This window comes from Methanimicrococcus hongohii, from assembly GCF_032594095.1.
GTDB classification, from domain to species: domain Archaea; phylum Halobacteriota; class Methanosarcinia; order Methanosarcinales; family Methanosarcinaceae; genus Methanimicrococcus; species Methanimicrococcus hongohii.
Map to the genome: position 1 here is coordinate 1095179 of NZ_CP131059.1, position 57671 is coordinate 1152849.

At 41.5% G+C, this 57671-nt stretch carries 48 protein-coding genes and 2 pseudogenes (1 of these 50 cut by a window edge); 15 read left to right on the plus strand and 35 right to left on the minus strand.

The genetic code is table 11. From position 1 onward, the window contains the following. A protein-coding gene (locus MmiHf6_RS05120) for a proteasome-activating nucleotidase (protein WP_316558629.1) crosses the window boundary here: on the minus strand, positions 1–1013 show its 5' portion. The gene continues 562 nt to the left of window position 1, outside the view; the window shows 1013 of its 1575 coding nt (coding positions 1–1013); its start codon is at positions 1011–1013; its stop codon lies beyond the left edge, outside the window. Between the two features lie 609 nt (positions 1014–1622). On the opposite strand from MmiHf6_RS05120, the gene MmiHf6_RS05125 reads away from it, so the two are divergent. Next, positions 1623–2135: a multiprotein bridging factor aMBF1 gene (locus MmiHf6_RS05125; protein ID WP_316556732.1), complete on the plus strand. Its 513-nt coding sequence runs from the start codon at positions 1623–1625 to the stop codon at positions 2133–2135. Positions 2136–2349: 214 nt separating this feature from the next. Here MmiHf6_RS05125 and proC read toward each other — a convergent pair whose 3' ends face one another. The 3 genes from proC to MmiHf6_RS05140 form a co-directional block, all read right to left on the minus strand. Next, positions 2350–3165 carry a pyrroline-5-carboxylate reductase gene (gene proC / locus MmiHf6_RS05130; RefSeq protein WP_316556733.1) on the minus strand — a complete coding sequence of 272 codons (816 nt, stop codon included), beginning with the start codon at positions 3163–3165 and terminating at the stop codon, positions 2350–2352. 195 nt (positions 3166–3360) lie between these two features. After that, on the minus strand, positions 3361–4503 hold the full coding sequence (proB, locus tag MmiHf6_RS05135) for a glutamate 5-kinase (RefSeq protein ID WP_316556734.1): 1143 nt from the start codon (positions 4501–4503) through the stop codon (positions 3361–3363). An 11-nt stretch (positions 4504–4514) separates the two neighbouring features. Then, positions 4515–5858 (minus strand): glutamate-5-semialdehyde dehydrogenase, encoded by a 1344-nt coding sequence (locus MmiHf6_RS05140; protein ID WP_316556735.1) that lies wholly within the window; start codon positions 5856–5858, stop codon positions 4515–4517. A gap of 796 nt (positions 5859–6654) precedes the next feature. Here MmiHf6_RS05140 and MmiHf6_RS05145 point away from each other — a divergent pair. Continuing rightward, entirely contained in the window at positions 6655–7029 is a 375-nt protein-coding gene (locus MmiHf6_RS05145) for a DUF356 domain-containing protein (protein WP_316556736.1), read from the plus strand. 273 nt (positions 7030–7302) lie between these two features. Here the strand turns inward: MmiHf6_RS05145 and MmiHf6_RS05150 are convergent, their stop codons facing one another. From MmiHf6_RS05150 to MmiHf6_RS05200, 12 genes and pseudogenes are all read right to left on the minus strand, one after another. Then, positions 7303–8145 (minus strand): nucleotidyl transferase AbiEii/AbiGii toxin family protein, encoded by an 843-nt coding sequence (locus tag MmiHf6_RS05150; protein ID WP_316556737.1) that lies wholly within the window; start codon positions 8143–8145, stop codon positions 7303–7305. After that, on the minus strand, positions 8142–8732 hold the full coding sequence (locus MmiHf6_RS05155) for a type IV toxin-antitoxin system AbiEi family antitoxin domain-containing protein (RefSeq protein WP_316556738.1): 591 nt from the start codon (positions 8730–8732) through the stop codon (positions 8142–8144). The genes MmiHf6_RS05150 and MmiHf6_RS05155 overlap by 4 nt, the downstream gene beginning before the upstream one ends. Before the next feature lie 287 nt (positions 8733–9019). Beyond that, positions 9020–10132 (minus strand): ArsR/SmtB family transcription factor, encoded by a 1113-nt coding sequence (locus tag MmiHf6_RS05160; protein ID WP_316556739.1) that lies wholly within the window; start codon positions 10130–10132, stop codon positions 9020–9022. Positions 10133–10822: 690 nt separating this feature from the next. Then, a complete protein-coding gene (locus tag MmiHf6_RS10230; RefSeq protein WP_420891325.1) occupies positions 10823–11005 on the minus strand; it encodes an MAG6450 family protein in 183 nt (60 codons plus the stop codon). 208 nt (positions 11006–11213) lie between these two features. Beyond that, positions 11214–11696 (minus strand): Panacea domain-containing protein, encoded by a 483-nt coding sequence (locus tag MmiHf6_RS05165; RefSeq protein WP_316556740.1) that lies wholly within the window; start codon positions 11694–11696, stop codon positions 11214–11216. 231 nt (positions 11697–11927) lie between these two features. Next, on the minus strand, positions 11928–13238 hold the full coding sequence (locus MmiHf6_RS05170) for a radical SAM/SPASM domain-containing protein (protein ID WP_316556741.1): 1311 nt from the start codon (positions 13236–13238) through the stop codon (positions 11928–11930). Between the two features lie 98 nt (positions 13239–13336). Continuing rightward, complete coding sequence (locus tag MmiHf6_RS05175) at positions 13337–14551, minus strand: NAD(P)/FAD-dependent oxidoreductase (RefSeq protein ID WP_316556742.1); 1215 nt, start codon at positions 14549–14551, stop codon at positions 13337–13339. A gap of 223 nt (positions 14552–14774) precedes the next feature. Beyond that, a complete protein-coding gene (locus MmiHf6_RS05180) occupies positions 14775–15671 on the minus strand; it encodes a UbiA prenyltransferase family protein (RefSeq protein WP_316556743.1) in 897 nt (298 codons plus the stop codon). Positions 15672–16174: 503 nt separating this feature from the next. Next, positions 16175–17695 (minus strand): annotated as a pseudogene (gene tgtA, locus MmiHf6_RS05185) (tRNA guanosine(15) transglycosylase TgtA); the annotation flags it as partial. Positions 17696–18072: 377 nt separating this feature from the next. Next, the gene (fen, locus tag MmiHf6_RS05190) at positions 18073–19101 is read right to left on the minus strand and encodes a flap endonuclease-1 (RefSeq protein WP_316556744.1); all 1029 of its coding nucleotides are present in this window, start codon (positions 19099–19101) and stop codon (positions 18073–18075) included. Positions 19102–19198: 97 nt separating this feature from the next. Further along, complete coding sequence (locus MmiHf6_RS05195) at positions 19199–19663, minus strand: hypothetical protein (RefSeq protein ID WP_316556745.1); 465 nt, start codon at positions 19661–19663, stop codon at positions 19199–19201. A gap of 475 nt (positions 19664–20138) precedes the next feature. Continuing rightward, positions 20139–20621: a deoxycytidylate deaminase gene (locus MmiHf6_RS05200; protein WP_316556746.1), complete on the minus strand. Its 483-nt coding sequence runs from the start codon at positions 20619–20621 to the stop codon at positions 20139–20141. A gap of 248 nt (positions 20622–20869) precedes the next feature. On the opposite strand from MmiHf6_RS05200, the gene MmiHf6_RS05205 reads away from it, so the two are divergent. The 3 genes from MmiHf6_RS05205 to MmiHf6_RS05215 all read left to right on the plus strand — a co-directional run bounded on the left by MmiHf6_RS05205 (position 20870) and on the right by MmiHf6_RS05215 (position 24930). Beyond that, the gene (locus MmiHf6_RS05205; protein ID WP_316556747.1) at positions 20870–21790 is read left to right on the plus strand and encodes a protein translocase subunit SecF; all 921 of its coding nucleotides are present in this window, start codon (positions 20870–20872) and stop codon (positions 21788–21790) included. Further along, entirely contained in the window at positions 21787–23628 is a 1842-nt protein-coding gene (locus MmiHf6_RS05210) for a preprotein translocase subunit SecD (protein WP_316556748.1), read from the plus strand. The genes MmiHf6_RS05205 and MmiHf6_RS05210 overlap by 4 nt, the downstream gene beginning before the upstream one ends. 216 nt (positions 23629–23844) lie before the next feature. Further along, positions 23845–24930 carry an AAA family ATPase gene (locus MmiHf6_RS05215; protein WP_316556749.1) on the plus strand — a complete coding sequence of 362 codons (1086 nt, stop codon included), beginning with the start codon at positions 23845–23847 and terminating at the stop codon, positions 24928–24930. Between the two features lie 75 nt (positions 24931–25005). Here the strand turns inward: MmiHf6_RS05215 and MmiHf6_RS05220 are convergent, their stop codons facing one another. From MmiHf6_RS05220 to mtbA, 9 genes and pseudogenes are all read right to left on the minus strand, one after another. Beyond that, complete coding sequence (locus MmiHf6_RS05220) at positions 25006–25185, minus strand: hypothetical protein (protein ID WP_316556750.1); 180 nt, start codon at positions 25183–25185, stop codon at positions 25006–25008. A 168-nt stretch (positions 25186–25353) separates the two neighbouring features. Further along, positions 25354–25515 carry a hypothetical protein gene (locus MmiHf6_RS05225; protein ID WP_316556751.1) on the minus strand — a complete coding sequence of 54 codons (162 nt, stop codon included), beginning with the start codon at positions 25513–25515 and terminating at the stop codon, positions 25354–25356. Positions 25516–25721: 206 nt separating this feature from the next. Beyond that, on the minus strand, positions 25722–26159 hold the full coding sequence (locus MmiHf6_RS05230; RefSeq protein ID WP_316556752.1) for a GNAT family N-acetyltransferase: 438 nt from the start codon (positions 26157–26159) through the stop codon (positions 25722–25724). A gap of 264 nt (positions 26160–26423) precedes the next feature. After that, positions 26424–26675: an AcrB/AcrD/AcrF family protein gene (locus MmiHf6_RS05235; protein ID WP_316556753.1), complete on the minus strand. Its 252-nt coding sequence runs from the start codon at positions 26673–26675 to the stop codon at positions 26424–26426. Between the two features lie 11 nt (positions 26676–26686). Further along, a complete protein-coding gene (locus MmiHf6_RS05240; RefSeq protein WP_316556754.1) occupies positions 26687–26965 on the minus strand; it encodes a monomethylamine permease in 279 nt (92 codons plus the stop codon). Then, positions 26958–28370 carry an APC family permease gene (locus MmiHf6_RS05245; RefSeq protein ID WP_316556755.1) on the minus strand — a complete coding sequence of 471 codons (1413 nt, stop codon included), beginning with the start codon at positions 28368–28370 and terminating at the stop codon, positions 26958–26960. Before MmiHf6_RS05245 ends, MmiHf6_RS05240 begins: the two co-directional genes overlap by 8 nt. A gap of 1063 nt (positions 28371–29433) precedes the next feature. Further along, positions 29434–30813 (minus strand): annotated as a pseudogene (locus tag MmiHf6_RS05250) (monomethylamine:corrinoid methyltransferase). Between the two features lie 11 nt (positions 30814–30824). Continuing rightward, the gene (locus tag MmiHf6_RS05255) at positions 30825–31493 is read right to left on the minus strand and encodes a corrinoid protein (protein ID WP_316556756.1); all 669 of its coding nucleotides are present in this window, start codon (positions 31491–31493) and stop codon (positions 30825–30827) included. Positions 31494–32570: 1077 nt separating this feature from the next. Continuing rightward, complete coding sequence (mtbA, locus tag MmiHf6_RS05260; RefSeq protein WP_316556757.1) at positions 32571–33593, minus strand: methylcobamide:CoM methyltransferase MtbA; 1023 nt, start codon at positions 33591–33593, stop codon at positions 32571–32573. 821 nt (positions 33594–34414) lie between these two features. Here mtbA and MmiHf6_RS05265 point away from each other — a divergent pair. After that, positions 34415–36058 carry a methylamine methyltransferase corrinoid protein reductive activase gene (locus MmiHf6_RS05265; protein ID WP_316556758.1) on the plus strand — a complete coding sequence of 548 codons (1644 nt, stop codon included), beginning with the start codon at positions 34415–34417 and terminating at the stop codon, positions 36056–36058. Positions 36059–36343: 285 nt separating this feature from the next. Here the strand turns inward: MmiHf6_RS05265 and MmiHf6_RS05270 are convergent, their stop codons facing one another. Next, positions 36344–36688, minus strand: a complete 345-nt coding sequence (locus tag MmiHf6_RS05270; protein WP_316556759.1) for a hypothetical protein — start codon at positions 36686–36688, stop codon at positions 36344–36346. A gap of 194 nt (positions 36689–36882) precedes the next feature. Here MmiHf6_RS05270 and MmiHf6_RS05275 point away from each other — a divergent pair, with 194 nt between their 5' ends. The 3 genes from MmiHf6_RS05275 to speB all read left to right on the plus strand — a co-directional run bounded on the left by MmiHf6_RS05275 (position 36883) and on the right by speB (position 38614). Then, positions 36883–37215 (plus strand): hypothetical protein, encoded by a 333-nt coding sequence (locus MmiHf6_RS05275; protein WP_316556760.1) that lies wholly within the window; start codon positions 36883–36885, stop codon positions 37213–37215. A gap of 142 nt (positions 37216–37357) precedes the next feature. Next, on the plus strand, positions 37358–37603 hold the full coding sequence (locus tag MmiHf6_RS05280) for a hypothetical protein (RefSeq protein WP_316556761.1): 246 nt from the start codon (positions 37358–37360) through the stop codon (positions 37601–37603). Positions 37604–37732: 129 nt separating this feature from the next. Continuing rightward, the gene (gene speB / locus MmiHf6_RS05285) at positions 37733–38614 is read left to right on the plus strand and encodes an agmatinase (protein ID WP_316556762.1); all 882 of its coding nucleotides are present in this window, start codon (positions 37733–37735) and stop codon (positions 38612–38614) included. 329 nt (positions 38615–38943) lie between these two features. Here speB and MmiHf6_RS05290 read toward each other — a convergent pair whose 3' ends face one another. Together MmiHf6_RS05290 and MmiHf6_RS05295 are read right to left on the minus strand one after the other, a co-directional pair. Further along, positions 38944–39093 (minus strand): hypothetical protein, encoded by a 150-nt coding sequence (locus MmiHf6_RS05290; RefSeq protein ID WP_316556763.1) that lies wholly within the window; start codon positions 39091–39093, stop codon positions 38944–38946. A 207-nt stretch (positions 39094–39300) separates the two neighbouring features. Then, positions 39301–39711, minus strand: coding sequence for a hypothetical protein (locus MmiHf6_RS05295; protein WP_316556764.1), 411 nt, complete (start codon positions 39709–39711; stop codon positions 39301–39303). Between the two features lie 35 nt (positions 39712–39746). Between MmiHf6_RS05295 and MmiHf6_RS05300 the strand changes: the two genes are divergently transcribed. Next, positions 39747–40160, plus strand: a complete 414-nt coding sequence (locus MmiHf6_RS05300; protein ID WP_316556765.1) for a hypothetical protein — start codon at positions 39747–39749, stop codon at positions 40158–40160. 99 nt (positions 40161–40259) lie between these two features. Here the strand turns inward: MmiHf6_RS05300 and rpiA are convergent, their stop codons facing one another. Then, on the minus strand, positions 40260–40958 hold the full coding sequence (gene rpiA / locus MmiHf6_RS05305) for a ribose-5-phosphate isomerase RpiA (RefSeq protein ID WP_316556766.1): 699 nt from the start codon (positions 40956–40958) through the stop codon (positions 40260–40262). A 43-nt stretch (positions 40959–41001) separates the two neighbouring features. After that, complete coding sequence (gene aspS / locus MmiHf6_RS05310) at positions 41002–42342, minus strand: aspartate--tRNA(Asn) ligase (RefSeq protein WP_316556767.1); 1341 nt, start codon at positions 42340–42342, stop codon at positions 41002–41004. A gap of 244 nt (positions 42343–42586) precedes the next feature. Between aspS and MmiHf6_RS05315 the strand changes: the two genes are divergently transcribed. Together MmiHf6_RS05315 and MmiHf6_RS05320 are read left to right on the plus strand one after the other, a co-directional pair. Then, positions 42587–42721 carry a hypothetical protein gene (locus MmiHf6_RS05315; protein WP_316556768.1) on the plus strand — a complete coding sequence of 45 codons (135 nt, stop codon included), beginning with the start codon at positions 42587–42589 and terminating at the stop codon, positions 42719–42721. Positions 42722–43175: 454 nt separating this feature from the next. Further along, positions 43176–43322, plus strand: coding sequence for a hypothetical protein (locus MmiHf6_RS05320; protein WP_316556769.1), 147 nt, complete (start codon positions 43176–43178; stop codon positions 43320–43322). An 85-nt stretch (positions 43323–43407) separates the two neighbouring features. On the opposite strand, the gene MmiHf6_RS05325 is transcribed toward MmiHf6_RS05320, so the two are convergent. Then, entirely contained in the window at positions 43408–43533 is a 126-nt protein-coding gene (locus tag MmiHf6_RS05325) for a hypothetical protein (RefSeq protein WP_316556770.1), read from the minus strand. Positions 43534–43687: 154 nt separating this feature from the next. Further along, complete coding sequence (locus MmiHf6_RS05330) at positions 43688–44638, minus strand: TIGR00269 family protein (protein ID WP_316556771.1); 951 nt, start codon at positions 44636–44638, stop codon at positions 43688–43690. 243 nt (positions 44639–44881) lie between these two features. Between MmiHf6_RS05330 and MmiHf6_RS05335 the strand changes: the two genes are divergently transcribed. Next, entirely contained in the window at positions 44882–46459 is a 1578-nt protein-coding gene (locus tag MmiHf6_RS05335; RefSeq protein ID WP_316558650.1) for a tripartite tricarboxylate transporter permease, read from the plus strand. A gap of 76 nt (positions 46460–46535) precedes the next feature. On the opposite strand, the gene MmiHf6_RS05340 is transcribed toward MmiHf6_RS05335, so the two are convergent. Next, a complete protein-coding gene (locus tag MmiHf6_RS05340; protein WP_316556772.1) occupies positions 46536–46874 on the minus strand; it encodes a hypothetical protein in 339 nt (112 codons plus the stop codon). Between the two features lie 497 nt (positions 46875–47371). Here MmiHf6_RS05340 and MmiHf6_RS05345 point away from each other — a divergent pair, with 497 nt between their 5' ends. Together MmiHf6_RS05345 and MmiHf6_RS05350 are read left to right on the plus strand one after the other, a co-directional pair. Further along, the gene (locus MmiHf6_RS05345; protein ID WP_316556773.1) at positions 47372–47683 is read left to right on the plus strand and encodes a transcription factor S; all 312 of its coding nucleotides are present in this window, start codon (positions 47372–47374) and stop codon (positions 47681–47683) included. A gap of 389 nt (positions 47684–48072) precedes the next feature. After that, a complete protein-coding gene (locus MmiHf6_RS05350; RefSeq protein WP_316556774.1) occupies positions 48073–48810 on the plus strand; it encodes a DNA polymerase sliding clamp in 738 nt (245 codons plus the stop codon). 1403 nt (positions 48811–50213) lie between these two features. Here the strand turns inward: MmiHf6_RS05350 and MmiHf6_RS05355 are convergent. Together MmiHf6_RS05355 and MmiHf6_RS05360 are read right to left on the minus strand one after the other, a co-directional pair. Further along, positions 50214–56282 carry a cobaltochelatase subunit CobN gene (locus tag MmiHf6_RS05355; RefSeq protein ID WP_316556775.1) on the minus strand — a complete coding sequence of 2023 codons (6069 nt, stop codon included), beginning with the start codon at positions 56280–56282 and terminating at the stop codon, positions 50214–50216. A 230-nt stretch (positions 56283–56512) separates the two neighbouring features. After that, positions 56513–57121: a hypothetical protein gene (locus MmiHf6_RS05360; RefSeq protein WP_316556776.1), complete on the minus strand. Its 609-nt coding sequence runs from the start codon at positions 57119–57121 to the stop codon at positions 56513–56515. Between the last annotated feature and the right edge of the window lie 550 nt (positions 57122–57671).

The window sequence follows — 57671 nt, forward strand, 5'->3', positions numbered from 1 at the left end:
TGAACAAGTTCGGAGCCGACGACACGAATGAAAGTCGCGTTTGTCGCGTTGGCGACCGCTTTTGCAATCATCGTCTTGCCGGTGCCGGGCGGGCCGTACAAAAGCGCGCCTTTCGGCGGCTCAATGCCGATGCGTTCAAAAATTTCGGGTTTGATAAGCGGCAGCTCAACCACTTCACGAATTTCGCGAAGCTGATCGCCGAGACCGCCGATTTGATCATAAGTAATACTTGTCGACTCAATGAGTTCAAGCGCGGACACTTCCGGCTCTTCCAGCATCGGAAGAACTTCTGCAATGGAAAAAGTCTGCTGATTGAGAGCGACATTCGTTCCGGGCGCAAGCTCTTTTTCCGTTAAATCCATCGGCGCGCTGACAACCAATTGCGGTCCGGCAGAACTGCGGATGACGACATGGTCGTTGTCAATCATTTTAACAACAGTTCCCATCAGAAGCGGCGTTGTTTTCATGCGGTCCAATTCAACGCGAAGACGCTTGGTTTCGCGCTCAAAATGAATCTTATCGTACTCGACAGACTTCTTTTGGGATTCAAGCTGCTGAATGATCCCCTGAGAAAGAATGACTTCCTCGCGCGTGATGTGCAAATCTTTATGACTTTTGACAAGCTCGCTGCGCGTGTTGTTTAAACTTTCTTTTGCCGCGGCAAGTTCGTTTTTGGACTTTTCAAAAGCGGCTTGAACTTCTGCTTTTTCTTCAATCAACTTATTGTAATCGGATTGAAGCGCGTCATAAACGGCCTGACTTTTTTCAACATCATCTAAAAGTCTCGCTTTTTCGGCAACTGCCGACTCTTTTAGAGACTTGATCTCTTCAAGTCTTTGAGCCGAAATCGTTTTCGTCCTCTTCAAAAGCGTCTCCGCTTTCTTTAATTCGGCAGAAAGACGCTCAATTTCCGAATCGAGATCGGATTCGGACATATTTATGTCATCCAAAACGGGCTCGCGCTTTTCTGTCGAATAAACGAGCTTGTCCTTAGGCTTGACCATTTTTTCCATTTTTAACTCCTCTGTAAGTGCCGTTCATTTCAATGCGTATTTATGCCATACATTTCAATGCCGACATCAGCGTAAAGCAATTGCAGCCGCTGTTTTATTTATAGGCTGTTCTGTTTTTAGAATATAATCGGTATATTTTAATTCGTTAAGTAAAAATATATACTTTTCTGAAATTGCGAACGTATTAGAACTTATTAGAACTTATCGGAATGAAACGATTTCGATGAATGAATCGTTTAAAACTTTAATGTTTTAATCTTTTAACGTTTTAATCTTTTTATGTTTTAATCTTTTAATGTTTTAATCTTTTAATGTTTTAATCTTTTAACGTTTTAATCTTTTTATGTTTTAACGTTTAACGTTTAACGTTTTAATTTTAATAATTTCAATCGAAATGATTAATATAATGAGATGATGAATTGAGTAATGAATTGGTGTGAATTGAATGATGAATTCAAGATATACCAAAAATTTAAAATGATTTGTCTCAGAATTTATTTGTTTAGATTTTTGACAACAAATACTCAAAAATCAAACGTCAATAACTAAAACACCATTTATTCGTTAATTAAACGTTTAAACGTAATAAAAACAAGGATGGAAGATCCGATGGAATCTTATGAATGTGAAATTTGCGGCAAAAAAACGAAATTTCCGACGACAGCCGTAAAAATTGAAGGCGCTGAATTTAAAGCCTGCTCCGAATGCGCAAAGCTCGGAACGGTCATTGAGAAAAGACCCGTCAGCCAAACCGGCAAAGCTTACGGAACGCCTGCGCCGACCCGCTACGCGCCGCAAGGCGGAGCAGCGAAAGCGAGACCGAAGAATTATTTTGCAGGTCTTGAAAACGAGCTTGTTGAAGACTACGATCAAGTCATTAAAAAAGCGCGTGAAGCAAAAGGTCTCAGCCAGGAAGATTTGGCTTTAAAAATTAAAGAAAAGGCGACTCTGATCAAAAAAATCGAGCGCAAAGAAATCCACCCCGAAGAATCCGTGATGAAGAAACTTGAAAAAGAACTCAATATCAAATTAACGGAATCATTTGACTCAAGCGAGACATTCGAACACCGCAGCAGCAGCGGCGCGACATTGGGTGACATCGCTTTTGTGAAGAAAAAGTAAGGCGAAAGTCTTATTTTTCATTTTTATTTTTGTTCTATTTTATTTTTATTTCATTTTTGAAAAACGACAATCGTGTTTTATTTTGTTTTTGAAAAGAGGAATCGCCGGATTAATGAAATTTTAAAAAATGTGCCGTTCGCGCGCGGCGAGGCGGCGAACACGCTTGCATTTCCGGCATTTCAATTCATTAATTGCTTTTATTGCTTGCTTTTTATTACTTGCTTTTCTTTCCGAGCTGCTCGGACTTGTCGGCTGCCGCAATGACCGCGTCAATGAACGCCGCACGGACAGCCCGCTGCTCCAAAACGGAAACGCCTTCAATCGTCGTCCCGCCCGGGGAGCAGACCATGTCTTTTAAGGCGCCCGGGTGCATGCCGCTTTCAACGACCATGGTCGCCGCGCCGAGAACGGTCTGCGCTGCCAGCAGCTGCGCCGTGTTGCGGTCAAGACCCGCGTAAACGCCGCCGTCTGCCATCGCCTCAATGATTTGGAAAATGAAAGCGGGACCGCTGCCGGAAAGACCGGTGACAGCGTCAAGCAAATTTTCATTGATTTCCATAGCAGCGCCGATTGCGGAAAAGATTTCCATGGCAATCGCCGCATCAGCGTCGGTCGCGTTTGTGCCGCGGCTGATTCCGGTTGCGCTTTGCAGAACAGTTGCGCAGATATTGGGCATCACGCGAATGACACGGGCTTTGTCGCCGACTAACTTTTCTAAGCTGTCAATCGTCACGCCCGCAGCAATTGAAATGAAAAGCTTGTCTTTTGTCTCACCGGCAGTTGACAAGGCTTCCGCGATGTCTTTGGGCTTGACGGCAATAATTAAAATATCGGAGCGCTTGACGACTTCGGCGTTGTCTTCCGTGACGTAAATGCCGAATTCTTTGCGCGCGGCATCAGCGGCAGGCGCCCAGCGTTCGCCGGCAGCGATGTTATCGGCAGGAACACCGTATTTCAAAAGTCCTTTAATGATTGCGGACGCCATTTTTCCGGCGCCTAAGAAACCGATTTTCTGTTCTTTGAGTGTCATATGAAATCTCTTTTAAAGTTGATGAAATAAAAATTTAAGATTAATAATTGAATAAATTGAAACTAATAAATTGGAGTTGAATTAATTGAAACTGATAAATTGAAACTGATAAATTGAAACTGATAAATTGAAACTGATAAATTGAAACTGATAAATTGAAACTGATAAATTGGAGTTGAATAAATTGATGCGGATTCAGTCCAGCAGCGCCAGATTTTCTTTTCGAATGACATTATCGTAATCTTTGTGACCGATAATTTTTTCGATATCGTCCGTGTGCGCGCCTTTAATCAATTGAATTTCCGCGGCGTCATAATCCGTGATCCCTTTGGCAAAAACCGCGCCGCCGCATTCAATATCAACGACATCGCCGCGCTCAAAATCACCCGTTACCGCAACGATTCCTTTCGGAAGCAAACCGCTTGTTTTCAGCATTGCCTCCATTGCGCCGCGGTCAACCGTAATCGTTCCGGAAGATTTGGAAAGCGCTACCCAACGGTGTTTATTTTTGTCTGCATTTTCGCCGTCGGCATAAAAAAGTGTGCCGATTTCTTCGCCCGCAACCAATCGTGTAATGACGCTGTCGATTTGACTGTTTGCGATAATCATATGGCAGCCGGATTTTTCGGCGATTTTTGCCGCGATAATCTTTGTGCGCATGCCGCCGACGCCTTTTGTACTTGTCGGGTCGCCGCCGTATTTTTCGATTTCGGGCGTGATATGCTCAACAAACGGAATCAGTTTCGCATCCTTATGAAGCTTCGGATTTTTATCATAAAGCCCGTCAATGTCCGAGAGAATAATCAGCAGATCGGCTTCGATTTTACTTGCGACCATCGCCGATAATCGGTCGTTGTCGCCGAAAACCGTTTCGATTTCGTTGGTGCAAGTGCTGTCGTTTTCATTAATGATCGGAACGACGCCGTAGCTGAGAAGCGCACCGATACTGTTTCGAAGATTCAGGTATTTGATACGATCGGAATAAAAGTCATAGGAAAGCAGGATTTGTGCGGATTTCAAATCATATTTGTGAAAAGCTTCGCTCCAGTAACGCATCAGCTCGCCCTGACCGACGGCGGCGGCCGCCTGGCGGATTGGAACTTCGCGCGGTTTTGTCGGAATGCCGAGCAGATTTAAACCGACGCCGATTGCGCCTGACGTCACCAAAATGACTTCTTTGCCTTCTTTTAGAAGCGCTGCCGTCTGAGCCGCGATGCTTTCCAAAAATTCGGTGTTGACAGAAGACTCTTCTTTCATAATGGAGGTCGTCCCGACTTTAATGACAACGCGGGAAACATCTTTGAATAAGTCTTTGCGGTGGATTGGTTTGACTGCCATAAAATCACTGCTTACTGAAGCCGGCAATATTTTTCCTGTGTTTTTTCGTGCTTGTAAGGCTTTGCGCTGTCGCCGACATAATCTTTAACAACATGACCGCTGCCGGAGAGGATGTATTTGTAAATCATCAAACCTTCCATGCCGACGGGGCCGCGGGAATGAATTTTGTTGGTGCTGATGCCGACTTCCGCGCCTTTACCGTAACGGAAACCGTCAGCGAATCGGGAAGACGCGTTGATCATCACGCTGGAAGAGTCAACGAGTCCGGCGAATTTATCAATTTCTTTTTGGTCTGTTGAAAGAATCACGTCGGTGTGATGCGATCCGTGTTTGTTGATATGCTCAATCGCTTCATCGACGTTGCCGACGATTTTGATTGAAAGGATCAAATCATTGTATTCGGTGTCCCAATCCTCATCGGCTGCCTTTTTCAAATCGGGAATGCCTGCGGCTTCTGCGATTTTGTAAGACGCGTCGTCGAATCGAAGTTCAACGCCGTTGTTTTGATAAATGCGGCACATTTCGGGAAGGAATTTTTCGGCGATTTTGTCATCGACGAGAAGTGTTTCAATCGCGTTGCACGCGGCAGGATATTGAATTTTGGAGTCGAGGCAGACGGTGTACGCCGTGTCCAAGTTGGCCGATTCCGCGACGTAGGCGTGGCAGATGCCGCTTGTGTGGCCGAGAACGGAAATGCGCGTGTTGTCCTGGATGTATTTGACAAAATCATTGGAGCCGCGCGGGATGAGCAGGTCGATGTATTGGTCAAGTTTCAGCATTTCGGCGACGTCTTCGCGGCTTTCGGCGAGTTGGAACGCGCCAACGGGAATTTCGGGAATTGTTTTCATGGCGTCGGTCAAGACATCAAAAAGCGCGCGGTTGGAGTTTTTCGCTTCGCTGCCGCCTTTGAAAATCGTTGCGTTGCCGCTTTTGAGGCAAAGAGACATAACTTGAGGAACGACATCGGGGCGCGCTTCGAAGATGACGCCGATGACGCCGATCGGGCAACTGACTTGGTAAAGCGTCAAACCGTCGTCCAAAACGAGCGTTGAAAGTGTTTTTCCGACAGGATCTTCGAGTTTTGCGACATCGCGGATGCCGGAAACCATGTCTTTGAATTTCGCGTCACTCAATTTCAGGCGGTCGTAAAGCGCGGCCGACATATCGCCTTTTTCAATCATTGCTGCGGCAGCATCCAAATCTTTTTGGTTGGCATCGAAAATGATCTGCTTGTTTTTCTCAAGCGCCTGCGCCATTGCTTCAAGCGCTTTGTCTTTGGCATCGGTTGAGACGTTGGCCAAAAGAACGGAAGCGGCTTTTGCTTTGGATGCTTTTTCCTGCATTTGATTTTCCATAATATTCCTCAATTTATTCTTCAATTCACCGAAATTTAATTTAAAAGATTTTCAAACTAAATTTTTCAAACCTGAATATCAAATAATGATTCGATCAATAATGATTCGATCAATAATGATTTGACCAATAATGATTCAACCAAATAATGATTCAACCAAATAATGATTCTATTTAAGATTTTAAAACTCAATTATTTTTTAGTATATTTAATATTTTTAATTTTTAATGAAACATTAAAAATTTGAAATTTGAGGTTTAAAACCAATTGAAATTCAATTGAAATATGCGTAAAGAAAAACAACGACGATAAATATACCTTTTGTTTTCAATTATCGTTTTGAGAGTCTTTTGGTAATTGATGCGTTTAAACTTTTGTAAAAAATATATTAAAGAGTAATCTTTATAAGTTAATCAAACATCAGAGAAATGAACATTATTCTAATTATTAGTCAGTTTAAATAGTGACAAAAATCCGAGAAAAACAGAAAAGATTTAAATTTCTCTGTGTCATACATTCTCTGAAACATTTTGCAAATGTTAAAAACAAAACCGCCATTTAAAAGTGGGGAAAAAACGTCAATAAAAGAAATAATTAACAGCTGTATTATAAACGGCTGCCGTAAAACAACTAACGTAAAACAGTTTATGCAAAACATAAAAACAACGATTAATTGTTCAAAGGGATAAACAATATAAATCAGATGCACCACACTCCGAGAAACGGCTTAAAACGACTCGAAAAACAAAAACAATAGTGGTTATTTGGTCAAAACAGTATTAAGATATGGTGGAAAAATGAAATCTTTCGCTTTAATTCGGGCAGATGACCCTGACAAAGTCAAAATTGCTTTACACGATTTGGAAACATACGGTCACATGCAGTTCAGTGAAAATCCGAAGAATATCGGAACGAAATATGCTGATCAAATTTTGACAAGCGTCATGAGCGTTACGCTTAAAGCAGAATGCTGCGCAGCGTCTTTGGTCAGATTGGAAACACCTCCGGGTGCGGCGATCAGTAATTTGAAGAAAATTCACCCGCCGGCACACATTATAATTATCAGTCCGCGCCACGACAATATTTATGAAGAACTGGCCACGAACTATGATAATTTCCCGGACTTCGACCGCAAATTCACAAATGTTCCCAAAGAGAGAAAAGCAGAATAAGCAATAATCGGAAATTTCCAAATTATTATAATTCTCAATTATAATTCTCAAATCCATTTTTTTGAACTCATTCAATTAATGAGGAAGAGCGTAGCTTGCGGTACGTTTAACATATTTTAATTTCTGTTGAGCAGTCGACGCGCGCGAACGGCACCATTTTTCGTAATATTTTCAAACTTGTTCTTTGTTTTTATTTTGTTTTCAAACTCGTCTTGCGTTTTTGTTGTTTTCAAATTGAAAACATTCCATATCGATTAATTAGTCGTTATGGATTCAGGGAAGATCATCAATCAGTTTTTCAATGAATAAACAAACTTCTTTGAAATCGATATCAGAGGCATAAACAAAATGTTTCTGATAAGTCAGCCATCGTTGGTTCATTTCAGGATTTTCTCGAATTTCCGACAAAATATGATGATAATTATCTAAAATAGAAGAGCTGCCGCGGAAATCCATTGTTTCTTTAAGGGCTGCGCTTAAATTGTTTATATCAACAGGATTTGTTTGAAGTTTTGATAAAACATAAACATCATAAAAATCACGAGGTCTTGTATTCGCAATGCTTCGAGATAAAATCGTTTCGATTTTTTCGGCTAAGATGGTTTCTAAAGGATAAGAAAGAACATCAATGCCCCTGTCCTCAAACATCAAATGGAAACGACGATTGATTTCATGAGGAGTGATGCGATCTCCTGTCGTCACATCAACGGAAAAAGAAATTTTCATGCCGGCATAAACAGCAATCAATTTTATTCGAATCCCGGGATAATGATCAAAAAGACGAATCTCCTCCAATGATGAAATTGTAAAAAGAATGTCATCATCTGCGTCAATCATGCAAATTTCTTTGAATATTTGAGAAAGGGATTCAACCGACAAAGGAAATCCTTTCACCGTTGTATCGATGTCCATTGTTGTTCTGGCACTCAGACCTGTATATGAAGAAATCAGTAAACCGCCTTTCAAAATGAAATTGTGACGATAATTTGAAAGTGAAATGCGTTCCAGAAAACGCTCCATCATATAATTTTGCATTACCGCATCAGAAGGAAGTTCCAGCTCTGCCGCTTTATTTTTTACGGCTGCCTTCATTTGCTGAACATTTTTAAATTTCATAATAATGCCTCTACATAACGACGTATTTTATTTTCAACATGTGTTTTTTTTGCATAATCCATAAGTAACGGAATGTTTTTTTGTTCACTGCCGAGATACCTTTTCATCGCATCCGTAATAATTTGAATATCTGTTGATTGTCCTCTTGAAATATCGCATAACGTTTTTTCAATGTTGTACACCTGAACAGGATGGTTATAAGCCGTCATTGTTTTGCTGATTCCCAATTTATAAAGAGCAGGAATCGAATGTTTGACAACGACTGATTCGTTCTGAATGGATTGAGAATGATAACCGTACGGAAATGTCAGTGTGTGTTTAAACGGCACACGGTCTGTGAAATTTAATAAATAAAGCGCGGATTCATGTGAAAAAATGCCTCGAGAATATCGCATCTGGAGAATATACATTTCGTCTTCCCAAGCATCCGGCAACACATAGATACCTCTGTCCGCTTTATAAAGAAGATGATTTGTTTCGAGTTTTGAAAGATAATGACGGGGAATGCCTGCTTTTGTCACTTGAGAGGAAGTAACAATGCCGTTATTTTCCGACGCCATTTCTAAAATTTTGTCAGAATGATTCATAGAATAATAAGTACAATTATACTCAAATCTATAAATAATTTGAGTATAATTGTACTAAATCATCAAATTTGAAAAGAAATTGAAAAAGCAGAATCAAATAAAAACATAAACGAAAGTACTATAAAATACAAATATACTCAAAATAAACAAAAAATTGAGTATAATTGTACAGGGTTTAAAAAACAAAAGAAAACACGAAAACAGAATCATAAAAATAAAAACAAAAAATAAAAAATAAAAACAAAAAAATAAAAAACAAAAAAAAATCTGAAAAAAATCACAACAAATCAAATATCATTTCCGTCTTTCAACCGCCAGACAAAATCGCCGTCCTGAAGATATTTTTCAACCATTTTCTTTTCTTCAAACGCTTTCAACCGCGGTAAAACCATTCCCGGCGCGTGTCCTGTTGCGTGACACAATTCGGCGGTGTTCATGTCTTCCTTGAGAAGGCGGAACAAAATATCTAAATCAACTTTGTCTTCGGAAAGCTGCGTCGCGTAGTGAACAAATGAGCGCATCAAATTGTTCTGGCGGATTGAAATGTTTTCCTGCATTTTGGAAAGTTCTTCCTGTTCTTCCCACAAATCGCCTAAATCGTCGCGGACTTTGAAAATCCGAGACAAGAAATAACCTTCGCGGCTCTTTAAACGCTCATCGGTTTTACGGTTTGAATTTTCATTTGAATTTTTATTTTGATTATTGTTTGACCCGTCGTCGTCATCGCCGTCATCATCGGCATTGTCATCGGAATCGGGGAAAATAAATTCCGGCTCGACTTTTCCTTCGTTTTTGGATTCTTCATAAACGGTATTCAATTCTTCTTCGTAATAGCGCTCGCTTTCGGCATCAAAAACGGTTTCGTCTTTTCCGGACAAGAGGAATCTGTTGCTTCCGGCGCCGGCGAGAAGGCCGAGGAGTTTATAATTCGGATTGTCGGGGCCGATGATTTCGAGTTTAAATTCGGCTTTATCGGCTTCGGCGTAAGAAGACGCTAAATGAATAACGGGACTTGTCGGAAGTGTTCGGTCTTTTCTTCTCTTTTTGCGGCGGCCTGTTTTTTTCTCGGGATTTTTGAATGAAACGGAGAGTGAATAAACGGGTTCTTCGGGAACTTCTAATTTGATGTTGTTCACGTGAACGGAATAAGCATAAGGCGACACGGAAACTTCCAAGTGCATGCTTTTTGAAATGCTGTAATATTTGCGGCGCTGATCATCGACGCTGCTTTCGATCAATCCTGATTTTTCAAGCAATGAAAGATGGCCGATAACGGCTTTTGGAGCAACGCCGAGGCGTGCTGAAATTTCGCTGACAAAATAAGGCCTGTCGGCAAGAAGCGCAAGAATCTTGCGGCGGTTTTCATTTCCTAAAATATCTAAAAATTCCGACGGCTCCATTATCCACATTCCTTTTTAATGAATAAATTAAAGTCCCGATATTTACGGTTGTCGGAATCATCTCAATTTTCAATCAGATACGTGAAAACCGAAATAATATTTGATTCAGTTAACCTTTTCATTTATTTTTGTCAAAAACAAACATCGTTTTTATTTCAAATTAAAAAGAAAATCGAACGCCATTTTTCTTTCAAAAAGTTTTAGATATTGAGATTTTATCGGGCGTTCGGGTTTTTTGGATTAAAGAAAAAGGATGTTTGGGTTTGTCCGAAAATTGAAATGAAAAGACAAAGCACCGACCCTCCAACGACGCGTTTCCGGAGCGACAGCGGAGGAAAGAAGGAGTTGGAGATTCTAACCATACGTCGACGAATTTGCAGCTTTCAGTTTTTGATTTAGATTTATGAAAAGACTGAATTTGAACTATTTATTCGGCGCGGTAAGAATCCGCAAGCCTCGATATCGCTCGCTTCGCTCACGAATCTCGTTTGCGGGACGTTATTTGGACTTTTCATTTAGTTTAATCAAAAAAACAAACATCGTTTTTATTTCAAACTAAAAAGAAAACGAACGCCATTTTTTCTTCAAAAGATTTCTTTTATTTTGGATTTTATCGGGCGTTCAGGTTTACCGATTATTGAAATTGGATGTTTAGGTTTGTCAGGATTTGGAGAATTGCTAAACCGACCTTCATTTTTCATCCAATTTATGATTTGGGTCCATATATACAATATAAAAGACGTTTCCGTCATAATATCCGTGGATGCGGTAACCTAAATTGACACGAACATGATAATAATCATGATATCCGCGATCGACATGACCGAAATCTTTGGGGATTTTTAATTTAATCTTTCCTTTCGTTGTCGGTATATTCTGCTAACCGGATTTGAAATCAGTAACCGGACAGCCGTTTGATTTTTTCAAAAACGCATTTAGAATTGCTTTTTGTTCCCCTGATTGAGAACAAATACAATTCCCGTGATTCCGAGTGTGTTCACAAAAACAGATGCAAACCGGATTGACTTTTTCCGCAGCTTTATCCAATACTGCAGGTGAAAGCCGTCTGAAATGAGTCATATTAAACAAGTTGAGCGGATTCAAAGAGAGCCCCGTAGAATCTTTTCATATCATCAACACTGATAACATTTTCAGAATTCTCTTTTGGTCTCAATGTTCCTCTTGCGTTTTTCCACGGGTCTTCATTGTGAGAAATTCTTTCAAGACGATCTCCGGAAGAGTCGCCGTAAGATTCCCAAACAAATTCAAGAACCTCCTCGGATAAAACGTCAAATTCGGGAACATCTGCTTCAGAGATTTTAGAAATAGGAAGCCATTTCTTGTTTTTGTATTTGTCAAACAGTTTTCTGTTGACAGGACCGTGAACCCATGCTTGAAACTCATCGTTTTGACAAACGGGAGCATCCAAAAGAGTGTAATGCCACGCGACTGCATAATAACAAAGTTTCTGCAATTTTTTGTGCTGAATCGGTTCTTTAACCAAAAACCAATTTGCCACGTCGGTAATATCAAATCCGGAAATATTTTGCGGTGACTGCTCCATTTTTATCTCTCCAAAAATCGCAAAATAACTTAAAACAAATATTTAAACAAACATTTAAACAGACATTTAAACAGACATTTAAACAAATATTTCAAACAAACATTTTAACAGATATTTTGCGCTGCAGTATTTTTTAAAGAGCGGGCGGTATAAAAAGATTTTTTTATTATTTGGAATATTTTAGAACTGATTTTTATAAATAGAAAGTTTGTTTACAATAATTCAAAAAAATCACTGAAATCGGTCGCCGTATTTTTCCCGAAACTCCGGGTCGCGCATCAAACAGCCGGCGCCTTTGTTGTAAGCAGGTTCGGCGCGGATTTTTTTCCAAGCTTTTTTGACGGCATCCTTTCCCGTTTTGACGTTCCCGTACGAAATCGGAACGCAGGAGCAGGGCAAAATGTTTCCTTCAGGCGTGATATGCATCCACTGACGGCCGGCCATGCAGCCGAATTCGTCAATCACAAGCGGCCCCGAAAAGAGTTTGGGACCCGTCAAATCTTGATTGCATATGTCAACGAAATTTCTGAAAATTTCATGCTGCTCAGGCGTTAAAATGTCAGTCGTATTGTCAAGCCATCGCCCCGTCGGAACGATTTCATAAAAAGAAAGTTCGTGAACACCGAGCGTTTTTGCAAAATCGTAAACCTTGTCCAAATCATTCACATTGTGCGGCGCGAGAACGACATAAATATTGACCAAAAGACCGGCCGCAAGCGCGTTTTGAATTGCCGCGGTCGCCGTATTAAAAACGCCGGGGACACCGCGCATATAATCATGTTTTTCTTCAATCGGACTGTCGATGCTGACGCTGACGGAATAAAGACCCGCCTCTTTAAGCGACTTCGCTTTTTCTGCTGTCAAACCGACGCCGGACGTAAACATGCAGGCAATCGCCTTGTTCGGGTCAACATAAGAAATCAATTCCTCCAAACCAGCATAGCCGAGAGGCTCGCCGCCGTCAAAAATAATGTTTGTCGCGCCCGCGCCGACCGCCTGATCGATCGCGTCCTTCGTTTCCGCAACAGTCAGCTTGGAATGATTGTTTTTGTTCGGCAGCGCGCAGTGCAGACAGCGGTTCGGACATTCTTCCGTGATTGAAATCGTCACCTGCTCCGGCCGATATTTGCCGAGCGCGGATTTCATACGGCCTTCGACCATTCGCTTAAACGCGGGCGACGGAATCGGCGGCATCCATGTCGAATAAATGAGAGAATCGCCGTATTTGCGGTAATAACTTTCAAAAGATGTGTTTGCGTTTTTGTTTGTATTTGTGTTTGTATTTGTGTTTGTATTTGTGTTTGTATTTGTGTTTACGTTTTTATGAGATTCCGAATTTTCAATAATTTCAGTAATTTCAGAATTTTCGGACATTTCAGTCAATTCGGCAATGTATTTTTCATGATCAAAAAACGCCATTTCCTGCGTGACCAAATTTTTAAGAACAGGAGACAGAATTCCGCCGGCAGTTACTTTCGTTCTGCCGCCGGCGGGTTCAATATCGACCTGAAACACAGGATTTTTGTAAATCAGATATTTCATTCTGCCACCCCAAAAAGAAAAAAATGTTTTTTGTTTTTGTATTTGATTTGTTTTTCATTATTAATTCGTTATCGAATTGTCATCAAATTTCATTTGTGTTATTTGTTTCTGAAGAATGCGCTTGCTTTCAAAATTGAAGAAGGCTTCTTCTGAAGCATCAGCGAAATGACCGATAAGCCCTGATTGACGGTGTTTCCTTTAATCAATGAAGAAACGTCTTCGTCTTCAAAGACTTCAAAAAGCTCGTCGATTTCAGCGTCTTCCATTTTGCGGAGCGTCTCAAGACCGATGCGTCCGAAAGCGTGTTCCGTGTACAGCGAACTGCGCCAATCAGATCTGTATTTGGAAAGCGTTCTCGCAGAATAATCGCCCTTGGCAATCGCCATTGCGCCGACTTGTCCGGCAATTTGTCCGGCATGCATCGCATAGCCGATACCGGACTGGCCGGCAGCGCCGCCCGCAACCATAATGTTGTCGGTATAAGTTTGATCGGGAATCGCGACAATCGGGTCGCCCGCGCTTTTTCTTTCAACGATTTCAAATTCGTCATCGGAAATGTTTTTGAGATCCTTAAAGCGCGCAATCCATGAATCCAAGAAAGGCGCAACATCGCGGCCGTAATGACGGACGTAAACGCCGATTGCCGCCTCGTCTCCGCCGCGCGGAAGATAAGTGGATTTCCAGCCGGGCGCATGGCTTCCGACGAAATATTCGGCAAAATCCGGCTCGCCGATTCCGGGCGCGCGGATGGTTAATTCGGTTCCCCAAGCAATATCGTCGGGATGCTTCATCGTATGAAGACCCGCCATCTGAGCATTTTTAGATAAAATGCCGTCAGCGATAATGACAACTTTTGCTTTCACGCGCTCGGGAATTTCCGAGTCTGAGCCTGAACCGGAACCCGCGCCGGATGCCGCCGTTTTCAAAACAACGCCCGAATCTTTGCGGTTTAAGCCGACAACTTCGGTTCCCGTTTTGATTTCAACGCCTTCGGCAAGCGCTTTCTTTTCGTAAAAGCGGTCAAATGCGCCTTTGTCAAGCGCGTAACCCTGCGTTTTCACTTTGATTTTGTGACCGCCCGGAGATACGATTTTCATTCCTTTGATGTCGTGAACAACATAAGACGGATCGACTTTTTCACCCGTAATGTTCATCATGCCTTTAAAAACAGAGTTGGCCGGATGCGGGTCTTTGCCGATTTCTTCTTTCTTTTCAAACAGCATCACTTTTGCGCCGCCGAGAGCCGCGTGGCGGGCTGCCATGAGACCCGCAGGAGACGCGCCGATAACCGCAATATCAGTTTTAATCGCCATAATTAATCACCTTTGAAAATTAAAAAATATGATAAAATTTAATCAATTGTTTTTTCGTTTTTGTATTTTTTTGGTTGTTTTTGTTTTTGTATTGTTTTTGTATTGTTTTTTTTTGGTTGTTTTTGTGTTGTGTTAGTTGTTTTTTGTTCACTTTGTTTATTTTGTTTTTATTAAATTCGTTTTTACTGTTATTTATTCATTTTTAATTTCAAAATCTAATTGGTTACGCGCCGAGAATCAAACTGACCAAACCGCTGTAGCCGTTGACGTAAATCAACAGAACGACATCAATGATCATTGCCGAAAACATAACGCCGCGATAATTGGAACCTTCGACGAACAGTTTGCCGCCGAGTTCGGGTTTCGGGTCTTTGATAAACAAAGTGCAGCGCCAAATCATCCAAATGCCTGACGCGAGCGCCGCAATGAAATAAAACGGACCGAGATTCATCGTATATCCGATCGCAAGCGAAAGCAAAACGCCGATGATCCAAATGACTAAAATGAACTTAGATGTCAGCGGAATGCCGTATGTGACCGGCAGCGTGGGAGCGCCTTTTGCGCGGTCACCTTCAACATCGCGGCAGACGCCCGCAAGCGTAAAGCCCCAGTCGGTCATACAAATCATCAGACCGAACAAAAGACCCGGGAGCGGAAGCAGGTACGGGCTGACGGCAGTCTTTAAAACGCCGGCCGGATCGATTGCAAGCCAAATGCCGATTGGGACCAAACCGTAAGCGATGCCGACAGAAATGAAACTGAACGGCGTTTTTCTCTTGAAAATGACCGTGTAAAGCGTGATGACCAATGTCGCGGCAATCAAAATAACGAATGCTTCAACATTCAAATAAAGCGCGCACGCCGCTGAAATCATGCCGAGGAAAAGAGCGTAAAAGAAAGCCGATTTTCGGGACACTTCATTTGACGGAAGCGGCCGGTCGGGCAAATTAATAGTATCAATATCAACATCGAAAACATCATTAAAAGTGTAAGCGCTGGTAATCGCGCAGAAACCGCCGATCGTTGCCAGAACAAAAGGTAAAAACTCAGGAAGCGCGCCTGTTGCAAAATAAGCGGCAAGTATCGCCGCCGCCGCCGGAAGCGTTATATCCATAAACATGATGGGCGGCCTGAGAAATGTGATATAAGCTTTAAATTTACTCGTTATTGACAAAGTATCACCTGAACCGGACTCCTTAACAGCCGCGAAAAAACGCATCGCCTGAAAAGTTCAAGACCCGATGAACAAAATATAATTCGGATGGAATATAATCTGAATGAAATAAAGATATTACAGAGTTGTATTTGTAAACCAAACAAACAGACAGATTATTTAAAACTATTTGCATCAACATCATTTTGCAAATCATTTTGCAAATCATTTTTCAAACAGTTGTCGTTATTTTTTGTTCGGTTTGACAACTTTTTTCGACGCTTTTATTTTGAATTTTTTCGATTAAAAATTAAAAATTTCAGCGTTCATTCTTCGCCGTTTGTTTCATCAGCATCTGCTTCAACAGTATCTGCTTCAACAACATTCATTTCGACAGCATCTGTTTCGTCAACATTCATTTCATCAGCATCTGTTTCATCAATATTTTCATCAGCTTTTATCGATTCTTCGATCCGGCAGACTTTTCCGAGTTCATCAAAACAGGCGGCATCGAATTCGCTCAAACGCTTGCCTTTAACGAATGTAAATTCCGCGTCGGGATTGTTAGAAATCAAAGCAATCGTATTTTCAAGCGCTGTCTGCAAAGACAAGAGCGACGGCTTGTTTTGGACTTCCGCGTTGAACGGATAATTTTCATCCAATTCCGACGGAAAAGCGCCAAACGGCGGCTTGAAATAAAGAACGTGATCGAAATCGGCGTCTTTTAAGCCGCTTTTGTTGTATCTCGCAGGACGGATGAGAACTTTTCCCGACAATGAAAAACGGTTCAGCCGTTTGCCGTAGCGTAAAACTTCGGGGCGCTTGGCGGACTCGGCGCTGCATTCAAAAAACGTTGACTTGACGGCAGGGTCGCACTCTTCCAGCCAATCGGAATGCGAATACAAAGCGTGTAAAGCGCTGACCATCTGCGGATGGGAGTGGCAGCGCAGTTCGACGAGTTCCATCAGCTTTCCTTCATGAATCGCCTGTTTGATCAAACGGATTTCTTCAAATGTCACGTACAAATTGTGGCGCGCGAGCAGTTCTTCTTTGTTTGCCGCTTTCTGCATGCTTTCGGCGGTGTTTTTGGAACAGATCGGGCAGGAGCAGGGCAAATATTTGAGGCGGTCGAGCGGATAGGTGCCGTTGACCGTAATGTAGCGGCCGCCTTTTGCGTAAAGCGCGTATGCGGCGGAGTCGAACAGATCACAGCCGAGCGCAACGGCGAGCGCAAACATCATCGGGTGTCCCGCGCCGAACAGATGAACGGGAACGGTCGGATCGAGCTTCGACTTGGCGGCGGCAACGACGTGGACCAAATCTTCGTAGCGGTAGGCTTCCATGAGCGGCACGACCGCGCCAATCGGACAGACATCGAAATCGAGACCGGAGACGAATTCGGCGCTTTCGGCTCTCAAATCCAAATAAGTCGAGCCTTGAATCGGGCCTGCCAAAAGCATGTCATCGCCGCGCTGCTTTTCAAGACCGTTTTCGGCATTTGAAGCGGCTTCTTTGCGGCGTTCTTCGACTAAGCGGCGGGCTTCCGTGAGTCTTTCGTTTGTGATTTGCAGTTCCTCTTTCGCCTGACTGTATCGAACATCGGGCGCCGTCGGAATGTCTAACGGGACACCAATATCGGTTCCGATCGCCTGTTCAAATGCAATAATTTCGTGATTTTCGACATTCACGTCGCCGTAAACGGAAAGCTGAAAAGAGCCGGAATCCGTCATGATCGGACCGTCGAATCCGATCAAAGCGTGAAGACCTTCGCTGAGCGCTCTTTCACGAAGTTCGGGTTTGCTGTAAATGATATAAGAATTGGTAATCAGGATCTCGGCGCCGAATTCTTTCATTTCGGCGGGGTCGACGATGCGCAGATTCGGGTTGATCACCGGCATGACCGTCGGCGTTTCAACGACACCGTGCGGCGTTTTTAAGCGACCGATTCTTCCGGCGGTGTCTTTTTCAATAATTTCAAAAACTCTTGACATTTTTTGTCCTCAAATAAGCAATAATGATGAATCAGTGAATTTAACCAATAAAATTAACCCATACAATCATAAAACAGTCAAATAATTAACGGAAAAATAAAGAAAAATAAGAAAAAAATGAAAATGAGAAAATATAAAAACTCAAAATTGGAAAAAATCGAAAATGAGAAAAATAAAAACTCAAAATTGAAAAAAATCGAAAAGTGGAAAATAAAAATGGAAAAAATCGAATAGTAGAAAATAAAAATGGAAAAACGAAAAGTAGAAAATAAAAATGAAAAAAATCGAATAGTAGAAAGTAAAAATGAAAAAAATAAAAATGAAAATAAAAAGTGAAAACCGAAATATTTCAAAAATAAAAAACGTTTGCCGCCGAATCAAAACCATTGATCCAATGTCGGCTGTTTTGTTTTCGTTTCAAACGCGGCGTTGATTTTTTGCCAGGCGGATGTGACGCGCTCTTCCGAAAAGTCGCGTTTGGAACATAAAAATTCAATCATTTTTTCTTTATCGGGTTTTGTCCACTGAATCGTATAATCATCTGTTGTCGGCGGATTTTTGAAGAAATCTTTTGCCGCCGCGTAACGTTCGATCTGATCGTCAAGTCCTTTGGATTTTAAAATCGCTTCATAGCTGCCGTATTCTTTGATGAGTTTAAGCGCTGTTTTTGCGCCGACGCGGTCGATCCCTTTGTTAAAATCGGTACCGACGCAAAGCGCGAGATCAATGAATTGGTCTTTTGTGATTCCCAAGCGCTCCAAATTTTTATTCAAATCAACTTTTTCGGGTAAAACATCGACATAAACGCTTTTCCCGGGAAGCTTTCGTTTGCCAGATACGGTTAAATTTCGAATCACGATTTTCGCGCCGAAAATAAAAGCGTCGTAATCTTGAGATGAAACGAAGTCGACGTCGCCTTTATTTGCCATGTATGAAGCCTGCGCTTCGCCTTCCGACGGCGCTTCGACGACGGGAATGCCCATCATCGAAAGAAGCATTTTGGATTCTTCAACGACTTGCGGATCGATTTTGACGGCGGCTTGCGAATATTTTAAAATTTCTACCGTGTCGCCGCGTTCCATCGCAAGTACCCATTTTTCGTGAGCTGCTTCTCGAATTTCGCGTCTCTTGTCAAGCGTTTCGGCTTTGAGTTCGGGCGGAATGCCGTCAAAAACGAAAACGGGTTTGATGCCGTCTTCGACAAAACTGGATGTTCGGTAAAGAACGCCCGAGAGGTGTGAAGTCGGATTGCCGCTTGAGTCCGTAAGCGGTTTTCCGTCGCGCCCGCGAACGGTTGTGAGAAATTGATAAATAACATTATACGCGTCAAACGCAACGATTTTGCCCTTTAAATCGGAGCGGGAAATTTCATCCCTTTCTAATAAATCACCGATGGCTACGCCCATAATGTTTGCCTCATGAATGTTTCTGTAATTGATTTTAAAAATAAAAATAAAAAATAATGATTTGGGGCAATAAATGTGAGGCGTTCTATAAAAACATTTACGATAAGCAAAACGGGGAATCGTTTTTGAAAAATTGGAAAGAAAACGAGGGTGGTGTTTTGAAAATTTTGAAAGAAATGTGGGAGGTGTTTTTGGAATTGAACGAAAAATGAGGAGTTGTTTTTGAAAAATTGGAAAGAAAAATGGGGGATGTTTTTGGAAAAATTGAACGAAAATGGGGGATGTTTTTGAAAAATTGAACGAAAAATGAGGCGGCTCGCGCGGCGGCAGGCGCTGCTTGCTGCTGCGAGCGGACGGGCAGCAATGCAAACCTGATCGGCAAGCGCAAACGCAAACCTAAAGGTAGCGGCGGCAACACAAACCTAAAGGTAGCAGCGGAAACACAAACCTGAAGGTAGCAGCAGCAACACGTTCGCGAATGCGAACGGATTTCTAAAAAAAGAGCAGATACAAGCAACAATGCAAACCTGACCGGCAGCGCAAACCAAATTAACAGCAGCACAAATTAAAAGACAGTTGCAGATTAGCAGGCTCAGCCGGAGCAGACAGCATTAAAAGACAGGGGTAAGAAAATACTTTGCAGGAACCAAACGCAGCTTAAAATCAGATGCTTTTTGTGTTTTTATTTTCATATGGGAAGAATCCGCCAAGTCTCGTTTCTTCGCTGCGCTCAGAAACTCAACTTGCGGGGGCGGTTTTTGAAATTATATTTAATCTAAAATTCGATTGAAACATCGTCTTTATCAAAATTATCAAAAACGGAACGCCTTTTTTTCAATAAAAATATTTTAAGATTAGGGTTTTATCGGGCGTTCGGGTTCACCGATTTTTGAAATTGGATGTTTAGGTTTTATCCAAAAATAAAATAAAAACGAAGAGCAAGTTTGAAAACATTACGAAAAATGAAGCGGCTCGCGCGACCGACGACGGTCCAAAAAAACAAAAAAAGAAGAGAAAAAAAAGAAAAGAATTAACTTTTAACTTTTCGGCTTGTACTGCTCAATCGTCACGCCTGCTTCTTCAAAAAATCCCATCGAATTGGGGTCGGGATACGCGTTGACATAAACAACGTGTTTAATGCCGGCGTTAATAATCATTTTCGTACAGAGAATACAGGGCTGATGTGTGCAGTAAAGCGTTGCGCCCGATGTCTGAACGCCGTGAACGGCCGCCTGAATGATCGCGTTTTGCTCGGCGTGAACGGCGCGGCATTTTTCGTGCATCGTCCCGGACGGAATATTTTGCTGCTGGCGAATGCAGCCGATATCCAAACAGTGCGCAAGTCCTCGGGGCGCGCCGTTGTAACCCGTTGTTAAAATTCGATTGTCGCGGACAATGACGGCGCCGACTTTATTTCGAAGGCAAGTCGCCCTCTTGGCAACGGTTGTCGCGATTTCGACGAAATACTCGTCCGCCGTTAACCTTTCATTTTGATTCCCACTCGAACTCTCTTCAGACATAATAATGAAAAAAGGAAGACAAAGATATATAAATTGTTGAACAATGTTGAACACTCTTCAATCGGAACAAATCGGAATATTCTTTAAGTTGTTGTTCTTTTAGTTGTTATTATTTCAGTTATCATTATTTCAATTTATTATTCAATTGTCATTATTTCAATTGTGATTAATTCAGTTGAAATTATTTTTGTACTTTATTTCATTTATCTATTGTTTTTATAAAACTTAAAAATAAAATGGGATTGGCTATGAGATTTGAACTTTATCATTATCTTCAACCGTTCGTTCAAAAAACGGACAATAAAAAGTTGATTGCAATCCCGTTGGCGGTTTTGGCCGTTGCGCTCATCATTATCGCTTTTACGACAATACAAACCGGAAGCCCGATTGCGCTCGGCATGGACTTCGTCGGCGGAACGCAATTCTCGGTAACAAGCACCCTGACGGAAGATCAGCTCGAGGAAATGTTTTCGGACTATCCGCTCAACGACATCAGAATATCAGGCAACCGCGCCGTTCTTCAATTCAGCATGATGGAAAACGATGAATTGCAGTCGCTTGAAAATCTGATATACGGCAATTCTGCCTTCAGAGACATCGAGCAGCAGCAAATTTCGCCGATTTACGGTCAGGAATTGCAGGAAAAAGCTTTGATTGCAATCATTTTATCATTCATCGGAATGGCGATTGTTGTTTTCATCATATTCAGACAAATCGTTCCGTCGCTTGCGGTCATTTTATCGGCAGCGTCAGACATTATCATCCCGATTGCTTTTATGAATATTTTCGGAATCGAATTAACACTCGGAACAATTGCGGCGCTTCTGATGCTTATCGGCTATTCCGTTGACAGTGATATTTTGCTGACAAATAAAGTGCTGAAACGAAGCGGCAATTTGGATGACAAAATTTCGGGCGTCATGCGCACGGGAATGCTGATGACGACGACAACCGCCGCCGCCTTTTTGGTGATGTTTTTGGTCTCCACTTTCGCACATTACATCATTCCCGGAATTCCGCCGATTCCCTTAATGTCCCAAATTTCATTAATCGTTTTAATCGGTCTTTTGGCAGACATCCTTAACACCTGGTTTTTAAACGTCGGCATTCTCAGAATGTATTTGACGCGCCCAAAAAGAAAATCCAAGAAAGGAGGCAGACGCGCATGATGGAAGAAAAGAAAGAGCAGCCTCTTTACAAAGATCCGAAAGTCATCCTCTTGGGAGTTGCGCTTCTCGTCGCACTCATTGCGATTTTCAGCCCGATCGGATATTTCGCAGAAGACGACGGAATCACAAATATCCACTTCGGCCTTGACATCAAAGGCGGCTCAACCATTTATCTGAAACTCAACGGCGCCGTCGCGCAAGTCGATGCCGCGCCGCGCGATATTGTCATGAACATGACAGCCGCCGATTTCCCAAACAGTATTGAAATCACAGGCACAAGCGTCAAAGATGACGGTTCCGCATACGTCGCGTTCAGAACAAGCGACCCTGTGAACAAAACGAAACTGGAATACATGTTCAGAAACAGTGATGTTTACGTCAGCACTTCGGCTTCAACGTCCGGTTCAACGGCTTTGAATTCAAGCAATTCAAGTTCAAGCAATTCAAGTTCAAGCAATTCAAGTTCAAGCAACTCAAATTCAAACGATTCAGACTCAACCGATTCGGGCAACGCTCCCGTTTCACAGGTCAATATTACATCGACTCAAATCGGATTCATCACCTCTTACCTCGCTCATGTTTACGGAGCGGAAGTTGTCGCGTATCCGACAGGAACAGGCGGCGTTGAGTATGAAATCAGAACGTCGACGACAAGAGAAGAACTTGACGGCTACATGCAGGCCGTCAGCGGCAGAATTTTAACGGACAACTCGGGCGATCCGATTTACAAAGACGGAACGACCAAAACAACGATGCAGACGACAATTGATGTTCTCAACAGCAAGCTCGGCAACGGTTTGGGCGTGAAAGACCTTCCGATCCGCGCCGTCGGCGACGAATACATTCAAATTGACTTTGCAGGCGTTGACTTGGCGGACGCAAGAGAATTGGTCTCAAGTCCCGGTAAATTCGAAATCAGAATCCAAATCACAGGAAATGAAACTGCTCACGTCCTTTACGGCGACGCGATTGAAAGTGTCGGCGTTGTCGGAAACGACCCGTCAACCGGCGTGTATTATGTGCCGTTCACGCTCAACGAAGACGGCGCAAAAGCGCTCCAGCTGGTTGCAATCAACACCGGAGCGACAGTCAATCCGAACGCGCATCATTTGATAATGATGCTGGACGAAGAAGTCGTTTACAGCGCGCCGCTCAGTTCAAGCGCTGCAAATCAGCTGAACTCGAATCCGATTTACTCGTGGCAGGCGGGAACAAGCTCGCAGGAAGAAGCCAGAACGCTTCAGATCCACCTGCGTGCAGGCGCATTGCCGGTCAATGTTGAAATCGTCAACGCGGGACAAGTCGATGCCGCGCTCGGCCAGGGTTTCCTGCGAGGCGCGATTTTGGCAGGCATCTTGGCGCTCTTCGCAGTCGCGCTCATCATTTACAACCGTTACAAGCGTCTTGAAATTGCGCTTCCGATGATTGCAACTTCATTCAGCGAAGTGATTTTGCTTGTCGGATTTTCGGTTTTGATCATGCAGGACTTGGATTTGGCAGCAATCGCCGGTATTATTGCCGTCATCGGTACGGGAATCGATCACTTGGTGATCATCACCGAAGAAGTCGTTCACGAAGGTAAAACGCCGTCAGATACGGTTTATACAAAGCGTATCGGAAAAGCCTTTATGATCATTTTCGGCGCCGCGGCGACGACGGTGGTTGCAATGCTTCCGCTGATTTCGTCTCTCGGATTCGGAACGCTGAAAGGCTTCGCAATTGTGACGATTGCCGGTGTTTTGATCGGCGTTTTGATTGCGCGCCCGGCTTACTCTGCGATTTTGAGATATATTCTCACAAAACGCGGAGCGATCGACGAAAAAATGATTGATGAATAAGAAAATATTTAAAAAACAAAAAAATTAAAAAAACAAAAGAAAAATAAAAACAAAAGAAAAATAAAAACGAAAGAAAATAAATTCAAAAAACGGAAGAATTAAAACGAATGAAAAGATTCAAAACGAATCAAATCATTCGTTTACCTGATTTTTATGAATTGAATTTTTATTTATGAATTGAATTTTTATTTATGAATTTTATTGATGGAATTCATTTTGACAGAATTTTTGAATACGGATGGAACTAAAATGCAGGATGTTTGGACTCTTAAATACCGCCCCGACTCGTTTGACGGCATTCTCGGAAATTGTCAGACTGTTGAGACACTGAAAAGTCTGACGGCATCAGGCTCGCTTCCTCATCTCATTTTGTTCGGTCCGGAAAATTCCGGAAAAATGACGGCGGCGCTTGCGCTTGCTAATCGTCTTTACGGCGATGAAAGTGAATTGAATTTCACTTATTTCAACGCATCCGACTTTTTTGAGCAGGGCAAAAACTATCTTGTCAGAGACCCGCGCTTCTACCGGATTCTCGGGACAGACGACCCGAAAAAGATTCAAAAAAGTGTTATCAATATTTTCAAAGATGTCATTAACGAATACGCGGCAATCGCGCCGATGAATTCGGATTACAAAATTATTTGCATCGATTCCGCCGAAGCGCTCACGATGGAAGCGCAGCAGGCGCTTCGTCGAATCATGGAAAAATATTCCAAAACCTGCCGTTTTATTTTATCTTCTAAAAGCATTTCTAAAATCATTCCGCCGCTTCGCTCAAGAGGCGTCACGCTTTTTTTCAGCCCCGCAACGCCTGATGAACTCGTTCCTTTTATGCGTGACATCGCTGAAAAAGAAGGATTCCGCGTCAATGAAGATGTTCTTTATGAAATTGCGTATCAGACAAACGGAAATGTCGGAAATTCCTTAGAAATTCTTCAAACCGCGCTTTTGGATGCGCAGGAAATCGGAACGGAACTCACCGTTTCTATGATTCAGATGCAGCTCCAATTGGAAGATGAAAACGGAATCGCCGACCTATATAATGCAGCGGCGCATGACAAAAATTTCATGACGGCGCGCGGCAAATTGGATACGCTTTTAATTGATGACGGTTTGACCGGCAGCGAAATTTTGGAAGGATTTGAAAACGCCATAATTGCCGATGAAAAAAAGAGCGGCGATGAAATAAAAACGGCGAAGCGTTTGATTCAAATCGCCGAATGCGACAGCCGATTGGCGCAGGCGTCAAATGAGAGAATTCAGCTTGAGAATTTGATTGCGAATTTTGACAGCGAAAACTGAACTGAATTGCCGATAATAAATCGAAATAAAAATAGGGGGACTGTTTTGATTAAAATTGAAAAGCGGAGCAGCTGTTTAATAAAATTGAAACGTGGAGCGGCTGTTTAATAAAATTGAAACGTGGAGCGGCGCGCGCGCGACAGCGGCAATGCAAACCTGATTGGCAAGCGGAACAGAAACCTGAAGGTAGCCGCGGCAACTATAAAGGCAGGCAGCAGCGGCAACAAACACCTCCCTCCCATCGCAAACAAACACCTCCTCCATCTGCCATTTTGAAATTTTGTGAGGCGAAGCCGAGCAAAATTTAATGCCAACGGATTACTGTAAAATGGGAAGATACAAGCGGAAACGGAAACCGCGACACCAAGCAGCAAATTAAAAGACAGTTGCAGACGAGCAGGCCTAGCAGGCACCGGGAAACGATTAAAAATCAGCGTTTTTTGAATTTTTGTTTTGTATGGAAAGAATCTCAATCTCCTCCTTTCCTCCGCTCCGCTTCGGAAACTCGTCGATTGAGGGGCGGTTTTTGATCTTTTCACTTATTTTTAATTCAATTGAAACATCATTTTTATCAAAAATATTCAAAATGGAACGCCGTCTTTTCTTCAAAATCTAAAAAAATGAGATTAGGATTTTATCGGGCGTTCAGGTTCGCCGATTTTGAAAATCGGATGTTTAGGTTTATCCAAAAGTGAAATAAAAAACGTGGGCCCGATTTTAAAATCAAAATAAAAATGGTGCAATTCGCGCGTGGCGCAGCTGCGACAAATGACATAAAATGATTGAAAATTTCAAATCTTTTTTTCCATCGTTACTGTATCGCTTGAAATTTCAAAATCCATTTTTTGATAAACGCCGACCGTTCCTTCACTTTGAATTGTCGCCAAAAAAATCTTATGAACACCGCGCTCTTTAAGACGGCTTTCAAGTTCTTGAATTATTTTTCTGCCGATGCCTTGCCCGCGAAAATCAATGCTTGTGCAAAATTCTTTGATCGTAAAATGAATCTCATCGCAATACTGCTCTTCCTTTCCGATGATCATGCCTGCAATTTTTCCGTCGATTTCGCAAATCAAACCGTAATCATAAGGAGAACTCAATTGCTGCTTCAATCTTTTTTCAGCCGTTTCTTTTGTCCAATTGTCATTCCAAGGAGGCGCGTTAAACGCTTCGATAAAAATATCGGAAACTTCGGGAATTCGATTGAAGGTAAATTCTGAAAATTTCATGATTATTTTTCCTTTTGGCTTTTTAAGTCAAATTCTTTTAAGTCAATGAACCGATTTGATAAAAGAATGATGATGAAATGATTAAGCGGGCGACTGAAAAATCAGACAAGAAAAAAGAAGAAAAGAGATAAAAATTGTTTTGCGCGGAAGCAAGCCACAAAAAAGACGAACTTGCCGAAAATTTATCAGCAAATCCGTCCTTCGTTTTTTAGTTCTTAAATTCGTGACATTATTTGGTGGAATACTTTTTCACTGAATTCGAGTTCAATAATCATAATTCTTCACGGAGTGATAAAGAATCACAACGAAGAAGACAATGATTACCAAAAGCGTTCCGAAATATCCGGGTGCGTTCCAAACAATTTGGTCGCCGATACCGGAACCGCCTTCACCGACAATGGTGGCGCCTTTTAAAAAGACGGGAATAACGACACAAGCAAAAGCCAGCGCGAAAATGAAGACAATGTCAAAAACTTTCATTGCCAAGCCTTGCTTATCAGATAATTTTTCTGCCATTTCTTCTCACCTCAGTCGTAATATTTGAATTCGTACATGTGCGCTTTAATGGATCTCCATACATTCAGACAAGCCATTCCGTTGATGAAGAACATCAGGAACAAAACGACACCGAACACGACTAACAGAATCATCGGGATTTCCAAACCGCGTGAAATTCCCGCATACAAAATCGTGAATGTGACGAACGATTCTGAAAGAACAAGGAAACACCACATGAAAACGATCAACAGTGTGTCCAATCTGAACCATTTCTTGTATTTTGCTTCATCAATGCTGCCGTTACTCATCATTGCCGCCTCCTGTTTGTGCTGTAAATCTCTTTTGACCAAGCGCCACTTCAGGCTCCGGCCATCCGAGTCTGTCCTGCCAGCTGAATTCTTTCTCCTTCTCGAGTTTAATCTTCTTATAGCGCCAGCTGAAGTAGAAGTAGGCGACGATGTAGAAGACCAATGCGAAGAGCAAGTTCAGCATATATGCCCAGAAGAAAGTGGACATAATTAAAATGGCAATACCCATTGCAAGGAAGGAAATCCATGGCTGCAGCGGACCGATATACGGACGAACCAACGAATTGTTTGTCGGATACATCTTTCTGAACCGATACAAAGCAAACGGAATCATCACGTAGCAAACAAGTCCTGACATAATGGAGAACGTAATCACCTGGTCAAGATAACCGCTGAACGCAAAACCGGCAGAAACCGGAATCGTAAAGATGACCGCCTTGTACGGGCTCTTGTATTTGGGATGGACATCTGAGAACCAGTCCGAGATGAAACCGTCACGCGATAAAGCCAGCCACGAACGAGAGGAGTCGTTGATACAACCGTTGGAACTGGCAATACATGTAAAGACTGTTCCGACCGCAAGCAGCAAAATCAAAATGCCGACACCGCTGTTCTGAGCAGCTTCAAAGAGCGGGTAAACCGAAGAGCCGAGTTCATCGACACCGATTAAACCTGAACAAATGAAGAGCGTCATTCCGGCCATCAGCAAGAGCGTAATCATACCGGCCTGCTGTCCCAAAGGAACGGCACGCGTCGGGTGTTTACATTCTTCGGCACACATCGCGGCACCTTCAATCCCTAAATAGAACCAAGGACCAAACTGCAGCGCCGCAAAGACACCGACAAGTCCGTAAGGCATCGCCCCTTGGAACATGTTTTCAAAACTGAAATTAGGTACCCCGAAGCCGGTGGCAGAAGAGATGAAGAAAATCACGACCGCTGCTGCCGCAACGAATGTCAGGAAGAAGTTCAGCGTTAAAGCTGTCACTGCACCGCGATAATTGATAAGCGTCAAAATCGCGAGAATCAATAATGCAACCGCTTTCACGTCAATCCATTCGACATAAGCCGTTAGCAACTGACCGACGACAATAGCGTCACCGGCAGAAAGAGCGATATATTCCATATATACCGCAAGACCGACAATTGCAGCCGCGCCGGGACCGACGAAAAGTCTGACCCAGTCATACGGACCGCCGGCCAATTTGGTTGAAGAACCAAGTTCACTGGCGCAAATCGCAACGACGATATACATTAAACCGGCGACGAGCATGGCAAAAAGGGCACCGATGATACCACCTTTTGCGACTGTAAAGTTCCAGCCCATATATTCGCCGACCAACACGATACCGACACCAAGCGCCCAAACGTGATACGGCCGAAGTTTCTTTTCAAGTTCTGTCATCAGACTTCACTCTCCTGATTTTTTCAGTTTCGAAACTCTGTACGCATCCAAGCACATGTAGCCCATGATGGCGAATGCTGCTAAATAAATCAATATGTTAATGATAGTTCCTGTATCCATCATATGCACCTCATTTCGAAATGAGGGGGTTGGCAATACAGCGTCGCATCAATAAAAAGGGAAATCAATCAAAATAAAAAGGAAAATATCAAAATATAAAATTGCAACATGAAATCACAGAAGATTATAAAATATCATCAGTAAACTGAAATCTCTAAAATTTGAGATTTTCAAAAAATTGAAATTCTTCAAATCTGAAATTTTCAAGAACTGAAAAAATATTTAATTTACGGATTTATTGTAAAATTTTTTCAAGTTTGTAAAAACTTTTGCAAATTTGTAAAAACTTTGTTAACAAGTTAAACCTAATCCGATTAAAATCAAATACTCTCCGCTCACCGCGAAATATTTTTTCAAATCTCTAAATGGATATTCGATACCAGTGCAAGACTTTTGATAATTTACCACACACAATAATTCCCATATATTCAAAATAACTGACACACACAACCGTCAATAATTTGACAACAAACCCCCGATTTTATGAATCGATTTTGATTTTATTTTTTGATTTTATTATATCTGTACCATTTTTTTCCGTTTCCGGAAAAAAACATCGAAATGCTGTTCGAATCGAAAAAGCCGGACCACAAAAACCGGCTTGAAGCTAAAACCACAACAATACTTCAATACGATTTAACAAACATTTCACAAGTGTTAAGAAAAAGTCTGAAATGACTTTTTAATTTATTTTAATTTTGTGCAAACATCCGAACATAATTTTCAATTTTAAAAAATTTCAAAGTTCAAAACCGATCCGAACAAACTTGATAAAATCAAATTTAAAGCCAGAATCGATTTTGATTTTCTTTGATTTATTTTTTAATTGTTATGTCAGGATATTTCACCAAACAACAGTCAATTCAACAGGGATATTTCGCCTGAATAATTAACTGTCGAAAGCTTATTTTTAAGAAATAAGCAATGTCTTATGATTTCGCAATCACTTGAAGACAAGACCGAAACCTTCAAGTTTCTTTCTTGCGCCTTCGTAGACTTTGACGTGTTCGTCGGTGGGTGTAACTGTTTTAATGTCGTAACATTCCTGGAAGGTCTTGCCCGCCGGAGCGTTTCCGTAGTCTTTCTCGTAGCTTGCGACGAGTTTGTCCAAAATCTTGTTGATTTCAGCGATGTCGACGCCTGCTGCGGATCTTGCGACTTCTCCCATCATACGGGCTTCCATACCGGTTGTTTTGTCTGTAACGACACCTTTTGCGGCTGCGACACCGGAGAGGATTTCTCTGCCTGATGCGGAGTCGGTCATTGCCTGTGCGGCAAGTTCAAGGAAGCACATTTCTGTACACGGGCCTGCGCACGGGTAGTACTGGTTGCCCTGCATGAATTCAGTGTGGTTTGTGATTGCAGCGGATGCCCATCCTGCAACAGCGAGAGTTTCTCTTGTGTTTGTGGAACCCCATCTGATGTGGACCGGACCGTCCAAGTGCCAGCTTGCACCGGACATGACGAATGCGTTGATGGATGATGCAACGTCGATAATTGCTGTTTCTTCAAGACCGCCTGCGTAACCGCCGTAAATCGGCATCTGTTCGTCCATGAGGATGTCGCTGTTGCCGTGGTAGTGAGCAATAACTGAAATTGCGTCGAGGTCAATCTTCAATTCATTGAGTTGTGAAACTTCGTGGCTGTCAGAGGCAATCATACCGCCTGCACAATCTGCACTGATGTTACCCTGTGCGGAGAGTGAGGTTTCGGGACCCTAAACTGCCATGCCGGGACGACCTGCCATTGCTGCTGCCTGTTTGATGAGTTTTGTTTCCATCTTGGCTGCGAGAATTTCGAAGGGTGTTTTCGGAACAGGCGGGTAACCGCGGACTGTCATCATAACACCGTTGACGATTGTGTCAACTTCTTTCTCAAGTGCGTATGACATGTGAAGTTCATAGAAGATGTCTTCTGAAACCGGAGAGCCTGTCGGGCCGCCCTGAATCAAGGGACCTCTCTTGTCGCCGATTGTTCTTCTTCTCATTGTAACGGCGTCTCTGCCGGTACCGAGCTGGAATTCGGGCATGGGGTTGCGGATTGCATCCCAGATTTCGTCTTCAGTGTATCTGACGATTCTGTTGGTGTCTGTAACAAAGATACCTGCTTCAAGAAGCATGTCAAAACCGGCTTTGAAGAGCTTTTCGATCATGTCGGAGTCAGTCGGAACAAACTCGCCTTTGAAGTCAAGACCGTATTTTTGCTTCAATTCCATTGCTTTCATCGGGATGTGCATTAAATCCCAGTCATCTTGTGTGCATTTCTCACCGGTCTTTGCGCGGTTGTAGAATTCGTATGCATCAATTGATCTTTTGTATGCCATTTTAACCACCATTAAGCTTTAACTTTGGATGTCTCGACATTCATAATTTTCTTTGCAACATTCACAGCTTCTGCTGCGTTTTCGGCTGTTCCGTCTGCGCCGATTTCATCGATCCAGGCTTGAGAAACGGGTGCGCCGCCGAACATGCATTTTGCTTTTGCGCGGACGCCTTCTTCGTTGATCAAGATCATCAAGTCTTTCTGGCCGAGCATGGATGTGGTCATCAATGCGGAACCGACGAGAAGAACTTTGTCAGCGTCTGCTTTCTTGACTTCGTCGACGACAGTTTCGTTGGAAATGTCAACACCGAGCGTTTTGACTGTGAAACCGTTTGCACCAAGCATTGTGGAAACAAGTCTGTTACCGATGTCATGGATGTCGCCTTCCTGAACGAAAGAGATACAAATGCCTGCGCTTTCACTGCCGTCACCTTTTGCAAGTTCGGGCTGGAGAATTTCCATTGCGCTGTTCATTGCTTTTGCGGACATCATAATCTGGGGCAAGAAGAGTTCTCCGGTTTCGAATTTTTCACCGACAATTTTCATGCCTTCGGAAAGACCCTTCTGAATGATGTCAAGAGCGGGTGTTCCGTTTGCAAGTGCTTCTTTGGTTTTCTCAACGGTACCGTTGATGTTCTGAGTCATAACGGCATCTGCTAATTCCTTAAAGATATCTGACATATTTTTTACCTCCGTACAAAAGTTAGTACGTAAAATCGTACACTCGTTTCGCATACAAGCATATAACAAAAGATACGGCAAAGTTATCCCGTAATATCATTGTTATTCGCAATTATACTAAACGACACAAAATTTTTGACAGACTAAAATCCCCATTTCAATCTGCTTTTGGATGAATTACGATAGTAATCCACTTTCTTAAATGGGTAAAAATCCTATATAACTTAAATCTTAAACAAATTATCAACCCTATTATGAAATTAACAAGATGTTTGTAAAATAATAAAGTGTTAGAAAATATACAAACCGATGAAAAAGAGACAAGGTCAAGTAAAAAAACAAAAAGAAAAACACATGAAAACACAATCGGTTAAGAAGGAGGGAAAATGAAAAACGGGAAAAAAACTCAAAATATGCTTAATTTCAAAGAAAAGATAAAAAATTTACAAAATATGAAATAATTCGAAATTGACCGAAGAAATATTTTATCAAAATTTTGACAGGTATGTGGCGACCGCTCCAGCAAAAATTATATATAGACATCAATTGCCGCAAATGAAAACAAAATGAACAGGAAATGAGACAATAGCAATTGAATCCAAAATTTAGATGCTTTGTACACCCCGAATCAGAAAGAAAATGACAGAAAATCGATAACGGATGAGATGGTTAATTTCAGACATTTTATTAGAAATATTCAACTTTTAATGATCATTCAAATTTTAATGATTCCTGTCAGGATTGGAACACTGTTGTATGACTGCTTTTTTATTGCAGACGATTTCAAATAAGTACACAGACTTGCAGCTGCATTAGGTATTCGATTTTTGTTGTTTGCCATAAAGACATACGCATCGCGCACAAAACCCTCTCTTTTCGAAGAACTGTCAAAAGGCAATCCTTGCTTTTGAAACATTTAATACAAAAATAAAATCGGAATTAAAAAACAATAATTGAAACGAAACAAAATAGAAATGAAAGCGAAACAAAATAGAAATGGAAACGAACAGAAAATGACAAAAAGTAAAAAACAGGAATGAAAATCATTCCCGATCTTTAATTTAATCTTTAATTGAATTAATATTTTGAAGCTTTTGCGTATTCGACGAGTGCTTTCAAATTTTCAGTCGGTGTTGCGGAAACAGTACCGCAGCCGATTGTGACAATTTTTGCGCCTCTCTCGTAGACTTTTGCACATTCTGCTTTGATTTCATCAGGCGTGCCTTTCCACATGAGCTGAACAGGATCAAGGTTACCGACGATGACAGCGTCCTTTGCGGCTTCTGCTGCTTTCTGGACATCGACTTTTTGGTCAACACTGATTGCTTCAACACCGGACTGGTCCATCAAGTAGACGCCCTTTGTCGTGTCGCCGCAAATGTGGAGAACAGTCGGAACATCCATTGCTTTCATTGCGTCTGCAATCTTCTTGTGGTACGGAATCGCGAACTTTGCATAGAAGTCGTCGCCGAGAAGTTCGTAGCTGGCTGTCGGGTCAATGATGACCATGCAGCTTGCGCCGGCTTTGACCATTTCCTGTGCATATCTGACACAGAAGTCGGTTGTCATGTCAATGAGCGGCTGGATGACCGGGTCGTCTGTCATGAGACCCATGAACCAGTTGTCGCCGTTGAGGTGCTGCGCAAGGGAGAAGGGACCGATCATGGAACCGATAATCGGGATTTCGTCACCGTATTTTGCTTTCAGAATCTTGATGGAGTCGATGATTCTGTCAACACGTGCTGTGCCGCCGAATGCGAAGTCTTTCAATTTGTCGACATCTTCAGGTGTTGCTGCGACGTGGCCGACAACAGAGGGCTGCTGTTCGCGTGTGCCTTCTTTGATCTGGCAGCCGAAGAATTCAGCTTCTGCGGTGATGTCGAACGGAACACGGATGGCTTCGTAGCCGACAACTGTGTGACCTGCTTCTGCTAATTTTGCGATCAATTCGGGTTCTTCGTTGGCTTCGGGCCAGAAGGCGCCGCATGCTTCCATTTGTTCGACAGTTGCGGTCTGTGTGAAACAAACTGCGGGCATTCTGTCAACATCCATTTTCTTTAACGCGCGGTATAATCTTTCTTTAGGTGTGTATTCTGTCATAACTTGATCTCCCCCAAGTTGGATTTAGTCAAAGTTGAAAATTACATAATTCACATGTATGGTTTGTATGGCATTAGCCATCGTTTTTGACACGAATGTCTGAATCCGAAGAGGTTTTGAATTCGAAGGATCAAAAGACTAGCAAAGATCTAAGTCCGATATTCAAAATTTTTGAAATCAGGCATAATCGTACCGTTTCGACGATTTAACCGTCAAAATGTTGTCCGTTTATCCGGCATATTTTGATTTTGCGATTAAATCAGTCGGTTTTCAAATTAAATTGATTTCGCTCAAAGATTGAAATCAAATTTCAAAAACCTAATCGAACGGATAAACTTAACAGATAATAACATTAAAGATTCTTATAATTTATCCTAAATTTGAGAACATTTGCAATGAAAAACGAGAGGGGTAAACAAAATTACAAAGCCGTTGTAAAAATACAAATGAATTGATTTTTGCAAACATGCTGTTAATGAAAAATCCGATACATTTAAACCACATCGGGAAGAATAGTCATATGATAATCCTGTGATTAATTGGAGATTATGAATTGTTTTTACACTTGTTTGATATTTTAATTTGAAATATTAAAATTAAAAATCAATATTAAAAATTAATATTAAGAATCAATAATTAAAGATCAATATTAAAGGTCAGTATTAAATAATACAATATTTCGGAAATATCAATGAAATTTCTTGAAATAATCAAATTGAAATATCAATTCAAAATATATTAAAAATTTTAATTATTTGATATTTAGAAATTTTTCGACATTTCAATTATCAAAAACAAAACGCATTGGTGGATTAAAAAGAATGTATGTGATTGCCTTAGACCTCGGAACAAGCGGCTTTCGGGCGCAGCTGATTGACCAAAAAACAAACAAAACCTTGAAAACCGTCATTACAATGGGACATCCGCTTCCGGGCGGCAATGTGATTGACCATTTAGAATTTGCAATCGTCACCGGTGAAGATGTTGCCAATGAAGTGATGCTTCAGACGGTTAAGAAAATTTTGAATGCTTTTGATACGGATTTAAAAGAAATCCAATATATTGCGGTTTGCGGCAACCCGATTCAATTGTCTCTGTTTCAAAATATTGAAATCCGCGACTTGGCGTACGCGGGGGAAACGAAGCAGAAAAAACTCGGCATTGAACATGTTGAGCGTGAGGCGCGCATTTTTCCGGCAAATGAATTATTTACAGGTGTTGTCGACCTTCCGAATTGTCAAATTATTGTTCCGCCCGCCATTAAACACGAAATCGGTGCCGACGCTTTGGCAATGATGACAGAAACTGATTTTTACACGCAGGAAAAACCGTGTTTGGTAACCGACTACGGAACGAATGCCGAAATGGCGATCAAAGTCGGCGACAAGATAATTACAGCAAGCGCTGCCGCCGGCCCGTCGATTGAAGGTCAGGGAATTCCGTGCGGAATGCTTGCCGCGCCCGGCGCAATCAGCGACGTCAACCTTGAAGGCGACTACTGGCGCTTAACTGTTCTTGACGAGATGATGCAGTCCGGCAAAGGCGACCTTGTCGACCCCGTCACCGGAAAAATCATTGAAAAAGGCGAAATTGAAGCGGTCGGCATTACAGGAACTGGCGTCATTTCATGTATGTCGATCATGCTGAAAAGCAAATTGATGACAACGATTCCGAAGCTTCCGAACGGCAAAGTCATTCTCGGCGACGGCATTGAGATTACGGAAAAAGATGTCGTTGAAATCGGAAAAGCAATCGGCGCGATTCGTGCCGCGCAGTTGACGTTAATGGAAGCGGCCGACCTTGATTATGATGAGCTTGAATACGCTTACATTTCAGGCGCGACCGGAACATATGTTGACGGGAAAAAGGCGGCTTATCTCGGTTCGGTTCCGAGTTACGCGAAAAACGTGATTCAATTCGGAAACACGTCAATCGGTCTTGCCCGAAAACTTGCGATTCATCCCGAACAGCTGGAAGACGTTAAGAAGATGGCGAAAAAGATTCAAGCTGACCACTTAATGATGGCGACTTCTCAAACGTTTAAGGATATTTACATTTGCGAACTTTCCTATTGGGAACAGGGCATGCCGATGGAAATGTATGACGAGATGCTGAGAATGTTTAAGCTCAGGCCGTTTCCGCATGACGATCCGGACCCGAATGTAGAGCGCCGCGTTGTCCGCGACATTGATGATGTCGGAGAAGCCGGCGTCACGATGGTCGAGCATATCGGCGTCTTTTTGGAAGCGCCCGCGCACGGATGTATTTTCTGCCACAAATGTGAGAAGTCGTGTCCGGAAAACGCGATCACGGTTCATGACAGCAAGCCCGACAATTATATTGTGATTGACAGCCAGAAGTGTCTCGGTTCAAGCTGCAAGCGATGCATTACGAACTGTCCGAAAAACGCGGTCAACCATTCCATTTTAAAAGTCGTTCATAAAGAAGAAAACATCACAAGCTGATGATTTTCTTTCTTTTTTCTTTTTATTATTCATTTTATTCTTCCTTTTCTTTTTATTCTTCTTTTTCTTTTTTTGTGCTGTCTGCGCCGCGCGCGCGAATTGCATCATTTTTGTTTGGTTTTCAAACCTGTCCCTCGTTTTTATTTTGTTTTCGAGATAAACCCAAACATCCAATATTCAAAACCGGTAAACCTGAACGCCCGATAAAATCCTAAACTTAAATTTTTAGATTTTGGAGAAAAGACGGCGTTCCGTTTTTGAGAATTTTTGATGAAAGACGATGTTTCAATTGAATTCAAAAATGAATGAAAAGACCAAAAACCGTCCCCGCAAGTTGAGTTCCGGGCGGCGCGAAGCGGCGAACCGGACTTGAAACGCAGTTTCAAGTTTCTGATCGAAGCGAAGAAACGAGACTTGGCGGATTCTTTCCATACGAAACAAAAAAATCAAGAGCCACTTTTTTGTTGTTTCTGTTCGGCTCCTGCAAAGTGTTTTCCTGCAACTGTCTTTTGCATTTGCTGCTGCAACTGCCCGACAGCTGCCACGCGCGCGAATCGCATCATTTTTTGTTTGATTTTCAAACCTGTCCCGCGTTTTTATTTTGTTTTCGGGATAAAACCAAACATCCAATTTTCAAAATCGGTGAACCTGAACGCCCGATAAAACCCTAAACTTAAATTTTTAGATTTTGGAGAAAAGACGGCGTTCCGTTTTTGAAAATTTTGATAAAAGAAGATGTTTCAATTGAATTCAAAAATGAATGAAAAGACCAAAAACCGCCCCCGCAATTTGAGTTCCGGGCGGCGCGAAGCGGCGAACCGGACTTGAAACGCAGTTTCAAGTTTCTGATCGAAGCGAAGAAACGAGACTTGGCGGATTCTTTCCATACGAAACAAAAAAATAAAAAGCAGTCAAATCTTTTAATTAGCTTGTCGGCTCCGGCTGAGCCTGCCGGTCTGCAACTGTCTTTAAAGTTGCTGCTGCCAATCAGGTTTGCGTTGTTGCCTGCATCTGCTCTTTTTTTAGTAATCCGTTCGCATTCGCGAACGTGCCGCTGCTACCCACAGGTTTCTGTTTCTGCTGCTTCCAATCAGGTTTCTGCTGCAGCTGCCCGACAGCTGCCGCCGCGCGAGCCGCACAGGTTTTATGATTTTTAAACCTGTTCCCCATTTATATATTAGAATCAAAAAAATCGAAAATATGAAACAATAATTTATTGCAACAGTGTTTTATTCTTGCACTTTATTTCAGCAACATCGCTGAAATATACATTTTTAAAACTTGAAGGACCGGTTATTGATGGAAATAAAAAATATATCCAAATGGTGGAAGACAATAACAGAAGCTGCAACAATTTATTTTGCAATCTCTTTTTGTCTGATTGCCGGCGCTTTTGTTTATTTATACACGACCGGAAAAAATATTGAATTGCCGCCGATTATTGACATTCCATTTTCAATCGGATTCAGCATTTCAGCAATAATCATCATAATTTCTATAATAGTTGATATTTTTAATGCCGCCAAAAAAATATTAAAACTTTGATTTTTTGTCAAAAAACGAATTTTTAAATAGAAAACATTTATTTTACTTGATTGTTAACACCCGTTTTATCGGCGATTAAAAATGATCGCGACTGAAACGGTTTCTTAATTTATAGAGGAACACAGGTAAATGTTTTCACCCGTAACTTTCTTTGATGCAATTTATGAATATGATGACGCCGAATACGTTATTTTCGGCGCGCCGTTTGACAACACATCCTCTTTTCGAACCGGAAGCCGCTGGGCGCCGGACAGAATGAGAGAAGTGGCAATTAATTTTGAAACGTACAGCCCGAAATATGATTTGGACATGACCGACATTTTGGTTCATGATGCCGGCAATTCATTCGTTTCTGTCAATATTGATGAAACATTAGAATGGATTTACGAAGACGCCAAACAAATTGTGGATGACGGCAAATTTCCGATCATGATCGGCGGCGAACATTCGCTGACGTACGCGCCCGTTAAAGCGTGCTACGACGCGTGTGAAGAAAAGGACGACTTCGCCGTTTTGGTACTCGACGCGCATTTCGATTTGAGAACGGATTTCCGCGGCTTGAAAAATAATCACGCCTGCGTTTCCCGTCATATTCTTGAAAATATTACGAAAAATTATGTTTCAATCGGTATTCGCAGCGGTCCCCAAGAAGAATGGGAATACGCGAAAAATGAAGGAATCAAATTCTATTCCAACGATGACGTTTTTGAAATGGGAATCAAAGAAATCATTAAAGAAACGATGGAATATTTAGACAGCGAACACATTTATTTGTCGCTTGATATGGACGCCATTGACCCCGCTTTCTGCCCCGGTCTTGGAACGCCTGAGCCGTTCGGCATGACCGACCGCGAAGTGCGTGAAGTGCTACGCGCGTTTGCGCCGAAAACGATCGGTTTTGATGTCGTTGAAATCGCGCCGGAATACGATAACGGTCAATCTGCAATATTAGCGACAAAATTGATGCGCGAATTTATTTTCGCAAGAGAAGCATCTAAAAAGAATAAATAATTCGCAAATAAATTTAAAAAGAGAAGAAAAGGAATAAAAAACAAAGAAATAAAAAAACAAAGAAATAAAAAAACAAAGAAATAAAAAAACAAAGAAATAAAAAAACAAAGAAATAAAAAAACAAAAAGAATACAGTCGGAAAATGAGAAGTCATTTTCCGCTTTATTTAATCAAAATTAATTTGATCAAAATTAAAATGAATTTTATTTTAAATGAATTTTATCAGAAACAAATAAATTTTTGTTTCTGACTGCTTCAAATTAATTTAAAATGGATTCAATTTTTAAAATTGGTTTGAAAATAAAAAGATTCTTTGGCGAATCAATGATTTACCAAAGGTGATGTTTTCTTTTCTTGCCTTCTTTTTTGCTTTTTCTGCTGCTTAAACCGCAGCATCCGCCTTTTTTGTAATGTTCGAGGACAGCAACGACGGCGATAGGGATTGTAACGATAAGCAAAAGCTTAAGTAATTTTTTCATTTTTGAATCACCTTTTGAAAATTTAAATTTAATTTTTTTGTTGATTTCAGCAAGAATTCAACAATAAGAATATTCTTCACAACCTCTATAAATAATATTTTATTTAAATTCAAAATATTTTATAATTATAACAAACAATCATTGAACAATTGAGCAATAAAGAGCAAAAAATAAAACGAATTCAAATATTTTAAATGAATTTGGCTGTTAAATGAATTTGGCTGACTTGATCATGTCCAAAAGCAAATTCAAATTATCTTTGTTTTCGGGACCGACCAATATGCGAATCGCCTGATCATTGCGTTCGTTATAAATATCTGCTTCATACCCGTTTTTCCCCGGAAGAACGCGAATGACGGTTCGTTCTCGAAGTTTTTTAACCGGCAAAATCGGCAAATCTTTTTTGGTTTCGTTATCGACGGCTTCAAAATCCTGATAAGGATCTTTCCGGCACATAATTTCGATATAAACAGACGTGTTTGTCGAAATAAATATCTCGTCAGCTAAATTGAATTCCGCGTTTTCCGGAATTCCGACAACTGCATTGCCGCCGTTGTCGCCTGTAAATTGTTTCGTTTTCAAATTTGTTCGATGAAAGAGACGTTTTCCTAAACTCATTTAGACCACCCGTTTTTAAAATGGTTTAATACAAATTGACTGAAAAGATAATATTCAGTCGAGAATATAAATATTACTCAAAAAATTTTGCTCGCGTCAGCCTGACGGCTGCCTCTCACAAAATTTCATCGGGCAGGGGGGAAGGCGGTGTTTGTAAAAAAATTTTGCTCGGCTTCGCCTCACAAAATTTCATCTGGCAGGGGGCGGTGTTTGTAAAAAATCGCTTCGCGATTTTTCAGGCTTCGCCTGTTTCCGGCGGGAGTCAGGTTTCTGTTTCCGCGTGGAGTCAGGTTTCTGTTTCCGCGTGGATTCGGGTGTTTGTTTCCGATGGGAGGGCGGTGTTTACTGAAAAATCGCTTCGCGATTTTTCCTGCGTCGCCTGCCTTTCTGCTTGCAGATGCCGCCGCCCGCGCGACCCGCACAATTTTTCAAAAAAAACTCAAAAATGACCCCAACGTTTTTGATGAATTCTAAAAAATAAATTGCAGCGTTTTTAAAAAATAAAATAAATGAAAATAAAATAAATGAAAATAAAGAATATTTCATCTTTATTTTTTGATTACTACAACGGTCCCGTCAGCGTTTCCGATGGCGACTTCATCGACATTCATAAAAATGCCGTGTTCGACAACGCCCGGAATCTGTGACAATTTTGTCGCCAGTGCTGCCGGATTTTTGATTTCGCCAAAAGCGCAGTCGATAACAAAGTTGCCGTTATCCGTGATCACCGGCCCGTCTTTTTTGGACGCCGCGCGCAAAACAGGGTCGCCGCCGAGTTCTTTGAGTGACTTCACGACAAGTTCTTTACCAAACGGCATGACTTCGATCGGAACAAAAACGGAAAGCGTCTTCGCTTTTTTGGCGGGATCGGAAACAACGACAAAACGGTCGGCAGACATGGAAACGATTTTTTCTCTCGTGTGCGCCGCGCCGCCGCCTTTGATTGCGAAAAGATTCTCGTCAAACTGATCGGCGCCGTCGATTGCAAGCGTTAATCTCGGCGTTTCGGCAAGCGATGTCAGCGGAACGCCGGCTTCAATTGCGATTGCTTCGGATTGATAAGATGTCACAACGCCGACAATGTCCAAATTTTCTTCACGAACACGGCGACCGAGCTCTTTAATTGTATAAGCAACGGTTGACCCCGTTCCGAGACCGACGGCATCGCCTGATTTGACGAGTGAAGCGGCATAAATTCCGGCCGCCTTTTTCTCAGGCGATTCTTTCGCTTGATTTCTGTCTGTCATTTTCCATTCCCTTCTGCTTTTTTCATTTTATCTTAACTTTTGTTTAGGGTGAAAGTCTCTTTCTGTCTCTCGGGAACAAAACCGCTTCACGGATGTTGTCCAATTCAAGCATCGTCATGATCAGACGCTCCGCGCCGACACCGAATCCGCCGTGCGGGGGCATGCCGAACTTGAAAGTCTTCAAATAGAAATCAAAGCCGGAAGGATTGAGACCTTTTTCCATGATGCGCTGAACAAGCAAATCGTGCTGATGAATGCGCTGCGCGCCGGAAGAGAGTTCCATCATGCGGTGCATCATGTCAAAGCTCTTTGAAATTTCAGGGCGGTCTTCGTAAGGCATGGCATAAAACGGCTTGGTTTCCGTCGGCCAGTCAACGATAAAGTAGTGGGATTCGCCTGTTTTGTTAAACACATATTCGCCGAAAAGGTGTTCCGCCTGCGTTCCGATGTCGTCGCCGAACTGCATTTTGTCTTCAATTTCTGGAATTTCATTGTTGATGATTTCAAGAACCTGCTCGTAAGTGTATTTGTTAAACGGCAGTTTCGGGATCTGAAGTTCTTTTTCGAGAACGGCCAAACTCGGTTGACATTTTTCAACGACCTGCTCATAAATGTAGACGATCATGTTTTCCAAAAGCTCCATGACATCTTCGTGGTCGGCAAAGCTCATTTCAATATCAATGGAAGTGGCTTCGTTCAAGTGTTTTCTTGTGTCATGTTCTTCGGCTCTGAAAATCGGTCCGATTTCGTAAACGCGGTCAAGCCCGGCGGACATGAGCATTTGCTTAAAGAGCTGCGGGCTCTGGTTTAAGAATGCTTCGCGGTCAAAATAGCTGATCGGGAACAAATCGGTTCCGCCTTCGGTTGCCGCTGCCACGATTTTGGAGGTTGTTGTTTCCATAAATTTGTTTTCTGTTAAAAAGTCGCGGATAGCTTTCTGAACTGTGTCGCGGATGACGAAAACGGCGGTCTGCTCTTCGCGTCTGAGGTCCATAAAACGGTTGTCTAAGCGCGTGTCAAGTTCGGCGTCGACTTTGCCGGTCGTGTCCATCGGAAGCGGCGACTCGGCATCGCTGATGACGGTGATGGATTCCGGAATCAATTCGTAGCCGTTGGGCGCTTTTGCTTCTGCTTTGACGGTTCCCGTAACGGTTACGACAGATTCGCGGCTGACTCTTTTAACGGTTTCGAGAAGGTCTGCTTCAACTTTTTTCTTGACAAGCGTTACTTGGGCGCGGCCGAATCTGTCGCGAAGGACCAAGAAAGTGATGCCGCCGAGGTCTCTGACTTCGTGGACCCAGCCGGAAAGCGTCACGGTTTGGCCGTTGTCCGCTTCGGGGTTGATTTCCCCCGTAAAGTGTGTTCTGAGTGCTTTTAATGACATGATAATCACGTAAATACATTAAACAATACATAAAATATTTGAAAAAACAAAATAATTTGAAAACAGAATGAAATTCAAATTGGTCAATATAATAACTTCGGATAGGGAATAATCATTATCGTATTTTAATTTAAGTAAGATTTAAATGAAATGAAATTGTCTGAAATGATACATTTATTCATATTTAAAATAATTAAATATTAAAATAATTAAATAAATTTCATAAAATAACCGAGGAACGAATATGGATCTCCACCAAATCGAAGAATCTGCAGAACAGGCATTCGATCATGCGCTGCATATGGTTAAAATGAAAAACATCCTCTTGCTTATTATTATTTTAGGACTTGCTTATCTCTATCTTTTTGTGATTGACTGATTCGTTTTTCATTTCTCTTTTATTTCTTTTCTTTTTTTTGTTTTTTATTTCTTTTTAATTCATTTCATTCGTTTTTCAGTCGTCTATCTTCCGCCGCCGTGCAAGCTGCTTCATTTTTTGTTTTATTTTTCAAACATGTCTGTCGTTTTATTTTGTTTTCATCAACGAAACCCAAACATCCAATATTCAAAATCGGTGAACCTGAACGCCCGATAAAACCCTAAATAAATGTTTTAGATTTGGAAAAAAGCCGGCGTTCCGTTTTTGAAGAAAATGGATAAAGATGATGTTTCGATTTGTTTAATATTGAATAAATATTTCAAATACCGCCCCCGCAAGTTGAGTTTCCGAGCGTAGCGAGGAAACGAGACTTGGCGGATTCTTCCCATACAAAATAAAATATTCAAAACCGCTGATTGCTAATTACTTTTCAGCTTTTGCAAAGTGTCGTCTTGTGACTGTCTTTTGCTGTCAGCTTCCTGCTAAGCTTGCAAGTCTGCAACTGTCTTTTACGCTGCCCGTGCAAACTTCTGTCCGGTCGCCGCTGCCGGCAGCAGGCCGCCGCCGCGCGAGATGCACAAGTTTTCAAAAAATGAATTAAAACAGGGATCGAATTTTAAAAATGAAATAAAAAAAGAGGAAATAAATCATAAGAATATTAAGATATATTTTTTACTCAATTGCCTTCAATCGATTGCGCCTTTTTCAAGCATTTTACACGCTTGGCAAACGGTGTCATTACAGGGCTCGCCGCAGATTTGACAGTCCTGCATCGCGGATGTGTCCAGCGCTTGCGCAATCAACGGCACCATCGTATCGTAACCGCGCACGAGCGAGTATTTTGTACCGGGATGGTTGACTTCAAAAAAAATTGAGGTCTTCGCTTCGCTCTGACCTCAATTTTTCATATTAGAACTTCCCGCATGTTTGCGTTTTTGGGATGTCTTCGACATCCCGGCTCAATTTTCAATCGATTGCGCCTTTTTCAAGCATTTTACACGCTTGGCAAACGGTATCATTACAGGGCTCGCCGCAGATTTGACAGTCCTGCATCGCGGATGTGTCCAGCGCCTGCGCAATCAGCGGCACCATCGTATCGTAACCGCGCACGAGCGAGTATTTTGTACCGGGATGGTTGACTTCAAAACTGTTGAGCAAACGCCTGACTTCTTTTCGAAGCGCTCCGAATGAGTGCGGGCATGCTGTCAATTCCATCGGCAAATCATTCAAATAAGCGTAAAGCGCGATTTCTTTTTCAGGGATTTTTCGAAGCGGCTTGACGCGGAGAATGAATCCGTCCAACTCATTTGCTGCCGAAAAACGAACCATTCGTTCGACATCGCCGCGGAAATGATTGAGCATAATTGTCTGCGCTTCGTCATCTAAGTTGTGTCCGATAACGAGTTTGGTTGCGCCGATGTCGCGGGCAGCTTTGTTCAGGATTTTTTTGCGGAGAACGCCGCAGTAACTGCACGGACCGACTTCTTTTTTGTCGTCGCTGTAACGGTTTTCAACCATTTTCTTTTCCGTCACGAGCTCGTCCATGGATTTGCCGTATTCGTCTTTGAATGATCGGACGATATGTTCAATGCCGAGGCGTTCGGTCATTTCCCGCGTCCGCTCTATCGAATGATTGCGATAGCCGTCGATGCCTTCGTCAATCGTGATTGCAACGATTCGGATGTCGGGGCGGTCGCCGAATATTTTATGCATTAACAAAAGAGCGACGGAACTGTCTTTTCCGCCGGAAAAGCCGACTGCGATGACATCATTTTTTTTCACGGGATAGCGCTGACGCATTGTGAGCTTCGCTTTGCGCTCAACATCTTCAAAAAAATGTTTTCTGCATAAGTGAAGGCCGGAATACGGCTGGTAAATGATGGCAGGCGTGCTGCACTTTCGGCATTTTGTTGTCATAAATTAATCCTGTAATGAAATAAATCTGAATCAATTTGAATTAGTTTGAATTAGTCTGAATCAATCTGAATTAGTCTGAATCAATTTGAATGAATTAAACTCGTCATGAAATAAATTGAAATAAATCATAAAATAAATCATGAAATAATGATGTGTTGAAGAAGAACAAAACATTTCTCATTTAAACTTTATGTTTTTGAAAATTTCGGCAGCTTGATATTCTTTTTAATTATCTTTGCCGTTATGATTGCCGCTGCCATTATTTCCGCCTTTACGTCTGTCTTAACATCTTCCTTTGGTTTCGCTTTTTCATTCGCCTTTTCAATTTTGTTTGAAAATTTCGCTCTCGCCTTTCTCCTTTGTGTTGCGGGAGGCTGGATTTTCGGGATGATGACCGGAATGGTTCCCGGAATTCACGTCAATAATATTGCCGTCGTTTTGGCAAGCGCCGCCGCATTTCTTTACGGCTTCGGGTTTTCGCCGATCCTTCTGTCCGTCATTATTCTCTCTTGCGCCGTTTCTCATACGTTTCACAATATTATTCCGGCCATTTTTCTCGGCGCGCCCGGTGAGGAAACGGTTTTTGCCGTCCTTCCCGGTCACAAACTTTTGATTGCGGGAGACGGAATGCCGGCGGTTCGCCTCTCGGCTCTCGGAAGTATCGCCGCCGTCATTTTTTCATTCATTATGATTCTTCCGACGGCGTGGTTTTTATCGCATTTCTATCCGTTTTTTGAGTCAAAGATGGGATTCATATTGCTTGGCTTGACTTTGATTGTTCTTCTTTCTGAAAAGAAGCCGTCAAAAATCTTTTTTGCCGCAATTGTTTTTTTGACGGCGGGATTTTTCGGGACGATTGCTTTTGAAATGGACGGCAATTTGAATCCGCTGCTGTCGGTTTCATCCGTTTCCGTTTTGATGCCGCTTCTCAGCGGAATGTTCGGCGTTCCGCAGCTCATCCTGAGTTTGTTTTCAAGATCCGAAATTTATGATGTTCATGAAAAAAGTTTGAATTTTTCAAACAAACTTTTCCTTAAAAATGTGTTTCTCGGAACGGCGGCAGGCGCTTTTGTTTCATGGATTCCCGGCGTTTCTTCATCGGTTGCGGCAATTTTGGCGGGATTGTTCAAGGAAAACGGCATCGAAAGCGAGTTTGAAAATAAGTTTGAAAATGAGTTTGAAAATGAGTTTGAAAATAAGTTTGAAAACAATTTTGAAAATAATGTTGAAAATAATGTTGAAAATAATGTTGAAAATAATGTTGAAAATAATGTTGAAAAAACTGAAAAGACTGAAAGAATTAAAAAGATTGAAAAAGCGGAAAACGAATCCGAAATTGTTCTTGCCAAAGAATATATCGTCATTGTTTCGGCAATCAGCACGGCTAACGCTGTTTTCGGTCTTCTTGCGTTTTTTGCGATCGGCAAATCAAGAAACGGCGCCGTCATTTCGATTCGGGATATTTTATCCGGCGCCGGGTTTCCTTTATCCGAAAACGGTTTTTCGGGAGAAATGCTTGAATTATTCATTTTATTTTACGCCGTTATCATGCTCAGCGCGTTTCTTTCATATTTTTCAACGATTCGCCTCGGCAAAATCATTCCTCGAATTTTCAAGAAATTGAATTATCGCGCGATTTCTGTTTTTGTTCTCGCGCTGCTTTCGATTTTAATCCTTCTCATTTGCGGCTCTTACGGGTTTGTTTTATTTTTTGTTTCGATCTTGATCGGCTTTTTGCCTGTCGTTCTTCGCGTCAGAAAATCGAATTTGATGGGCGTGATTTTGTTCCCGGTTATGCTTTATTTTTTAGGGCTTCGATGACGGCTTATTTTATTTTTTAAAAACGCGATTCGAGTTTTCGTGTTTTTTGAAAAAATGGGGTTCGTGTTTTCGTGTTTTAAATTTTTGAAAAATTGTGCGGGTCGCGCGGCGGCGGGCTGCTGCCGGCAGCGGCAGCGCAAACCTGATTGCAAGCGGAAACAGAAACCTGTGGGTAGCGGCGGAAACAGAAACCTAAAGGTAATAGCGGAAACAAAAACCAAAAGGTAGCAGCAGCAACGCAAACCTGATTACAAGCGGCAACATTAAAAGACAGTTGCAGACGAGCAGGCGCAGCCGGAAGCTGAAAGCAAAAGACAGGCGTAAGAAGACATTTTGCCAAGGCCGAAAAGCAATTAAAAGTCATGACTGTTTTGTATTTTTCATTTCGTATGGGAAAGAATCCGCCAAGTCTCAATTCCCTTCGCTTCGCTACGGGAATTTCAACTTGCGGGGGCGGTATTTTAAATTCATTTACTTTTTCTGATTGAAACATCGTTTTTATCAAAATTATTCAAAAACGGAACGCCTTCTTTTTTCCAAATCTAAAACATTCATTTAGGGTTTTATCGGGCGTTCAGGTTTACCGATTTTGAAAATTGGATGTTTAGGTTTCATCCGAAAATAAAAAGAAAAACGAGATCGGGTTTGAAAACAGAATAAAAATAAAAACGATGCAGCTCGCGCGCGGCGGCGCCCCAAAAAAGATTTGAATCGGATTTATGCCAAGTTGCCGAAAATCGATATAACGGATAGAAACGGTTAAATCATGAAGCGTCATTCTTTAGTCTTAATTGATTTTCAAACCGTTTTGTTAAATGTTTGACTGCTGCTTTTTTTGTAATTGTAATCTTGGCGGTGGTCGTTGCTGTTTAACAACAAGGGATCCAACAAAATATTAGTAAGTGATTCAAAATGCAATTTTGCCCGAAATGTAAAAGCATGATGCTGCCTTCCGGCGGCGAATATAAATGCAAGAAATGCGGCTGTACGTCCGAGATCGACAAATCTTCCGAAATGACTTTCAAAGCAGAAATCCAAGAACGAGAAGTCGTTGTTTTGGAAGGCGATATCGAAGAAGGTCTTCCGAAAACAGATGTGATGTGCCCCGAATGCAGAAACAGAGAAGCGTATTGGTGGCTCAGACAGCTTCGCTCTGCCGACGAATCTGAAACGCGTTTCTTCAAATGCACAAAATGCGCATTCACATGGCGCGAATACGATTAATTTCATTCATTTTATCGTTATCCGGCGATTAATTATCTAATGATTAAATTAAAAATTCATTAATTCAAATCCGATTTATTTTAAAATAAGTTAATCTGAATCGGATTTTATTTTCAATTTTTATTCGTTTTTAACTTGTTTTTATTTTAAACTTGTTTTTATTTTAAACTTGTTTTTAATTCGTTTTAGATTTGCCTTTTAAAGTTTTGCATTTTGAAAAGATATTAAATATTTATATCTGTAAACGGATATAACAGTAAAAATTGACTTGCGTCATCTTTTTAACTTATTCATTATACTATTACTCATTACATTAATTCATTAATTAATTCATAATTTAGTTATAATCTTTAACAAACGCGTTTATTAAACATGAAAAAGTGATTTCTATGCTTAAAGCTGCAATCGATATTGATCTTCTCAGAGATTCCATTACGGCTCTTTCCGTCATCGTCAGTGAAGTGCGCCTGAAAATTAATCCGGAAGGCATTTCAGTCAAAGCCGTTGACGCCGCCAACGTGGCAATGGTCATCTTTGACTTAAAAGCCGCCGCTTTTGAAAGCTACAAGGCGGAAGAAACGGAAGTCGGAATCGACCTTGTCAAACTCAACGACATTCTTGGAATTGTAGAGAAAAAGACATTGGTCGACATGGAACTTGACATGACCGCACAAAAGCTTCATTTGAACTTCGGCGGCCTCTCTTACACCTTATCTCTTCTCGACCCGTCCACGATCAGATCCGAACCCCGCGTCCCGCAGCTGGACCTTCCGGCCCGCGTCGTTTTGAACGGTCAGGATTTGAAGCGCGCCGTCAAAGCCGCCGAAAAAATCAGCGACCACATGACACTCGGTGTTACCGGCGACATTTTCTTTATGGAAGCCAAAGGCGACACCGACCAGGTTCGTTTGGAAATGGGAACCGATCAGTTGATCGATTTGAAATCCGGCGAAGCCAACTCATTGTTCTCCTTGGATTACCTGCTTGACATCGTCAAATCCGCAGGCAAAGCCAATGAAGTTACGCTTTCGATCGGCTGCGATTTCCCGATTTTGATCGAATTCGATGTGGCGCCCGCCGTTTGTCACGTGACATTCCTGCTGGCTCCGAGAATCGAGTCCGATTAAGTAAAATGAAGTTTTTTTAAATTTCATTTTCCGGTCGGCGCGAAACGACGGACGGACTTGAAACGCAGTTTCAAGTTTCTCTTTTTCTTTTCCTTTCTTTCGTTTTCTTTTTATTTTGTTGCCTGTTTTGTTCCGTTTTTCAATTTTTGGACAAACTCAAACATCGTTTTTTCTTAAATTTCAATAAACCCGAACGCCCGATAAAATCCAAAATAAAAGAAATCTTTTTTGAAAAAAGGCGTTCGTTTTTTGTTTTAATTTAAAATAAACCCGATGTTTGTTTTTTTTGATTCAATATGATGAAAAGTTCAAACACCGCCCCCGCAAGTTGAGTTCCCGGAGCGTAAGCGGAGGAAACGAGACTTGGCGGATTCTTACCATGACGATTAAAAAGACCTATTTCAGCGCTTTTCGCTCCTATTTAATTTAAAACCGAATGTGTGAATTCGTCGATTCGTGGTTAGAATCTCAATCTCCTTCTTTCTTCGCTACGCTCAGAAACGCGTCGATTGAGGGGCGGTTTTTCGCCTTTTCAATTCGTTTGACGAATTATTCAAACATCGTTTTTTCTTAAATTTCAATAAACCCGAACGCCCGTTAAAACCCTGAAATAGAAAAATCTTTTTTGAAAAAAAGGCGTTCGTTTTTTGTTTTAGTTTAAAATAAACCCGATGTTTGATTTTTTATTTCAATGAATCGAGACTTGGCGGATTCTTTTCACGACGAATAAATAATTATGCCGCATTTCTCCCTTATTTTTCAAAAGTCCGATATTGAGAAATTTCAAAAATGAATAAAAATGAAGGTCGATTTCAAAAAATAAAATGAAAAATGAAGCGGCTCGCGCGCGACGGCGAAATCAAAAAACCAAAGAATTGAAGCACTCCGGCGACACCGTATTATTTCGGGGAATACTTTGCCGCCGTCTTGCCTCTTAAATTTCGTTTTTGCCGCTTTCAACTGCATTCTATCGGGGGGATTGAATGCGAATCGCGGGGACGACATTGAAAGCGTTTTTGTGTTGTGTGTGTTGTGTTTTGTACGGATATGATGAACGTCAATCCGGCACAATTTTTTTGAAAAAAATGAAAAAGAACGCGGGAAGCATTTCTTTTCGGTTCGATAAATCTTATCGAGAGGATTTGAGAGATCCGAGAATGGAGGTTGAGGACAAACTCAAATCAAGTAAAATTGTGCAAAATGAAATAGAACAATATCCTATATAAATTTTATTTAGATTTAAAAACAGAATGATAAAACATGACAAATTATGAATTTTTTGAAATTTGATAAAGAAAAAGCAAATTAAATTGGATTAAAAATTAATTCAAAAATAAAAAAAGAATAAATAGAAATTGCCGGAGAAAATTCCGGCAATCATTTACTTTGATTTTTCAAATTCATTACAGCTTCTGCCTTCTCGAACCGTAGAAGATCGCACCGACCACCAATATGACAAAGGCGATGGCGATGATACTCGACGATGAGAAGGTCGGGTTTTGGATGAAATCTCGAACTGTTGACGCAACTTTTGAAACCGTCATTTCGAATCCGGCTACATCTGTCGGCGTTCCGGTCACATCACCGTCAAGACCGACACCCGGATTTTGTCCGGAGACATCATCTTCACCTTCATCATCTGAACCTGCATCAGGATCTGTGACTGCCTCAACAACAGAAGCCATTCCGACACCGGTTCCTGAAGATTTGCTTTCAGTAAGGGATTTCGGAGGTTTCTCTTCTGTCGCGTTTTTGACAATTTCGAGATACGTTTCTATATCCTCTTCTGACAGTGTCTCAAAAGAAATGGTTGCAAGCATACCTTGGACGAAACTGTCAAATGTCGGGTTACCGCAAGTGTGATGACAACAGGCGACACCTGATTCAAGGACGGATTGGACATAGTTCTCAATCAATTGTTCCATCTGAGCCGTCTGCTTATCTAAAATTGCTTTAACCTCCTCTTCAGTCAATCCTTCAACATTCGGAGTGGACCATGCGCCTGTTCTCATCGCTTCGATCATTCTGGCATTGATGGATTGCAATGCATACGGAGAAGTATGCCCGAGCCATTCGGTCATCTCATCACTGGTATATGTTTCGAAAATGCGATCCCATGTTGCATCACTGATGATTTCACCATTGGTTACAATAGACCAACCATAGAGATTTTCGATGAATTCAGCCATCAACGCTGCACCACTGTAACCGGCTTCCATTTGACCCTGAATCCATGTCGGATTCAAGTAACGGGCAGCCAAGTCTTTTTGGATATATTCACTGGCAGTATAGACAATTTTGGTACCGGATTTATAGGTATCAATATTGCTTGTGTCAGCGATATACATCTGCGGGGTCTTCCAATCATCCATGTTTTCGAGATAATTTCCATCATCGTCATACATTGAAGAAACCATATTCATAACACCGAAGTATTGGTAAACGTCGTCGTTATCAAGCGAATCATAGAGATTTCCTGCACTGGCGAAGACAGAGGCATCCGTTCTGCCGAGAAGAGCTGTCAAAAGCTTCGTGATGTCTTCAGAACTTGTACCCCAGCTACTTTCGGAATATAAGTATCCCATTTTTTCCAAGTACAAATCTGCAATTGCTTTGATGCTGTCCTGGTCATCAGGATCCAAATAGCCGCTGGCACTGACAAGATTGCCGGTACCGATCTCATAAGTTCCGAGAGCCTGAGCAAAGATACGCGATGTTGCAAGGTCCCAAAGAGCCGCATCATTTTCAGTACCGCCCAACAATTCAACAAGTTCCAAAGCATTACGCCTTATATTGTTGGTAACACCAGGTTGATCTACTGTTCCTTCTTCCAGAGCTGCAACTTTCTTGATTGCTTTATCGATTTGGACAAGAATTGAACCGAATCCGTCACGCATACCGGCGCTGTTGTAAACAACATCAACACGCGGACGATATTCTTGCTTACCGTTGACAGTTAACAGGAACATTTCATCATACTTTTCAGAATCATCTGCATATGTGACAATGTTTGTGCCGGACAGTTTACCGCCGGAAGTCCACGTAGGCTCACAACCGATCAAATAGAAAAGGCATGCTTCAAGCGTTCCTTCGTCCTGGATGAAATCAACACCAAAACGCATCATAGAAATCGTGTCAGGCCATTCACCATAGGTTTCATAATAATGAACAAGCATTTGCTCACCCATTGCCTGACCGACTTTCCATGCTGCCGGTGTCGGGAAAGTAGACGGGTCAATGCCGTAGAAATTACGTCCTGTCGGGAGTACATACGGATTCAAAACGGGGTCGTTTCCTGAAGACGGCGGGATATATCCGGCTGAAAGCGCACTCAATAACGCGTTCATTTCAGAATCGCCGCACTCCAATATTTTTTGAGCGTAATCGATACGATCATTTCCGCGTACATACTGAACCATGTCCTCATTATACCACGTTCTGCCGGTTCCGACTCCAAATGCAGTTCCAAGTCCGTATTCGACAGCTTCGTAAGAATAGATGTTATCATTATTTTTCATATATGTACGGGTTTCGTTAATTGTTGTAGCAATTTGTTTGATCATATTCGCTTTCGTTATATACGTTCCATCCGCTGCCTTGTACTCTGTCGGTGTTTGAGATTGCAAAGCTGTCGGAACAGTGTAATAATAATAGAATTCAAAGAATTGATCAGCCATTTCGTCAATAATTGCCTGTAATTCAGGATCTGTTGTTTTTTGTAAAGTATTATTCACTTTGGCTACAGTATTATTATTTGTACCGCTGAAATCAATTATAGTTCCATCTGTAATTATGTACCCCGGACCAAGAAGGAAAAGAAGGATTTTATTTTGGTAATCCGTATTTCCGGCATCTTCTGCAAAGACCTGGTCTAAATAACTTCGAATATCAGTTGCAGTAATACCTTCGCCGTGATTTACAACCAATGTGACGAATTCTAAAATGTCATCTTCGCTGTATTTGTATTCACCACTGTCAGCTGCATCTATTGTAATTGTTCCGTCAGTTGAAGAGATAGTCGCGGTTTGAGTTGTCGGAATGCCGGAACCTTCGGGAATATCATCAAAGTAAGTTTCAAGCATAAGATCATCCAGACCCTGACGGCTCCACATATTCCAAACCATCGGAATAACTTGTTCATCTTCAAAAGCACCATAAACGTGCGTTCCATAAGATAAACTGGTTTCGCGGATACCTTCAACGAAATTGTGCAGATGATTATTCAAAAAGCTGTCAAAAATTTCGTTCTCATTCGCAATTAAATAGTCCTGAAGAACTTTATCGGTGACATCACTTGTTTTTGTAATTCCCGGATAATTCGTATCTGCAACAATTTGTTTCTTATAACTTTCAAAAGTATCGACGAATGCATCATTCCAACCAAACTCAAAGACATATCCCACGATAATGGAACGGTATGCTTCAAGAAGTGTGTCAACACTGCTGCCGACCGCAACATTTTTCTGATAGCCGCGAATGGCGGTTTCCATTTCAATGAGGTCGTCATACAATTGTGTTTTGATCATCGGCGGAGTCATATGGGAAATTATGAGAGCATTTCCTCTGTATTCTGCCGTTAAACCTTCTCCGACATTAGCAACAATATACGGATAGATATTCGGAAGGGTGGGGAGCAAAACCGGTCCCCAATCATCTGTTCGGGATAAACCGAGAGATGTTCCGGGAAGCCATTCCTGAGTTCCGTGCGTTCCGAAGTGAATAACAGCATCAGCTTTCCATCTGCCGTCACCGCCGACAAATCCTGTCGTGCCGCTGCCTGTACTGTCATCTGTTCCCCTGTTTAACCAGAAGTAAGTTGCAATATACTGGTGCGTCGGGGGCAAATCGCCGTGATAATCAGCAGAACTCAATGCCGTGTCACTTGCCAATGCTCTGTTGGGCTGAGGCATAATTCGAATACCGTCACCGAACTTAATCATCGGAACGACAATATAGTTGCGGTTATTGCCGCCGCCGATTTGATTATCGGCATCAGTCCAAATCATTCCGCCCCAATAGGTTTCATTGTCAATGGCGCCGAATGATTGAGGTGTTCCCCAAACTTCAATCGCATCTTCCCAAAGGGATGCGTTCATTGTTTCGTTGACATAGATTTCATGATTGATCCATTCCAAATAATCGGAAACAGGAATCAATTCGGTACCCCACCAATTATCGGCAGTGTGACGCGGATCGTCATCATTGATATAATCAATTCTTTCCTGAATCATGGTGTCCAATACGCCCGGAGCATAAGAACCGACATTGATACCCTGCGTATAGATGAGATTAATCAAATTGACTTCATTCAAAATCAAATCTTCATCCGTTACAGTGTAATCAAAAATATGTTCACCGCCGGAACCGATTGTAACGACCGGCAAATGATCAATGCTGACATTGTAGCCTTCGTCCCTCATCTCGCGGATAATTCCGGGGTAAGACGTGTATCTGCCGATTGAATCAATTGAAAGAGAGGCATCGGCAACATAACTTTTTGCACCATCGCCTGCCAAACTTCTCATGACGTTGAGATAGTTGGCGCCGATTTCTTCTTTACCGGGCGGATAATTGTAATACATGAGCGCAATGTTTTTGGCAATGTTATCTTTTTCACTTAATTTTGCCCAAGCCATGGCTCTGTCAGCAATCCACTCTCGATTTTTCTCATGCATTGACTGATCAGTATCGGCGATAAAATCAATCATTCCTTCTAAATTTGAAGATGACCCCATCCATGTGAAATGTTGAGAAACGACACCGGACCCTGTATCGTAGATTTCCTCATATTCCGGATCTGTATATGAGCCGACTGCTTTGATAACAGGCACACCGATTTCTTCTAATTGGTAAACACCGTTTGACACGCTACCATAATCTAATGCCCAATTTTTATAAGAAATCATACTGGTAACGTATCGGCCGGCTTCAATATCCTCAATACCAGAATTAGCTTTTGTTTTATTGAGATATTGAGCCATGTTTGCATAAAAATCAAAGCCACTAAATACAATGACAACTGTGTTATATCCCTGGCTTTCGATAATTAGGGATAACTCATCCATGTTTTCTTTGTAATCTCCAAAACCAAATATCACAACATACGGAGCCCCAGAATTATGATATTCTAATTCTTCATGTTTCTCCATATATTTTTCAAGTGTATCCGTACTAATTTTTCCACGCGTATGGGAAAAATACCCGCCGAATTCTAAAGTTGCCACCACATTACTATAAATAAAATTTTGTGATGAAAATGAAGTACCGATTTGTGCAGTTCTCAGAGTTTGTTTGATATTCAGAAGTAAATTGGCAAACGAAGGGGAACTGCTATACATAACGAAATAAGAAGAACTAATGGAAGATGATCCGGAGGGTAAAGTACCGCTGAATATTTTGGTAGTAGTACCTGTAGCAGTATCAAGATATCTTGTTTGAAAGAGAAGTGTTGTACCTTCAGGAACATCCGCAAAAACATTTTCAAATTTACTGATCATTTCGGGTGTGAAAAATCCGTCAAACAGGATTATATGATAATCTTCAAATTTAATGCCATTTGATTCCATATTTGAATAAAGTGTTTCTGGGGTGGCCCAACTGTCATCGATCAGAAGCTGCGGATAGATATTTGAAGTCGAATCAGGAACCGTTCCGTAAGAAACCACATCAATTTCCAGATAACCGTCGTAAATAGAAGTTTCAAGAAGACTGCTTAAAGTATCAAAAGCCAGTGTACCAGAATAGTTTGATGTTTCCACACCGGGATCGAAGCCGACATACAAAATTTTAGTTTTATCAAAATTCATTTCTTCAATCGTTTCAGGAGGAGCATATTCGTTTAGAAGATGAGTGATGATGAGCATTGTTAAACTGGCTGCTTCTGCTTCATTTGCTACTATATGGTCGTTTATTAAATACTCGTAATAATCTTCGAAATCATTAAAAGAGGATCTGAATTCATTATTGGGATCATCCCAATTTATAGCAATATCTTGATATAATGTCTTTGTTGAATCAGTCCAAAAATCATAATAGTAAAAATTCATAGTTATTAAAATTGAAAGACGGTCGTCATCCAGTGCATCAAATATGTTATCTGGATCTACCCCATCACTTCGAATTTGGATTAATTTTAAATTTGGATTTGCATCTTTTGCATCTTTTAAATCCTCTAAAAGATCTTGCTTCGCAGAAAACTGGAACATATCAAAAATAACGATGTCCTGTTCCAAAATTTCCCCGGATGAAGGATTTAAAAACGATTTTAACTCCGAAGTTTCGTATGGGCTTTCGTATCCATTAATATAATGGTAATTTACATGAAATATTTGAGAATTTTGATGATTCATGTATCCTGATACCCTATTCAGATAATCTTTTTCAGACCCGAGATAATCTTCCATTAACACTTCAATCGCAGGAGTATCTGTAGTATTAAATCCGACGTATGTAATGTTTACAGAATCACGCATTTCAGGAATAGTCGCCTGAGCAGTCGAAGTCAAAAAAATAAACAATAGACACAATAAAATAAGAATAAATGAGTTTTTTTTTGTTCCCTTTGTAAGATATACCACAATTAACGCCTCAATATTATCTATTAATTAAAAAATAAAAGATGATGCAAAAGGCATCATCAATTCACAACAATTTAGTTTTTTGACATTGTTACATCAAATTAGATAAAAATGCCAGTTTTTTCTCAGTTCAAATATGCCAAGAAATCTTCATAATCCGGCATAGATGGCCAATTGTTATAATTTACATTATCAACCGCATTTTGGAATCTTGGAGTGTAGGTAAGGTTGGTGGCCTGACCATATGACGTATCATCGCGGAAGTTAAAATTCTCCGGTGCATAGGAGTTTATATAATCATCGCTGAAGATAGATGCTCTAATGCCAAAGGATGTTGAATCTCTGGTTGCGTTGTAGAATGACTCACGAGCAGCGTCAACTGTGGCACCATATGAGTAACCGCCATAGGCCATTTCAGCAATCAAAAAGTCATATGTTCCTGCATTGTCAATCGCTGTTGCAGCAGCATTATAGCTGGCCGCAGTAGGGTAGTAATATGCGTCGTAGTCAATGTTGATATAGTCGGTTGTATAGTACACATTGTCGCCAGATAACTGACTTATAACGGTATTATCCCCCGCTCCATTACACATTGAGCCTCCACCGCCGACATATGAATATCCGACATAAAGAACAGTGTAGGGATCAGCTTGAGTGCCGCTTCCAGCACTCGCAACGCCCACGAGGGCGAACATCACCAATAAGGCGATTAAAAAGGTTGAGATTTTACTCATTTTTTGTAACCTCTTTGTATTTTTTTAATTTGTATTTAAATAATTTAATTAAGTAATTTAAAAACCAAATTCCTCCAAAATCCATCAACCTTCCAAGAAACCGCCCCGAAATTTCAAATGAAATTCGGGAATGGAAATCGGGGGTTATTGATTGAGGCAGAGACTAATCCTGTTTATCGTTGCACCACATTCATAATCAGAGTTGGGAAAACTTGTTCCAAAGACATGTGTTCCGACAGTTATTTATTAGATAAACAACTATTCGAAATTGTTCTTTTTTACGAAGGTTTTTGATTAAGTCTGATTTTATTAAGAATGTGATTCGGCCCCGTTGTGATCGGGGTAGGATCTTCTTTTTTTGGAATTGGTTTTATTGATTTCAATCTCAAAGAGGTAAATTTCAATTTGTTTCCAATTTGAATTACATCTTCGGATTGAAAAGCCGCTTATCGCTTTGACACGAAAAACCCGCCGCTCCGATTCTGATTTTTATTTCATTTTCGGGGCTCGGATGAAGCGACAAATGATTTTATGTCATATTTTTTGATTT

What these genes read in the sequence shown, in the direction of transcription:
- MmiHf6_RS05125 (WP_316556732.1), top strand. Translation starts at nt 1,623, where the DNA reads ATGGAATCTTATGAATGTGAAATTTGCGGCAAAAAAACGAAATTTCCG.
- proC (WP_316556733.1), bottom strand. Translation starts at nt 3,165, where the DNA reads ATGACACTCAAAGAACAGAAAATCGGTTTCTTAGGCGCCGGAAAAATG.
- proB (WP_316556734.1), bottom strand. Translation starts at nt 4,503, where the DNA reads ATGGCAGTCAAACCAATCCACCGCAAAGACTTATTCAAAGATGTTTCC.
- MmiHf6_RS05140 (WP_316556735.1), bottom strand. Translation starts at nt 5,858, where the DNA reads ATGGAAAATCAAATGCAGGAAAAAGCATCCAAAGCAAAAGCCGCTTCC.
- MmiHf6_RS05145 (WP_316556736.1), top strand. Translation starts at nt 6,655, where the DNA reads ATGAAATCTTTCGCTTTAATTCGGGCAGATGACCCTGACAAAGTCAAA.
- MmiHf6_RS05150 (WP_316556737.1), bottom strand. Translation starts at nt 8,145, where the DNA reads ATGAAATTTAAAAATGTTCAGCAAATGAAGGCAGCCGTAAAAAATAAA.
- MmiHf6_RS05155 (WP_316556738.1), bottom strand. Translation starts at nt 8,732, where the DNA reads ATGAATCATTCTGACAAAATTTTAGAAATGGCGTCGGAAAATAACGGC.
- MmiHf6_RS05160 (WP_316556739.1), bottom strand. Translation starts at nt 10,132, where the DNA reads ATGGAGCCGTCGGAATTTTTAGATATTTTAGGAAATGAAAACCGCCGC.
- MmiHf6_RS05165 (WP_316556740.1), bottom strand. Translation starts at nt 11,696, where the DNA reads ATGGAGCAGTCACCGCAAAATATTTCCGGATTTGATATTACCGACGTG.
- MmiHf6_RS05170 (WP_316556741.1), bottom strand. Translation starts at nt 13,238, where the DNA reads ATGAAATATCTGATTTACAAAAATCCTGTGTTTCAGGTCGATATTGAA.
- MmiHf6_RS05175 (WP_316556742.1), bottom strand. Translation starts at nt 14,551, where the DNA reads ATGGCGATTAAAACTGATATTGCGGTTATCGGCGCGTCTCCTGCGGGT.
- MmiHf6_RS05180 (WP_316556743.1), bottom strand. Translation starts at nt 15,671, where the DNA reads ATGTTTATGGATATAACGCTTCCGGCGGCGGCGGCGATACTTGCCGCT.
- fen (WP_316556744.1), bottom strand. Translation starts at nt 19,101, where the DNA reads ATGGGCGTAGCCATCGGTGATTTATTAGAAAGGGATGAAATTTCCCGC.
- MmiHf6_RS05200 (WP_316556746.1), bottom strand. Translation starts at nt 20,621, where the DNA reads ATGTCTGAAGAGAGTTCGAGTGGGAATCAAAATGAAAGGTTAACGGCG.
- MmiHf6_RS05205 (WP_316556747.1), top strand. Translation starts at nt 20,870, where the DNA reads ATGAGATTTGAACTTTATCATTATCTTCAACCGTTCGTTCAAAAAACG.
- MmiHf6_RS05210 (WP_316556748.1), top strand. Translation starts at nt 21,787, where the DNA reads ATGATGGAAGAAAAGAAAGAGCAGCCTCTTTACAAAGATCCGAAAGTC.
- MmiHf6_RS05230 (WP_316556752.1), bottom strand. Translation starts at nt 26,159, where the DNA reads ATGAAATTTTCAGAATTTACCTTCAATCGAATTCCCGAAGTTTCCGAT.
- MmiHf6_RS05235 (WP_316556753.1), bottom strand. Translation starts at nt 26,675, where the DNA reads ATGGCAGAAAAATTATCTGATAAGCAAGGCTTGGCAATGAAAGTTTTT.
- MmiHf6_RS05240 (WP_316556754.1), bottom strand. Translation starts at nt 26,965, where the DNA reads ATGAGTAACGGCAGCATTGATGAAGCAAAATACAAGAAATGGTTCAGA.
- MmiHf6_RS05245 (WP_316556755.1), bottom strand. Translation starts at nt 28,370, where the DNA reads ATGACAGAACTTGAAAAGAAACTTCGGCCGTATCACGTTTGGGCGCTT.
- MmiHf6_RS05255 (WP_316556756.1), bottom strand. Translation starts at nt 31,493, where the DNA reads ATGTCAGATATCTTTAAGGAATTAGCAGATGCCGTTATGACTCAGAAC.
- mtbA (WP_316556757.1), bottom strand. Translation starts at nt 33,593, where the DNA reads ATGACAGAATACACACCTAAAGAAAGATTATACCGCGCGTTAAAGAAA.
- MmiHf6_RS05265 (WP_316556758.1), top strand. Translation starts at nt 34,415, where the DNA reads ATGTATGTGATTGCCTTAGACCTCGGAACAAGCGGCTTTCGGGCGCAG.
- MmiHf6_RS05280 (WP_316556761.1), top strand. Translation starts at nt 37,358, where the DNA reads ATGGAAATAAAAAATATATCCAAATGGTGGAAGACAATAACAGAAGCT.
- speB (WP_316556762.1), top strand. Translation starts at nt 37,733, where the DNA reads ATGTTTTCACCCGTAACTTTCTTTGATGCAATTTATGAATATGATGAC.
- MmiHf6_RS05290 (WP_316556763.1), bottom strand. Translation starts at nt 39,093, where the DNA reads ATGAAAAAATTACTTAAGCTTTTGCTTATCGTTACAATCCCTATCGCC.
- MmiHf6_RS05295 (WP_316556764.1), bottom strand. Translation starts at nt 39,711, where the DNA reads ATGAGTTTAGGAAAACGTCTCTTTCATCGAACAAATTTGAAAACGAAA.
- rpiA (WP_316556766.1), bottom strand. Translation starts at nt 40,958, where the DNA reads ATGACAGACAGAAATCAAGCGAAAGAATCGCCTGAGAAAAAGGCGGCC.
- aspS (WP_316556767.1), bottom strand. Translation starts at nt 42,342, where the DNA reads ATGTCATTAAAAGCACTCAGAACACACTTTACGGGGGAAATCAACCCC.
- MmiHf6_RS05315 (WP_316556768.1), top strand. Translation starts at nt 42,587, where the DNA reads ATGGATCTCCACCAAATCGAAGAATCTGCAGAACAGGCATTCGATCAT.
- MmiHf6_RS05325 (WP_316556770.1), bottom strand. Translation starts at nt 43,533, where the DNA reads ATGGTGCCGTTGATTGCGCAAGCGCTGGACACATCCGCGATGCAGGAC.
- MmiHf6_RS05330 (WP_316556771.1), bottom strand. Translation starts at nt 44,638, where the DNA reads ATGACAACAAAATGCCGAAAGTGCAGCACGCCTGCCATCATTTACCAG.
- MmiHf6_RS05335 (WP_316558650.1), top strand. Translation starts at nt 44,882, where the DNA reads ATGATTGCCGCTGCCATTATTTCCGCCTTTACGTCTGTCTTAACATCT.
- MmiHf6_RS05345 (WP_316556773.1), top strand. Translation starts at nt 47,372, where the DNA reads ATGCAATTTTGCCCGAAATGTAAAAGCATGATGCTGCCTTCCGGCGGC.
- MmiHf6_RS05350 (WP_316556774.1), top strand. Translation starts at nt 48,073, where the DNA reads ATGCTTAAAGCTGCAATCGATATTGATCTTCTCAGAGATTCCATTACG.
- MmiHf6_RS05355 (WP_316556775.1), bottom strand. Translation starts at nt 56,282, where the DNA reads ATGCGTGATTCTGTAAACATTACATACGTCGGATTTAATACTACAGAT.
- MmiHf6_RS05360 (WP_316556776.1), bottom strand. Translation starts at nt 57,121, where the DNA reads ATGAGTAAAATCTCAACCTTTTTAATCGCCTTATTGGTGATGTTCGCC.